This window comes from Asanoa siamensis, from assembly GCF_016862555.1.
In the GTDB taxonomy this organism is placed as follows: Bacteria; Actinomycetota; Actinomycetes; order Mycobacteriales; family Micromonosporaceae; genus Asanoa; species Asanoa siamensis.
Genome location: NZ_BONE01000020.1, coordinates 54,972 through 109,718, shown reverse-complemented (window position 1 = coordinate 109,718; position 54,747 = coordinate 54,972). Strand labels below are relative to the sequence as shown.

Here is a 54,747-nt window from a genome sequence, read left to right as displayed (position 1 = left end):
TGTTCGTGCCGCAGGACGGGCCGACGCTGCTGCTCGTGCCGGAGTTGGAGCGGGAGTACGCGCAGGCCCAGCACGCGGCGGCGACCCTGGTCGCCTACCCGGAGTTCCCTGGCCTGCAGCCGCCGATGAGCTACCTGGGCGCGGCGGCACCGTCGTTCCGCGGGCGGATCGGCCACTCGGGCGGGCTCAGCGTCGAGCGGCTCGACCAGATCCGCGCGGCGTTCCCGGAGGCGACGCTGGTGCGGTCCGAGGTGGTCATGCACTCGCGGTACGTCAAGCGGCCGGAGGAGGTCGCCCTGCACCAGGAGGCGGCCCGGATCACCGACATCATGCTGGTCGCCGGCCGCGCCCTCGTGGAGGAGGCGATCGCCGCCGGCGGTGAGCTGCCCAGCGAGGCCGAACTGGCCGCGCACATCACCACCGTCGGCACGTCCACGATGTACGCATCGCATGCCGAGGTCGTGGTGGTGTCGTTCCTCGCGGGCGGTCTGGTCTATTCCGGGGCCAACAGCGCCCGCCCGCACGCCCTGCCGTCGGGTCACCGGCTGCGGCCGGGGGAGACGTTCATGCTCTCGCTCGGCTGCGCGGTCGGCGGCCGGTTCGTCGAGGGGGAGCGGACGTTCATCCTGGGCGAGCCGTCCGCGGACCAGCGCCGCTACTACGAGGTGGTGCGGCAGGCACAGCAGGTCGGCGGTGAGGCCCTGCGGCCCGGCCTGCCGTGCGCGGAGGCCAACCGGATCTGCCTGGACGTCGTCCGCGACGCCGGGCTCGCCCACTACCTGCGGCACCGGCAGGGGCACGGCATCGGCGTCGGCATGCACGAGGCGCCGTGGCTCTCCGACGGCGACGACACGCCGCTCGCGGCGGGCATGGTCGTCTCGAACGAGCCCGGCATCTACATCCCCGGGCACGCCGGCTACCGCATCTCCGACTCGATGCTGATCACGGAGGACGGCGCGCGCCCCTTCACCGCGTACCCCCGTGGTCTCGACGACATCGTCATCCCGCTCTGAACCCCGCTCCATCCAGGAAGGACACCGCCCATGCGGCTGAGAATCAACGACAACGACCTGGAGGTCGAGGTCTTCGGCGCTGACGACGCGCCCGTGCTGATCGCCCACCACGGCGCGCCGGGCCTCGGCTCCCGGGCCGAACCGCGGGCCACGTTCGCGCCGTTCGCCGACACGTTCCGCGTCATCGTCTTCGACGCGCGCGGCTCCGGCGTCAGCGAGGGCAACCCGCCGTTCAGCCACGAGCAGTGGGTGGCCGACGTGGACGGTCTGCGGGAATGGGCCGGTGTCGAGTCGTTCGTGATGGCTGGCGGCTCCTACGGCGGGTTCATCTCGATGGAGTACGCGATCCGGCACCCGTCGCGCGTGCGGGCGCTCGTCCTTCGGGACACCTCGGCGGACCACGAGAACGACAAGGCCGCGCGGGAGAACGCGCTGTCGTCCACGCGGGTGACGATCGACGTGCCGAAGTTCGACCGGATCAACGACGGGACCGTCTGGGACGACGACGACCTGCGCGACTGCTGGCGCGAGATCCTGCCGCTCTACGACCACGTCTACGACCCGGCCAAGGTGATCGAGAAGGTCGAGGCGACGCCGTACCGGTACCAGACCCACAACTACGCCTTCTCGGTTAACATCCCCAACTACGACATCAAGGACCAGCTTCACAAGATCACTTGTCCGACGCTGGTGACTGTCGGCCGCGACGACTGGATCACGCCCGTGGCGAGCAGCGAGATCATCGCATCGATGATCCCGAACGCTAGGCTGGTGGTGTTCGAGAAGTCCGGTCACTCCCCACAGGTCGAGGAGGCGGAGCTGTGGCGACAGACCGTACGCGCGTTCTTGAACGAGGTCGGTGCGGATGACCGCTAGCGGCCACCTCGACGATCTCGACCGTCGCATCGTCGCCGCGCTGCAGAGCGACGGCCGCGCCAGCTGGACGGAGATCGCGGAGCTGTCCGGCAGCTCCGTGGCGACCGTCGCGCGGCGCGGCCAGTCGCTGCTGCGCGACGGGATCGTCCGCGTCGCCGCCGTGCCGCGCAACAACCATCCGGGGCCGGCGGACCTGTTCGTCCTGCGCATCACCTGCGCACCGGGCACCCAGTTCAACGTGCTGGCCGAGCTGGTCAAATATCCCGACCTGCGGTTCCTCGGCCTGGTGACCGGCCCGTACGACATCCTCGCGGAGCTGAGCCTGCGCCGCGAGGACTCGCTGCTGGCCCGCATCGTGGAGCAGATCCTCGAGATCGACGGCGTCCAGCGCTGCGACACCGACCTGACGCTGCACGTCTACAAGGTGGCCAGCGACTGGGCGCGCCAGCTGCTCACCGACCAGCCGCCGGAGACGGTGGCCGAGGCGCACCAGTGCGACCCGAGCCACCTGGACGAGTTCGACCACCGCATCGTCGAGCTGATGCGCGAGGACGGCCGGGCCAGCTTCCGCACGGTGGCGGCCGCGGTGGGGCTCAACGAGAGCACGGTCCGCCGCCGCTTCGAAACGCTGCTCGGCAACGGCTGTATACAAGTGACAACCCTCGTCCCGGCGGCGGCGATGGGCTTCGAGTCCGAGGTGATCCTCAACATCACGGTCGCGCCGCCGTTCCTGGAATCGGTCGCCCGCACCCTGTCGGGCTATCGAGGCGTCCGCTACGTGGCGGCGCTGCTGAGCCAGAACGCCCTGATGTGCGAACTGATCCTGCCGACGACGGAAGACCTGTTCGCGTTCACCACCAACACCCTGGGCCGCCTGGAAGGGGTCCAAGGCTGGACAGCCAGCGTGGTCCTCCTGGTCCTACGCCGAGGCTTCGTCGAAACCCCCTGGTGGCGCGACAGTCTCTCGCGTTCCTAGGCCTGTTGGTACGCGGCCGTGTGGGCTTTGGTGAAGGCGTCCAGGGCTGACTTCTCGCCTGCCCAACCCCAGGGGAGGCCGGAGATGTACGGGCCGATCGCCGCGATCACCGCTCGGTTGTCCGCGTGGCGCTGTGCTTTGTAGAGCGCGTACGACAGGTAGTTGAGCTGGACGTACCAACCGTCCCGGCGGGTCGGGCGGGTGAACCACCTGTGCAGCGCCGCGTCGATCTCGGCCTGGACCTGTGGGTTGCGCCGCCAGTAGCGGCGGACGAGCACCGTGCTCAGCAGCGACTTCTGCGCCGTCGTCCTGTACGACGCCCACTCCGCGCCCGCGATCAGTGGTAGCACCAGCAGCGGCGAGCCGTCCGGTGCCGCCGCCGCGGCCGTGCGGGCGAACGCGAACATCTTCTGGTGCGAGCCGTGCCACTTGCGGCAGAGGTACATGAGCTTGAGGCTGTGTCCCTCGACGTGCCCCGGATCCCGCGCGACGAGCTCCGCCCAGCAGCGCTCCATCTCGTCGTGCTTGGCCTTCTGCGCGGTCCCGAGCAGGATCCGGTGCGCCCAGGGCAGCGGGTCCGCGGGCGCCAGTGCGACGGCCCGCTCGTAGACCGGCACCGCTAGCGCGAGCAGGCGGTGGAACTCCGCCCACTGCTTCTTGCTCACTGACGACGCCCAGCCGCCGCCGCGTACCTCCCAGGCTCGGGTGATCAGCGACCGGCCGCGGACCAGGAGCGCGTCGGCGTTGTCGGGCTCGGCCCGGGCCCAGGCGTCGACCCAGGTCGCGTCCTCGACCGGCCGGCCCGGCGCGGTGGGCCCGAGCGCCGACTCGGCGAAGACCCCGACGTAGCGGGAGCGGCGGTCGTCGTCGCCGGCGGCCGACGCGAGCAGGTCGCGGGCCATCCGCCAGTCGCCACCGTAGGCGAGCGTGTCGTGCGCCCTGCGGAGCGCGGCGTCGTCCTCGGCCGGATGCGGGTCGCACGGAATGGGGGCCACGGCGTCGGACCCTACCAACGGATCTTGCCGGCCGCGGCCCCTGGTTTCAGCCGACGATCTCGGTAAGCAGGGCGGCGAACTCCTTCGGGTGAGAGAAGAACGGCGCGTGGTTGCCGGGGACGCGGTGGACCGCCGTCGTACGCGCGGCCATCTGGTCGGCCAGCAGGCCGGTGATCGAGATGTCGTTCTCCGGGACGACGTAGCTGCTCGGGATGGTCTTCCAGGCGACGGCGGTCGGTGTCTCGAAGTCGCCGCGGACCGTCTGCGGCACGAGCCGGGCGATCGCCGCCGCGGTCTCCGGGTTGTCGAGGTCGCCGTCGAAGAAGGCGGCCGGCAGGTTGATGTCGGGGTTCGCCGCCGGGCGGAGCCCGTCCAGCGTCGGCGGCTGGGGCACGCCGTGCAGGCCGAACATGCTCTCACCGAGATCGGGCACGTAGGCGGCCACGTAGACGAGGCGGACCACGTTCGCGGCGCCGGCGGCGGCTTCCGTGACCGGGACACCCGCGTACGAGTGGGCGACGACCACGACCGGCCCGTCGACGGCGTCGATCGCCCGCCGGACGACGACGGCGTCGGCGTGGACGCCGGGCAGCGGCTCCGGTGCGGTGGTGTCGCGGACCGCGCTGGGCAGGTCGACGGCCACGGTCGGCCAGCCGTCACCGGCCAGCTCCTGCTGGAGCTTCTCCCAGACCCAGGCGCCGTGGTGGCCGCCGTGCACGAGCAGGAGGGTCGGCTTGATCGCCATGCGTTGTTTCTCCCCGTTCGGTGCTTTCGGACGCTGCGTCCGACGCCCACCGTACCCAGGCCTGCCCGCAGGCGGTATGTCGTCTGGATCACGCCCTTACCATGGGCCGATGACGTCCGCCGACGAGCGCCGTGCCGCGATCGAGGCCGCGGTCGGGGCCGCGGTCGAGCGGCTGCTGCGCGCGGGGCGGAGCTTCACGGAGTTGACCACCCAGCAGATCGCGAACGAGGCCTCGGTCGCCCGGTCGACGCTCTACCTCCACTTCGGCGAGAAGAACGCGCTGCTGCTCGGCCTGGCGAGCGACCTGGCGCGGGGGGCGTACGCCATCGTCAGCGGCTGGCACCCCGGCGACCCGCGCGGGCTCGCCGGGCTGGCCGACACGCTCGTCGCGGTGATCGGCTACTACCGCGAGCGCGCCCACGTGCTGGGGGCGATCCTCGAGGTGTCCGGCTACGACCGCGCGGTGCGCGAGCACTGGGCGGCGCAACTGGACACGTTCGTCGACCTGTCGCAGGCGTGGCTGCTGGCGGCGCAACGGGCCGGCGACGCGGCGGCCGACCTGGACCGGCTGATCGCGAGCCAGATCATCATCTTCGGCGCCAACCAGGCGATCGCCCGGCACATCACCAGCGGCGACCCGGCCCGCGACGGTGCGGTGGCACGGGAGATCGCGGCGACCCAGTGGTACGGCGGCCTGCACCGCGCCGTGTCGGCTTAGGGGGTGTCTCGTGGATCAGGGCACCACCTGATCCACGAGACACCCCCTAAGCTGCACCGTATGGCCGAGACAGTGCTCGACGACGTGCTGGCCGAGTTGGCGGCGTTGGACGACCCGAAGGCGCGTGCGGTCAACGAGAAGCACGGCGACGACCACGGGGTGAACCTCAGCGCGCTGCGCGCGGTCGCGAAGCGCCTGAAGACGCAGCAGGACCTCGCGCGGGCGCTGTGGGCGACCGACGACTCCGCCGCGCGGCTGCTGGCGCTGCTCATCTGCCGCCCGAAGGCCTTCTCCCGCGCCGAGTTGGACACGATGTTGCGCGGTGCGCGTACGCCCAAGGTCCAGGACTGGCTCGTGAACTATGTGGTGAAGAAGAGCCCGCACGCGGAGGACCTACGGGTGTGGTGGTTCACCGACCCGGACCCGGCGGTCGCGAGCGCGGGGTGGGCGCTGACCACGGAACGGGTGGCGAAGCAGCCGTCCGGGCTCGACCTGCCGGCGCTCCTGGCCACGATCGAGGCGGAGATGAAGGACGCGCCGGAACGTCTCCAGTGGGCGATGAACCACTGCCTGGCGCAGATCGGCATCGAACACCCCGATCATCGCGTACGCGCGATCGCCATCGGCGAACGCCTCGAGGTCCTGAAGGACTACCCGACGTCCACGGGCTGCACGTCCCCCTACGCCCCGATCTGGATCACCGAGATGGTCCGCCGCGCCGGCTGAGGGTCTAGCGGGCGGTGTAGCGGTCGAGGAGGATCGGGAGTCCTGTGTGGACCCACCAGGGGCCGTGGACGGCGCCCGCGGACATGCCGTGGCCCGGGTCGTACTCCGGGAGGTGGACCTGCTCCCCGATGGGTTTGCCGGTGGTCTGCTCGATGGCGTCCGTGAGGAGCTTCCGGAGGGTGAACCAGTCCTCGGGCAGCGGGGTGTCGGCAAACTGGGCACGCAGGTCACGCCACAGGTAGGCGTCGCCGCGTAGGGAGAACTGGACAGGCTCGCGGTCGAACAGCGACCCGATCGTGTCCGCGCCGACGGGCGGTGGCTGTCGCAAGAGGAGCGTCGCCCGGATCTGCTTGTGGACGGCCTCGTCGCGCGCGACGAGCCGTACCTCCTCGACGTTGGTCTCGGCGGCGACGATGGTCTCGACCGCGGCGGCGATCGCGTCGGCGCGGGGCCAGCCGTAGATGCCGCCGCTGACCAACGGAAACGCGACCGTACGCGCACCGACCTCGTCGGCGACCTCCAGCGCGCGGCGGTAGCACGACACGAGCAGGGAGCGGTCGCGTTGCCCGGCGTTCCAGTTAGGACCGACGGTGTGGATGACCCACCGCGCGGGCAGATCGCCGGCGGTCGTCCAGCCGGCGTCACCGGTCGCGAGGCCGTCCGGGAACCGGGCGACACAGTCGCGCAGGATCGCGGGGCCACCGGCCCGATGGATCGCACCGTCGACCCCACCACCCCCACGCATGGCCCGGTTGGCGGCGTTGACGACGGCGTCGACGTCCGCGGCGGTGAGGTCACCGAGCACGGCGGAGATGACGGGCATGCCGCCAGTCTCGCACCTGGCCACCTGGGAGGCGCGTCAGCGCGTTGTATTGACAACCGGATGCGACCCGCCGTCGACTACAACGGCACACCGTCTCCGGCGAAGCGAGGAGCAACGCGATGCAACAGGTTCAGGGCGTGGTCGCACGCAAGAAGGGCGCGCCGGTCGAGATCGTCACGATCAACGTTCCCGACCCCGGCCCGGGTGAGGCCGTCGTCAAGGTGCGGTCGTGCGGGGTCTGCCACACCGATCTGCACTACCGGGAAGGTGGGATCAACGACGACTTCCCGTTCCTGCTCGGCCACGAGGCGGCCGGCATCGTCGAGGCGGTCGGCGCCGACGTCACGAGCGTGGCGCCCGGTGACTTCGTCGTGCTGAACTGGCGCGCGGTGTGCGGGCAGTGCCGGGCCTGCAAGCGCGGCGACCTGCACTACTGCTTCGCCACCCACAACGCCACGCAGAAGATGACGCTGGAGGACGGCACCGCGCTGTCACCGGCGCTCGGCATCGGCGCGCTCGCCGAGAAGACGCTCGTGGCCGCCGGGCAGTGCACCAAGGTCGACGTGCGGGCGCGGCCGGCGGCGGTCGGCCTGCTCGGCTGCGGTGTGATGGCGGGCATCGGCGCCGCGCTCAACACCGGCGGCATCACCCGGGGCCGCAGCATCGCCGTCATCGGCTGCGGCGGCGTCGGCGTGGCCGCGGTCGCGGGCGCCGCGCTGGCCGGCGCGAGCCCGATCATCGCCGTCGACATCGACGCCCGGAAGCTCGCCCAGGCCACCCGGCTCGGCGCCACGCACACGATCGACTCGTCGCAGGCCGACCCGGTGGCGGAGATCAAGCGGATCTGCGCCGAGACCTACGAGGGCGCCGACGGCGCGGACGTCGTCGTCGAGGCGGTGGGCCGGCCGGAGACGTGGCGCCAGGCGTTCTACGCGCGCGACCTCGCGGGCACGCTGGTCCTGGTCGGCGTGCCCACACCCGACATGAAGGTGCCCGACCTGCCGCTGATCGACGTGTTCGGCCGCGGCGGAGCGTTGAAATCGAGTTGGTACGGCGACTGCCTGCCGAGCCGCGACTTCCCGATGCTGGTCGACCTCTACCTGCAGGGCCGCCTGGACCTCGACGCGTTCGTGACGGAGGAGATCGCCCTGACCGACGTGGAGGCGGCCTTCGACACGATGCACCACGGCAACGCCCTCCGGTCGGTGGTCATCTTCTGAGCTGCTGCGCGCCGATGACCGAGAGGAGCTGGAGCTTCTCGTGGCTCTCGGTGCCGGGAACCGCGGTGTAGACGAGCAGGTAGTGCGCGTTGTCCGGGTCGAGCAGGCGCTGGCAGGTCAGTTCGAGCAGGCCGACCTCGGGATGGACGAAGCGCTTCGTCTCGTTGTCGAGGGCGACGCCGACCTCGTGGTCGTCCCACAGGGCGCGGAACTCGGCGCTGCGGTCGAGCAGGAGCCGCTGGAGGTGGGCGGCCCACGAGTCGGGCCCGCGCAGGGTGACGAGCTGGCGCAGCCCGGCGGCGAAGACGCGGGAGAGCCGGGTGTGGTCGTCCGGGTGGTACCCCGCCCGGACGGCCGGATCCGTGAACCAGCGGTAGCCGATGCTCCGCTCCGGGCCGGTGTACCGCGTCAGGTCGCCGGTCAGCGCGACCCCGGGCGGCGTCTGGCGCAGTGTCTCGCCGAGCTCGGTGACGATCTCGGCCGGCGTGTCGGTGAGCCGGTCGAAGATGCGCAGCAGCCCGGGGCTGATGTGCTCGCCGAGCGCGCCCCGGGTGGGTGGGTTGTGGCCGGCGAGACGGAAGAGGTGGTCCCGCTCGTCGAGCGACAGGTGCAGGCCCTGCGCGATCGAGGCGATCATCTGCGGTGACGGGTGCGGGCCGCGCTCCCGCTCCAGGCGGCTGTAGTAGTCGACGGAGAGGTGGCAGAGCGCGGCGACCTCTTCGCGCCGCAGGCCCGCGGTGCGGCGGCGCTGCCCGCGGGGAAGACCCACGTCCTCCGGCTGGAGCGCCTCGCGGCGGCGGCGGAGGAACTCGGCGAGCCCGACCCGATCGATCATGTCTTTCGTTCTACCACCGGCGCCGGACCGCAACATCGGACTGCCGATCCCCCCTTGGCGGATCCCCGAGCCTGTGATCGGCGGGCCGTGGTTGACCCCGTGAATCTCCCGCAGCCTGGAACCCACATCCAGACAACGAGGGGGAACAATGGCACGCACCCGACCGGACATCACCGTTCCGGACCTGTCCGGGAAGCTCGCCGTCGTCACCGGCGCGAGCGACGGCGTCGGGGTGGTCCTGGCGGGTCGCCTCGCGGCAGCCGGAGCCGCGGTCCTCATGCCCGTCCGTAACCGCCGCAAGGGCGAGGCGGCGATCGCGACGATCCGGCAGCGACACCCGTACGCCGATGTCTCCCTACGGGATCTCGACCTGTCGCGCCTGGACTCGGTGACCGCGCTCGGCGACCACCTGCGGCGCGAGGGCCGCCCGATCCACATCCTCGTCAACAACGCCGGCGTGATGACGCCGCCGCGACGACGGTCCACGGCGGACGGATTCGAGCTGCAGTTCGGCAGCAACCACCTGGGTCACGTCGCGCTCGTCGCCTGCCTGCTGCCGTTGCTGCGGGCGGGCCGGGCCCGGGTGACCTCGCAGATCAGCGTCGCGGCCAACCAGAACGCCATCAACTGGGACGACCCGCACTGGGAACGGTCCTACCATCCGGGTCGCGCGTACAGCCAGTCCAAGATCGCATTTGGCTTGTTCGGGCTCGAGCTCGACCGGCGCAGCCGGGCGGCGGGTTGGGGCATCACCAGCAACATCTCCCACCCCGGCGTCGCGCCGACCAACCTGCTGGCCGCGCGCCCGGAGCTGGGCCGGGCCAAGGACACGACGGGTGTACGCCTCATCCGCGCGCTGTCCCGGACCGGAATCCTGCTCGGCACGGTCGGGACGGCGGCGCAGCCGGCCCTGTTCGCGGCGACGTCGCCTACGGCACACGGCGGCCGGTTCTACGGTCCTAGGGGCCTCGCCCACCTCTCCGGCCCGCCCGCCGAACAGACCCTCTACACCCGCCTGCGCAGCACCGACGACGCCGCCAGGATCTGGCGCCTGTCCGAGGATCTCGTCGGGGCCGCGTTCCCGACCGTCCCGATGTCCACAACGGACCCGGTCACCCGCGACGGAGATGCCTGACGAGGCCCAGCACGAGCAGCCCGAGGACGACGAGGCCCGCGAGCGCCATGAGGCTGACCGAGATGAACGCCCGCCGCAGCAGCGGCGAGGGCGGGCAACCGGTCCCGGATCGCGGCGACGTCCCACACCTGGCTGCTTCTCACTCGAGTGAGTCGAATGCTTCGAGCTCGGCCACGCCCAGGCCGATTCGGCCCAGCACCTCGAGGGGTGTCTCGCCGCGGTGGGCGGCGGCGCGCTCGGCCAGTTGGCCGGCGATCGCGCCGAGGCCGACGATGACCTCGTCGGCCTCGACGGCGCAGGGCAGCGCGCCGTCGGAGTTGATGACGTCGACCGCGAACGTCGCCATCCGGCGCACCACGTCGGACCGGCCTTCGGCCGTCGCCAGGATCACCTCGGCGGCGACGCCGTCCTCGTCCTCGGCGACCAGCTTCGCGAGCAGGTGGACCAGGTCGAGCATGCCGCCCGCGACGAGGATCGCCTCGTCCGGGCTCATCCGCAGCAGGATCGACAGCGCCTCGCGGTCCTTGCGGAACCCGGCCGCGACGGCGGCGACCGCATGTCCCATGGCCTCGACAGGGTTCATTACCGGTGACCATACGCGCTGTCGGCGCGCGGCCGGGCGTGTCGGCCGACTACCGGTAATGTCGGATAAAGGGGGGTGTGGGTGGAGGCGCGCTGGCGGGCGATGACGGTCGCGCTGATCGCGGCGTTCATGACCCTGCTCGACATCAGCATCGTCAACGTCGCGTTGCCCTCCATCCAGGACGATCTCGGGCTGTCGTCCGGCGGGCTGCAGTGGGTGCTGTCCGGCTACGCGCTCGCCTTCGGGCTCGTGCTCGTACCGGCCGGGCGGTTCGGTGACGCGCACGGGCGGCGGCGGCTGTTCGTGCTCGGGCTCGGCGGCTTCACGCTGGCCAGCACGGCCGCCGGCCTCGCCGAGAACGAGCTCTGGCTGATCTGCGCCCGACTCGTCCAAGGCGCCTCGGCCGGCGTCGTCAACCCGCAGGTCAGCGGCCTCGTGCAGCAGTTGTTCACGCCGAAGGAGCGGGGCCGTCCGTTCGGCGCCCTCGGCGCGACCATCGGCGTGTCGACGGCCATCGGTCCGCTGCTCGGCGGCGCGATCATCGCGATCGCCGGTGCCGAGACGGGCTGGCGGTGGATCTTCTTCATCAACGTGCCGATCGGCATCGTGGCGATCGTGCTCGGGTCGCGGTGGATCCCGGGCCCGTCCGGCGAGCAACGGCCGCGCCAGGGGATCGACCCGCTCGGTGTCGTGCTGCTGGGCGCCGGTGTCGCGTTGGTGCTGCTGCCGCTCGTGCAGGAGCGGCAGTGGCACGGGCCGATCACCTGGATCCTGATCGCCGCCGGGCTCGCGATGCTCGGTCTGTTCGTCGCCTGGGAGGTGCGGCGGCGGGGCGCGGCGCCGCTCGTCGACATCGGTCTGTTCCGCCACCGGTCGTACGCGCTGGGGTCGCTCCTGGCCTTCGCGTATTTCGCCGGGTTCACCACCACCTTCTTCATCTTCACGCTCTTTCTGCAGAATGGGCTGCGCTACTCACCGCTGGAGGCCGGCCTGGCCGTGACACCGTTCGCGGTCGGCTCAGCCTCGGGTGCGCTGCTCGGCGGCCGGATCGTCAACCGGTACGGGCGGGTCCTGGTCGTCACCGGCCTGGGCATGGTCATCGGCGGGCTGCTCCTCGTCATCCTGGCGCTGGAGTTCGTGAGCGGGCGCGGCGCCGGCTTCGCCACCGCGCTGCCGCTGCTCTGCGCCGGCATCGGCAGCGGCCTGGTGATCAGCCCCAACCAGAACCTGACGCTGAGCGAGGTGCCGGTCGCCGAGGCGGGCAGCGCCGGCGGGGTGCTGCAGACCGGGCAGCGGATCGGGTCCGCCCTCGGCATCGCGGCGATCGGCGCGGTGTTCTTCAACCGCCTGGCCGCCACCGGCGGCGACTACGGCGAGGCGTTCCGGACCGGCCTGTACGTGACCATCGGCTTCATGGCGCTCGCGCTGGTCGCCGCGACCGCCGACGTGGTGGCCGGCCACCGTGCGGGCAGGCGGCCGTGAGACGGCCGTCACATCGGCCGCTGCCGGTCACAACGCCGGGGTCTACCCGGTCGAAGCGGGTAAGGCGGCAGCAGGCCGCCGCCCAAGCAGGAGGTTGACTGATGAAGATCGTGGTATTCGGCGGTACCGGGCTGATCGGCTCGCAGGTGGTGAGCCTGCTGGGGCAGGCGGGGCACGAGGCGGTCCCGCAGTCGCCGTCGACGGGCGTCAACACCGTGACCGGCGAGGGGCTGGCGGCCGCACTGGCCGGCGCCGACGTCGTCGTCGACGTGACGAACTCGCCCTCCTTCGCGCCCGACGACGTCATGGAGTTCTTCCAGAAGTCGACGGGCAACATCCTCGCCGCGGAGAAGGCGGCCGGCGTGGGACACCACGTCGCGCTGTCGGTGGTCGGTTCGGACCGCAGCCCGCAGAGCACCTACCTGCCGGCGAAGGTCGCGCAGGAGAAGCTGATCGCCGAGTCGGGCGTCCCGTACACGGTGGTCCGGGCGACGCAGTTCTTTGAGTTCCTCGGCGCCATCGCGGACTCGGCGGCCGTCGGCGACGAGGTGCACATCGCACCGGTCGCCTTCCAGCCGATCGCGTCGGCCGACGTCGCGCGGGCAGTCGCGGACGCGGCGGCCGCGGCACCGGTCAACGGCGCGGTGGAGACGGCAGGCCCGGACAGGCTGCGGTTCGACGAGGTGATCCGGGAGACGCTGGCGGCCAAGGGCGACACCCGCGCGGTGGTCGCCGACCCGGCGGCCACGTACTTCGGCCAGACGATGAACGACGAGACGATCGTCCCGATCGGCGACTACCGCCCGGGCGCGATCAGCCTCGCGCAGTGGCGCGCGGCCCAGTCCCGCTGACGTTGCCGTGACGCGGGCCGGGGAACCTCGGTCGCCACCCCGGGCCGCGTCAGCGCCGGTACGCTGCCGGCGTGAGCTGGGAGTTCATGATCCACGCACGCCGTCCACAGCACGACCGCGTGCGGCCGCTGCTCGACGACGGGCCCGCGCTGCCGCCTCCCGAGCCGTGGGCGGCGACGACCTCGCGGACGGCGTGCCGGTGATCCGCCCGGACGACGACCCGACCGCGTTGGCGGCGGCATGGCGGTGGCCATGAGGCGCCCGCCTAAGTCCTAAATGACCGGAATGCGCCTACCCTTGGGCGTGTGCTGGTGCTGGTGGTGGTTCACGGCTTGACGGCCGTCGCCGCCCCCGTGCTGGTGCGGTGGCTCGGGCGGCAGGCCCTCTACCTGTGTTCGCTCGCGCCGTTCGCCGCCCTCGGTTGGGGACTCGCGCAAACCGGGCGGGTCGACCAGGGCGGCGCCGTCACCGAGACCTACCGCTGGGTCGACCGGCTCGGGCTGCAGATCGACCTGCGGCTCGTCACCATCTCCTGGCTGATGGTGCTGCTGGTCGGCGGCGTCGGCGGGCTCGTGCTCGTCTACAGCGTCCGCTACTTCCCGGCCGGGCAGGACGGTCTCGGCCGCTACGCCGGCGTGTTCGTCGCGTTCGCCGGCGCCATGTTCGGCCTGGTCGTCTCCGACAACCTGCTCCTGTTGTACGTGTTCTGGGAGCTGACCACCGTCTTCTCCTACCTGCTGATCGCGCAGGACCCGACCCGCCGGTCGAGCCGTCGCTCCGCCATGCAGGCCCTGCTCGTCACCACGCTGGGCGGGCTGGCCATGCTCGGCGGCTTCGTGCTCCTCGGCGAGTCCGCCGGCACCTACCGCTGGTCGCAGATCGCCGAGCAGCCGCCGTCCGGCCCGCATCTCGCCGCCGCGCTCACGCTCGTCCTGCTCGGCGCGCTCAGCAAGTCGGCGATCTTCCCGTTCAGCTTCTGGCTGCCCGCCGCGATGGCCGCGCCCACGCCCGTCAGCGCGTACCTGCACGCCGCCGCGATGGTCAAGGCGGGCGTCTTCCTCGTCGCGCTGCTCGGGGCGACGGTCGGCGGTGACCAGCCCTGGCGGCCGCTGCTGCTGACGACGGGCCTGATCACGATGCTGCTCGGCGGGTGGGCGGCGCTGCGCCAGCACGATCTCAAACTGCTCCTCGCGTACGGCACGGTCAGCCAGTTGGGTTTCCTGGTCGCCGTGTTCGGCGGCGGCACCGCGAACAGCGCGCTGGCCGGCGCCGCGCTGCTGCTGGCGCACGCGCTGTTCAAGTCGACCCTCTTCCTGGTCGTCGGGATCATCGACGTCAGCACGGGTACGCGCGACCTGCGCGAACTGACCGGCCTGGCGCGGCGGACGCCGGTCCTCGCGGTGGTGGCCGGGCTGGCCGCGGCGTCGATGGCGGGGCTGCCGCCGTTCGCCGGGTTCGTCGGCAAGGAGGCGGCGTTCGCGGCGTTCCTGCACGGCACCGGCACCGCCGACCTCGTCGTGCTGACGGTCATCGCGATCGGGTCGACGCTGACCGTCGCCTACACCCTGCGGTTCCTTTCGGGTGCCTTCGCCGACAAGCCCGGCGTGCCCGAGGTCGCCCTGCGCGAGCCGGCCACGGACTGGCTGGTCGGGCCCGCCATCCTCGCGGTCGCCGGGCTGGGGGTGGGCGCGGCGGCGGCGCCGCTCGACACCGTGCTCACGCCCTACAGCGACACGTTCCCCGCCGTCGGCTCCGCGTACCACCTCGCGGTCTGGCACGGCTTCTCCGGGCCGCTCGGCCTCTCGGTCCTGGTGCTGCTGGCGGGGTACGCGCTCTACCGGGTCGGCGCACCGAGCGGGGCGCGGCTGCCGTTCGACGGTGCCGCCGCCTACCGGCGGGTGATGAGCGGCGTCGACCGGCTGGCCGTCGAACTGACCGGTGCGACCCAGCGCGGCTCGCTCCCGTCGTACCTCGGCGTGATCCTGCTCGTTCTCGTCGCCGGCCTGGGCGGCATCCTGATCGGCGCGGTGCCGTGGCCCGAGAACGCCCGAGCCTGGGACACCTCGCTGCAACCCGTGGTCGGGGCCGGCATCGTCGTCGCGGCCGTCACCGCGGTCCGGGCGCTGCGCCGGCTCACCGCGATGATCCTCGTCGGGGTCAGCGGGTACGGCGTGGCCGTGCTGTTCGTCCTGCACGGGGCGCCGGACCTCGCGCTGACGCAGTTCCTCGTAGAGACCGCGACCATCGCGATGATGGTGCTGGTGCTGCGGCGCCTGCCCGAGAAGTTCTCGGAACGGCCGATCCGCACGAGCCGGGTCGGCCGGATCGCGCTCGGCGTCGCGGTCGGCGTGGTCGCGGCCGCCATGACCTACGTCGCCGTCGGCGGGCGGGAAGCGGTGCCGCTCTCGGACGCCTTCCCGGGCGAGGCGGTCTCGTTCGGCGGCGGCAAGAACATCGTGAACGTGATCCTGGTCGACATCCGCGCCTGGGACACGATGGGCGAGATCTCGGTGCTGGTCGTCGCGGCCACCGGCGTCGCCAGCCTGATCTTCCGCCGCAGCGCGGCGCTGGCCCGCCGGCGCGGGGTGCCGGTGCCCGCGGACCAGCCGGTCACGCCGGGCTGGTTGAGCGCCGGCGCGGGCGGCCAGTCGGTCATCCTCGAGGTGGTCACCCGCCTCGTGTTCCACACGATCGTGCTGTTCTCGATCTTCCTGCTCTTCTCCGGCCACAACGCGCCCGGTGGTGGCTTCGCCGGCGGCCTGGTGGCGGGGCTCGCGCTGGCGATCCGGTACCTCGCCGGCGGACCCGACGAGTTGACCGCGGCCGCGCCCGTCGACGCGGGCTGGGTGCTCGGCGCCGGCCTGTTCGTCTCCGTCGGCACCGGCGTGCTGGCGATGTTCGCGGGGGCCCAGGTGCTGCAGAGCGCGGTCGTGGACGTCCACCTGCCGGTGCTCGGCGAGGTACACCTGGTCACCTCGATCTTCTTCGACATCGGGGTCTACCTGGTGGTCGTGGGCCTGATCCTGGACATCCTGCGCAGCCTCGGCGCGGAGATCGACCGGCAGGGGGTGCCGGCGCCGTGAGCCCGAACCTGACCTACGTGGTGGTCGTCGGCGTGCTGGTCGCCGCGGGGGTGACGCTGCTGCTCGAGCGCAGCCTGACCCGGGTGCTGATGGGCATCGTGCTGCTCGCCAACGGCGTCAACGTGTCGATCCTGGCGGGTGGCCGGTTCGGCGGCGCGCCGATCGTGGGCACCACACCGGACGGCGAGATGAGCGACCCGCTGCCGCAGGCGATGATCCTGACCGCCATCGTGATCACGCTGGGGATCACCGCGTTCCTGCTCGCGCTCGCGTACCGGAGTTGGCGCCTGGTCGGCAACGACGAGGTGCAGGACGACGTCGAGGACCGCCGGATCGTCACGCTCGCCGAGCAGGACGCCGGCCCGGGCGGAGACGAGGAGTCCGACGAGGACTCCGACGACGAGGGGACGACCGGGCCATGAGCGACCTCGTGCCGCTGCCCGTGGTGATCCCGCTGCTCGGGGCGGCGATCACGCTGATGCTGACGCGTTTCCCGCAGGCGCAGCGCGTGGTCAGCCTCACCGCCCTGTCCGCCGTGCTCGGCGTGGCCATCGCGCTCCTGGCCGTCGTCTCGGAGCGCGGGCCGCTGGTGGTCTCGGTCGGCGGCTGGCCGATCCCGCTCGGCATCGTGCTGGTCGCCGACCAGTTCGCGGCCCTGATGCTGGTCGTCTCGGCGGCCGTCACCCTGTGCGTGCTCGTCTACTCGATCGGCCAGGGCCTGGCCGACGGCAGCGAGGACACGCCGATCTCGATCTACCACCCGAGCTACCTGGTGCTGACCGCCGGCGTCACCACCGCGTTCCTCTCCGGCGACCTGTTCAACCTCTACGTCGGGTTCGAGATCCTGCTGGTCGCGAGCTACGTGCTGATCACCGTGGGTGCGACCGAGGATCGGGTCCGCGCCGGCACCACGTACGTCGTGGTCAGCCTGCTCTCGTCCTTGCTCTTCCTGACCGGCGTCGGGCTGGTCTACGCCGCGGCCGGCACGCTCAACATGGCCCAACTCGCCGGGCGCCTCGACGCGCTGCCGGACGGTCTGCGGCTGATGCTCAACTGCATGCTGCTGCTCGCGTTCGGCATCAAGGCGGCGGTGTTCCCGCTGTCGGCGTGGTTGCCGGACAGCTATCCGACCGCGCTCGCGCCGGTCACCGCGGTCTTCGCCGGCCTGCTGACCAAGGTCGGCATCTACGCGATCATCCGCGTCGAGACGCTGCTCTTCCCCGGCGGGCCGACCCCGGACCTGCTGCTCGTGCTCGCCCTGCTGACGATGCTGGTGGGCATCCTGGGCGCGATCGCGCAGTCCGACGTCAAGCGGATGCTGTCGTTCAACCTGGTGAGCCACATCGGCTATCTGCTCTTCGGGATCGGGCTGGCCACCGACCGCGGGCTCTCCGCGGCCATCTTCTACGCGGTCCACCACATCGCCATCCTGACGACCCTGTTCCTGGTCGTGGGGCTGGTCGAACGGTTCGCCGGCAGCACGTCCCTGGACCGGCTGGGCGGTCTGGCCCGGCTGTCGCCGCTGCTGGCGATCCTGTTCTTCGTGCCCGCCATGAACCTCGCCGGCATCCCGCCGTTCTCGGGTTTCCTCGGCAAGCTGGGCCTGATCCAGGCGGGCGTCGCCGACGGCGGGGCGCTGCCGCTGGCCCTGGTCGCCGGCGGGCTGGCCACCAGCCTGCTGACCCTGTACGCGCTGGCCCGGGTGTGGAACATGGCGTTCTGGCGCCCGCCGACGATCGCGCCGGAACCGGCCGGGGAGCCCCGGCTGCCGTGGCTGATGGTCGGCTCGACCGTGGCGCTGGTGGTCGCCGGCCTCGCGCTGACGGTGCTCGCGGGCCCGCTGTTCGACGTGACCGTCAACGCGGCCGACGACCTGCTGGACCGGGCACCCTACGTCGACGCGGTACGCGACGCGGGTGCGCGATGAACGACCCGCGCCCCGAGGCGGACGCCCGGACCCGCCGTACCAACCATGTCGTCGCCCTGCTCGGCATGGCCCTGGTCTGGATCCTGCTGTGGGGCACGTTCTCCTGGGCGAACCTGCTCGGCGGCCTGGCCGTGGCGGCCTTCATCCTGGTCGCGCTGCCGCTGCCCCCGGTCGTCTTCGGCGGCCGGCTCCGCCCGGTGGCGCTGGCGCGGTTCGTCGCCATCTTCGTCCGCGACCTCGTCGTGGCCAGCGTGCAGGTCACCTGGCTGGCCGTCCGGGTCGGACACACGCCGCACAGCGCGATCCTCGCGGTCCGGCTGCGGGTCGACACGGACCTCAACCTGACGCTCACCGCCGAGGCGCTGTCGCTCGTGCCCGGCAGCCTGATCGTCGAGGTCGACCGCGCGGCCGGCGTGCTCTACATCCACGTCCTGGACATCCACGACCGGGCGGAGGCCGAGCGGTTCCGGCTTGACGTGCTCGCGCTGGAGGCCCGGATCGTCGCCGCGGTCGGCTCACCGGCCGAGGTCGCCCGCATCCGTACCGAGAGGTCAGGACCATGACCGCAGTCAGCATCACCGTGACCGTCATCCTCGCGACCGCCGCGCTGCTGGCCGTCGTACGCGCCGTCCGTGGACCGTCCATCCTCGACCGCGTCGTCGCGACGGACGTGCTGCTCGCGGTGATCGTCGCCGCGGTCGCGACGGAGGCGGCCTACAGCCGCGACAACACGGCGCTGCCGGTGCTGGTCGTGCTCTCGGTGCTGGGCTTCGTGAGCTCGGTCAGCGTGGCCCGGTTCGCGGTCCGCTCCCGCTCCCGCCGGGACGACGGCTCATGAGCGCGATCGACGCGGCCGCCTCGGTCTTCCTGATCGCGGGGGCGACCTTCAGCCTGGCGGCGGGGATCGCCCTGACCCGCTTCCCGGACGTCCTGTCCCGCATGCACGCGGCGACGAAGCCGCAGGTGCTGGGCATGCTGTTGGTGCTGCTGGGGTGCGCGCTGCGGTTCCGCAGCACGGTCGACATCACGACGCTGGTGCTGATCGGCATCTTCCAGCTCACCACGGCGCCCGTCGCCGCTCATATGGTGGGGCGCGCGGCGTACCGGTCGGGGGTGTATCGCGCGGACCTGCTGGTCGCCGACGAGCTGGCGGACCGGCGCGCGGACCGCTGAGGTGATGCACGCGCGATCATCGCAACCGACAGTCGCTATGCCCTCCCTGTCTCATCGCGCCGGCGGGTGCGGTAGGCGGCGACCATCAGGTCCGTCAGTTCCGTTACCGACGTCTCGCTCGCGGGGCGGTCGAAGGTGATCGTGCCCTGTTGCAGGATGTTGATGCGGTCGCAGACCTGGAGTGCCTGCGCGTAGTTGTGGGCGATGATGACGATGGCGACGTCGCCGCGGGCCTTCAGGTCCGCCACCAGGTCCAGGATGATCGTCGCCTCCTTCGCGCCCATCGCCGCCAGTGGCTCGTCCAGCAGCAGGATGCGGGCGTCCGAGTAGACCGACCGCGCCACCGCGATCGCCTGGCGTTGGCCGCCCGAGAGCTTGGCCGCCTCGATCGTCACGTCCGGGATGTCCACGCCCATCGCGTGTAGGTGGGACTCCGCCAGGCGGCGCATCAGGCGGTTGTTGAGCAGCGGGCCCATCCGGTGCTCCCGGTTCAGGAACATGTTGTGGTAGACGCTCAGCTCGTTAACCAGCGCCAGGTCCTGATAGACGGTGTCGATCCCGAGCGAGCGCGCGTGGTCCACCCCGCGCAGGCTGACCGGCTCGCCGTCGACCAGAATCTGGCCGCTGTCCAGGCGGTGGAAGCCGCAGATCACCTTGACCAGCGTGGACTTGCCCGCGCCGTTGTCGCCGAGCAGGCCGAGCACCTCCCCGCGGGAGACGTGCAGGTTCACGTCGCGCAGGGCGGTCAGCGCGCCGAAGCGCTTGGCCACACCGGAGACCTCCAGAGCGAAGGCGGCCATCTCAGCTCCGTCCCGTGCGGCGCAGGCGTGACAGGTACTGGTTGGCGATCATCGAGACCAGGATCGCGATGCCCTGGATGAGGAAGAACGGGTTCGCGCTCACGCCGATCAGGTTGAAGCCGTTCTGCAGCATCGCGAGCACGAACATTCCGAGCAGCGCGCCGATCACCGTGCCGGAGCCGCCCGCCAGCGCCGTGCCGCCGATCACGGCGGCCGCGATCGCCGTGAACGTGATGCGGGTGCCGCCGCCGATGTTCGGGTCGATCGAGTTGATCCGGAACGCCTCCATCAGGCCGGCGAACGCCCCGAACACGCTGACGAGCATGAAGTTGCCGACCTTCACCCGCGACACCCGGATGCCCGCCTCGGTCGCGCCGAGCGGGTTGCCGCCGGCCGAGATCGTGTGCAGACCCCATCGGGTACGGGTCAGCACGACGTGGAAGACGGCGACGACGAGCAGGCACCAGCACAGCGACGCCCAGTCACCCGCGCCCAGCCAGGTCTGCAGGTCGCCCTTCACCGGCTCCGGCACCGCGACCGGATAAGCCCTGGAGGTGGTCAACAGCACCCCGTACAGCAGATAGAACATGCCGAGCGTGGTGACGAACGACGGCACCTTCAGCCGCGTCGTGATCAGCCCGTTGACCAGCCCGACGGCGGCCGCGATCAGCAGCGCCAGCAGGATCGCCGGTACGGCCGGCACGCCGTAGAAGTCGATCGCGTAGTGCATCAGGTACGGCGCGAGCGCCGCCACCATCCCGACCGAGACGTCGATCTCGCCACTGACCAGCAGGAACACGATGCCGACGGCGACGATCGCGGTCGGCGCGGTGGCCTGGGCGATGTTGCGCAGGTTGTCGGACGTCAGGAAGAGCGGCGAGGCCGCCTGGAAGTAGACCACTAGGCCGATCGCGACGACGAGCACGCTCGCCTCGCGCCGGCGGACGAACGCGGCCCAGGCCCGGCGGGCCAGCGCGGCCCCGCCGGGCTTCGGGACTGTCCCGGCGACGCTCATCCGTGCGCGATCGGGCCGGAGCGTTCCACCAGATTCACCGCGGTGGTCGAACCCTCGTACCGCGTCTGGGTGGTCTGATAGGGGTCCACATTGTCCTTGGTGACGAAGAGGAGCCCCGTGTTCGTCTGAGTCGGGAAGATCAGGCCGCCGGTCAATTTGAAGAGATAGAGCGCCAGCACGGGCAGGAAGCCCTGCAGATAGGGCTGTTGGTCGATCGTGTAGTCGAGATCGCCGCTCTTCACCGACGCCAGCGTCTCCGGCACGAGGTCGAAGCCGCCCGCCACTTTGAGCCCGCGCTCGCGCAGCTTGTACTTCGCCACGGTCTGGCCCACGCTCTGCGTCGACCCGGCGTCCACCGCGAGCAACCCGGCCAGGTTCGGATGACCCTGCACGTAGGCGTCGATGATGGACAGTCCCTGCGTCACGTCGGCGTTCGTGGCGATCGGCGTGAACGTCACGGGCTTTCCGGAGTCCTTGAACGCCTGTTGCGCGCCGTCGATCCGCGGCTGGATGTTCAGCTGGCCGGGCGTCGCGATGAAACCGGCCACCTCGCCGGAGTCGAGCTGCGTCAAGGCCCGCTGCCCTAACGAGTAGCCGGACTCGTAGAGCCCCTGTCCGATGTAGGCGAGCCGGTCGGTGCCGGGGTCGTCGGACGCCCCGTCGGCGTTGAACGAGACCACCGGGATCCCCGCGTCCAGCGCCTGGGAGACCGGTGCGCGGAAGGCCGCCTTGTCGACGACCGCGACCGCCAGCCCGTCTGCCTTCCCACTGATCGCCGTGTTGGTGGCGTCGACCATCTCGGCCACGACCGAGTTCACCGAGCCGGTCCACTGGTACTGGACGCCCAGCAGCTTGCAGGCATCCTCCGCGCCGTACTGCGTCGGGGTGAAGAACGGGTTGGTCGTCACATGGCAGACGAACACGAACTTCCACGCCGGCGTGCGCGGGAAGTTGCCGATCGCGCCCTGGGCGACGGCGGCGTCGTCGGAGCAGCCGGCGATCAGCGCCGAGGCGGCGAGCGCCGTGCTGAACAGCCCCGTGCCGCGCAGCAGGCGGCGGCGGGTGAGCGCGTTGAGCGGGAGCGTCTCGACGGCCTGTTCGACGGTCGGATGGAGATCACGCATCGCGGGTTCCTTAAGGGACGAAAACGCGCAGGGAAATGGGTGAGGTGCGCGGTCGTCCGCCGCTGTGTGCCACGAGGTTAGGGCCGCTTCCCGGTCGCGTCAACGGTCGGGGGCATCGAACATCTCAATATGAAAACGAATGAGTGCAATCGTATGCGGTGGCGGGTAACGTGCCGGCTGACCGGATGCCTGACAGGTGGTCGTCCGCATCGTCCAGGCCATCCGGGACCCCCTCGGCAAGGAGGAGGCGTGCGATGGTGACCCGATTCCGGCGGCCCGCCGTGGCCGTCGTGACAACACTCGCGCTCGTCGGGCTCGCGGCCTGCGGCTCCGACGACGAACAGCCCGATGCCAACCAGGCCGTCCAACCCGCCACGACGTCGTGCGCGAGCAGCGGCGAACTGTCCATGTGGGAGCGTTCGGGCGGCAACAAGCAGATGGTCGACCTGCTGGTCGAGGCGTGGAACACGAAGAACCCCGACTGCCGGATCAACCTCACCTACATCCCCCACACCGAGATGGTCGGCAAGATCGCGCAGGGCATCGCCTCCGGCGAGGTGCCTGACCTGATGGGAATGGACCTCATCTACGCGCCGCAGTTCGAGAAGGCGCAGCAGCTCGTCGACCTGACCGACCGGATCAGGAGCTGGCCGGAGATCGCGACGGCGAGCAAGGGCCACATGACGGTGGCGACCTACGAGGAGCGGCTGTACGGCGTGCCGCTCTACGCGGACGTCTCCGCGCTGTTCTACAACAAGGACCTGTTCCAGCGGGCCGGTCTCGATCCGGAGAAACCGCCGACGAGCCTCGCCGAGCTCCGGGACTATGCCGACAAGATCACCGCGATCGGCGGCGACGTCAAGGGCTACTACCTGCCCGGCAACTGCGCCGGCTGCAACATCTTCACCGTCGGGCCGCTGATGTGGGCCTCCGGCGCGAAGATCGAGGCGGTCGACGCCGGCGACGAGCCGCTCACCGGTGACGGCGTCAAGCAGGTGCTGCAGTTCGGGCGCGACATGGTCAAGGCCGGCAACGTGCACGACGGCGACCGGGCCGAGAACGGCGAGACGTTCCACCTCCAGTTCGGCACGGGCAAGGTCGGCATGATGGGCACGGGCAACTTCAACATCACGCTGGCCCGCCAGCAGAACCCCGGCATGAAGTTCGGCATCGGCCTGCTGCCGGGCGCCTCGCCGGGCTCGTCGGCCTCGTTCATCGGCGGCGACCTCGTCGTGGTGCCGCGGGGCAGCGAGCGGGTGGCCGACGCGGTCAACTTCATGAAGTTCCTGCTCTCCGACGAGGTGCAGGTCGAGGTCTACGCCAAGGCCCTCAACCTGACCACGCGTACGGACATGGTGGCCAACAAGTACTTCGAGGCGGAGCCGCTCGTGCAGGACGTGGCCAAGGCGCTCGACGTCGGTCGTACGCCGTACACGTTGACGTTCTTCGAGCAGATCAACTCGCCGCAGGGGCCGTGGCTGCAGATGCTGCAGAAGGCCTACTACACCGACGAGGACCTCGACAAGGTGATCGCCGACGCCAAGACTGCGATGAAGACCGTCGCCAGTGCGGGCTGAGCGTGCGGCGGACACGGAGGAACAGCTTGGTCGGGCTCGCGTACGTCGGCCCGGCCTTGCTGTTCGTGCTCGTCTTCACGGTCTATCCGCTGGTGCGGATGGCGTGGATGTCGCTGCACAACTGGTCGCTGATCACGCCGCCGCGCTGGGTCGGCCTCGACAACTACACGCGGGCGTTCGACGACCGGCAGTTCTGGGTGTCGATCCGGTTCACAATGGAGTACACGCTCGTCGTCACGCCGCTGCTGATCGTCGGCGGCTACCTGCTGGCGCTGCTGCTGGCCCGCAACACACCGGTGCGCCGGCTCACCCGGACCGTGGTGTTCACCCCGGTCGTCATCGGCCTCGGCGTCTCCAGCCTGCTCTGGTACTGGCTGTTCAGCGCCGACTTCGGGCTCGTCAACAAGGTGCTGCTGGACCTCGGCGTGATCAGTGACCCGGTGGTCTGGCTGGGCGTCGACGCCGACCGGTCCAACCTCGCCATCATCGCGTCCGTGGTGTGGAAGGTGATCGGCTTCGGGATGATCCTGTTCGTCGGGGCCATCCAGGCGATCCCGACCGACATCACCGAGGCGAGCCTGGTCGACGGTGCCAACGCGCGGCAGCGGGTCACCCGGATCATCCTGCCGCTGACGCTGCGCACCGTGCTGCTGGTCACCCTGCTCAGCGTCATCGGCTCGCTGCTCGCGTTCGACCAGTTCTACATCATGACGGCCGGGCAGCCACAGAACGAGACGGCGACCTCGGTGTTCTTCGTCTACCTGAACTCGTTCCCCTACCTGCGACTGGGGTACGGGGCCGCGTTGTCGATGCTCCTGGCACTGGGCATCCTCGCGTTCACCGTCGTCCAGTTGCTGCTGACCCGGCGGAGTCACGCATGAGGCGCTATCTGGTCGCCGCGGTCTGCCTCGCGATCGTCACGGTCATGCTGCTCCCGCTGGTGTTCTCCGTGCTGGCCTCGCTGAAGCCGACCGCGGAGGCGGCCGCGTCGCCGCCGACCTACTGGCCCGACGCGTTCAGCCTCGACAGTTACCAGCGACTGTGGACATACCAGCAGGGGCTGCCGACCTACCCCTGTTCAACAGCCTCTGGACGGCGGTGCTGACGATCCTGTTCACACTGCTGCTGACGGTGCCCGCCGCGTACGGGCTGGCGCGTTTTCCGGTGCCGGGCAAGGAGGTCATCTTCGTGGTGCTCCTGCTCGCGCTGATCGTGCCGTACCAGGCGCTGTTGACGCCCATGTTCCTGATGTTCGCCAATCTCGGGCTGACCAACTCGTTGGTGGGCCTGGCGGTCGTGCACACCGCGATCCAACTGCCGTTCTCGTTGTACGTGCTGCGCAACAGCTTCGCCGCGGTGCCGCGGGAGCTGTCGGAAGCGGCCATCGTGGACGGCGCCTCGTCCTTGCAGGCGCTGCGCCGGGTGTTCCTGCCCGCCACCGTGCCGGCCGTCGTCACCGTGGCGCTGTTCGCGTTCATCATGAGCTGGAACGAGTTCCTGGGCGCGCTGGTCATGATGAGCAAGGGCTCGACGTTCACGCTGCCGCTGGTGCTCGCGGCCGCCCGCACCGAGACGAGCCTCGGCGGCACCGACTGGGGCATGCTCCAGGCCGGCATCACGATCTCGGTCGTCCCGTGTGTGGGCGTCTACCTGCTGCTGCAGCGCTACTACGTGTCCGGCCTGATGAGCGGAGCAGTCAAGTGATCGAGCGCGAGGTGTCGTCGACGGCCGCGGTGCTGCCGTCGGTGTCGTCGTTGCGGCCGCTGGGCGCGGACCGGGTGGTCGTCCACGGTGGATTCTGGGGGGAACGGCTGTCGACCAACCGTGCCCGGACGATCCCGCACGGCTACGCGCAGCTCGGTGCGGCCGGCACCCTGGACAACCTGCGCCTGGCCGCAGGGGCGTCCGGGGTCTACCGGGCCAGCGCGGACTCCGGCGGGGCGGTGCTGCCGTTCCTCGACTCCGACGTCTACAAATGGCTCGAGGCGGTGGGTTGGGAGCTCGGCCGCGGTCCCGACCCGGCGCTGTCGGCGGCGGCCGACGAGGCGATCGCCGTGGTGGCCGCGGCCCAGCGGCCCGACGGCTACGTCAACAGCTTCGTACAGGTGCTGCGGGACGGTCGTTGTTACGAGGACCTGCCGTGGGGGCACGAGCTGTACTGCCTCGGGCACCTGATCCAGGCGGCCGTCGCGTGGCAGCGGGCACTCGGCGACGAGCGGTTGCTGCGGATCGCGCTGCGGGCCGTCGACCACGCGGAGGCCGCGCTCGGCGCGGGTGGGCGGGACGGCATCGACGGGCACCCGGAGATCGAGATGGCGCTGGTCGAGCTGGCCCGGACGGTGGGGGAGCGGCGCTACCTGTCGCTCGCCGCGCGGATGCTCGACCTGCGCGGGCACGGGTTGCTGGGCGACGGGCGGTTCGGGCCCGCGTACTGGCAGGACCACGCACCGGTGCGGGAGGCGGCGGAGGTGGCCGGCCACGCCGTGCGGCAGCTCTATCTCGACTGCGGCGCGGTGGACGTGGCGGTGGAGACCGGTGACGCGGACCTGCTGGCCGCGGTGCGGCTTCGTTGGGACGACATGGTGCGGACGCGGCGTTATCTGACGGGGGCGTTGGGCAGCCGGCACCGGGACGAGGCGTTCGGCGATCCGTACGAGCTGCCGCCCGACCGCGCCTACGCGGAGACGTGCGCGGCCATCGCGAGCGTGATGCTGGCGTGGCGGCTGCTGCTGGCGACGGGTCAGGCTTGCTACGCCGACGACATCGAGCGCGCGATGTTCAACGGCGTCCTGTCGGGGCTGTCGCGGTCGGGCACGGAGTTCTTCTACGTCAACCCGTTGCAACGCCGCACGCACCGCACGTACGAGTCGGACGGCCACGGCCGGCGGCGTCCGTGGCAGGCGTGCGCGTGCTGCCCACCCAACCTGATGCGGCTGCTCAGCTCATGGCCGCAGTACGTGGCGACGGGCTCGGTGGACGGTCTGCGGATCCACCAGTACGCCGGTTGCGCGGTCCGGGCCGGCGATGTCGAGGTGACCGTCCACACGGGATACCCCTGGGACGGGCGGGTGGTGGTCGAGGTGGTCCGGTCGCCGGGGGAGCCGTGGACGCTGTCGCTGCGGGTGCCCGGTTGGTGCTCCGGGGGGACGTTGTCGGTGCCGGGGGAGGGGCCGGCACCGGTGGCGCCCGGATACGTCGACCGGACCCGGGTGTGGACGGCGGGCGACCGGGTGACGCTGGACCTGCCGCTGCCGGTCCGCCGCACGGACCCGGAACCACGGGTGGACGCGGTACGGGGGTGTGTGGCGTTCGAACGGGGCCCGATCGTCTACTGCGTCGAGGAGGCCGACCTGCCCGCCGGGTTCGACCTGGAAGGCGTGCACGGTGCCGCCTCCGGCGAGGCGGTGGCGGTGCCGCGTCCGGACCTGGGCGACGGGGTGGTGGGCCTCGACGTCCCGGTCGAGGGCGGCTCGGTGCCGGCGGTCCCGTACCACCTGTGGGCCAACCGCGGGGTCGGCGGGATGCGGGTGTGGCTACCGCGCTGAGCGCGGGAGCGGGCGCGGTCTGTCAGCGGCGGCGGGGGCGGGCTGTCGACTCGCGGATGACGAGTTCTGGTTTGAAGATCTCCAGGTGCGGGTCGCGGGCGTTGTCCGGGTCGCGGGCCAACGTTACGGCCAGGTTGATCGCGTGGCTCACGATCTTGGCCGTCGGCATCCGGGAGGTGGTCAGGGCCGGCACCGTATGACTGGAGATCTGGATGTCGTCGAAGCCGACCACCGACAACCGGTCGGGCACTGTCGCGCCGACGCTGTGGGCGGCGTGGAGTACGCCTACCGCGATCAGGTCCGTGGACGTCGCCACCGCCGTGGGTGGGGTGGGGAGTGCCATCAGGCGGCGGAGGGCCGCGTCGCCCCCGGCCATCGTGTTGGGGCAGCGTTGCAGGTAGCCCTCCGGCACGCCGCCCAAGCGGTCGTGCATGAAGTCGGTGTACGCGGACTCGCGTACCCAGAAGTCGCCCGGCAGTTCGGCGGAGAGGAAGGCGATCCGTTTGTGGCCCAAACCGGTCAGGTGGGCCAGGCCCGCCTGGATGCCCGCCCGGTCGTCGGTGTCCGCGCTCGGGAAGTCGAGCGGGCTGGTGCCCTGCCAGAGCGCCACCACCGGCACCCGCGACGCCCGCAGGTCGTCCAGGAGCTGCGGGTGCACCCGCACGTCACCGAGCAGGACGATCGCGTCCGTGTGTCGCGTCTCCAGCACCGACGTCAGCGGGATGGCCTCCGAGAGCGCCGGGTGCACGTGGCCGAGGACGACGTTGTAGCCGTGCCCCATCGACTCCTTGACCAGCGCCTCGATCGCCTCGGCGAAGAACGGGTCGCTGAAGTCGCGGACGACCACGCCGATCAGGTTGGTGGACGCCCCGCGCAGGCCCCGGGCGAGCGGGTTGGGCCGGTAGCCGAGCCGGCGGGACGCCTGGATGACCCGCTCCCGGGTCGCCTCGGCGATCGGCACCCGGGTCTCCACGCCGCTGAGCACCCGGGACACCGTGCTCTGCGAGACCGAGGCGGCGGCGGCGATGTCCTGCATCGTGGGGACCGGCCGGCGCGCGGCCACCGGAGGAGACCCAGGCTCCGCGACAGCAGGCGAATCAGAAGGCGAACCAGCAGGCGAAGCTGACGGGCGGCGCCGGCGGGGCGGGGGTGCCATGCGAGCACCGTACCCCGTCGATGCGGTCATACGATTGCATGCAGACGAAAACGGCGCCGCGGGGCTGATTCGGGCGAGCGAAGAGAGCGCTATGCGGGCATCAGGCCGGAACGGCAGCGGGGGCGGCCGGCCGGCGGCCGAACCGGAACGTCACGTCCGGCATCCGGCGCAGGCTGCGGATGCCCCAGGCGGCGCAGACGCCGATCATCACGACCGTCAGCAGGCTGCTGAACACGCCCCGGGAGAGCACCGCGAAGTCCAGGCCCATGTGCAGGAACCCGATGCTCATGCCGGCGTCGACCAGCCGGCCGAGGCCCCAGAGGGCGGCCGTCTGGATGAACACGCGGCGCAGCCCCGGGTGGGTCTGCAGCGCCACCGGCAGCGAGACGAAGTCGCGGGCCAGCCGCATCGTGATCGGCCGCCCGAGCAGGGCGCTGCCGAGGAACAGGATCGCCATGAACACCGAGGCGATCACCGGCTGCACGAAGTAGACCAGGGCGCTGGACAGCGCCAGGGCCACCAGGGCGCGGGCGCAGAGGGCGCCGGCGCAGACGAGCAGCGTGCCGGGAAGGTGACGGCCCGCGATGAAGCGGATGCCCACCGTGAGCGCACACCACCCCAGGACGGACAGCAGGGCGGGAAGCAACCCGGCGGTGTGCAGGATCAGGTAGAGGAGCCCTGTCGGCACGAGCACCGTCTCCGCGAACAGCCGCGCGGCGCGCACCAGCGCCGGACGGATCGCGCCGACCTCTATGACGTGACAGGCTTCGTCTTTACAGAGAGTCATGGTTCCCGGGGGGATCGGGGGCTATGGAGCCCTCACGTTAACCCATGCTCCCGGTCCGCGCGACCACTGGAAGCTGCGGAAATGCTGTGGATGCCGGCTCAGCCGATCTCGAGCCGGGAGATGAGGCCGTCGCGCAGCGTCACTCGCATGTCGCCGGTGCCGTTGAACCGCCGGCTCGTCGCGCGGATGGTGATCACGTAGGCGTCGCCGCCGGCCGCGGTCCACGAGAGCAGTTCGAACCGCATCCCGACCCCGATGTTGTCGGTGCTGTCCCAACTGCGGACACCGTCGTGCCCGGTGAACTCGCGGCCGTAGTCGCGGACGTAGGCGTCGTCGGTGAAGGCCGCGACGAACGCCTCGGTGTCGCCCGCGTTGGTCGCGTCGATGAAGGTGCCGATCGCGGCCGGCGGCTGCTCCTGGGTCATGTGATCCACCATCGCACGGCGGCGGGCCGCGTCACCCGTCCAACACGATCCGGCCGTACGAGACGAGGGTCCGCAGGTTGGCCAGGGTCACGATGCCGCGCCATTCCGTGCGGGCGGCCGCGCCGGGCGGGTCCCAGGCGATCGGCCAGCCGCCGTCGGGTTGCTGGTCGCGTTCCATCCGGTCGAGGTGGGCCTCGATGACCTCGTCGGCGAAGAGCGCCCGCCAGCGGCTGTCGGCCGACGGGGCCACGGTCAGCGGGGAGAGGCCGTAGCTGTCGTCCGCCGGGTCGAGGTTGAAGTAGGCGGCCGAGGTGAGGGCGGCGCGGACCGTGGCGGCCGCCGCCGTCGCCCGGTCGCGCTCCGGGGTGTGCGCGAGGAACGTCAGGAGGGTACGCAGGGCGTGGGCGTCGGTCGGCAGCGTCGCCTCGTCGAGCCGGGACCACGTGTATGTGGCGGCCTCCGCCAGCCACGGGTGCGCGACCCCCAACTCGTACAGCAGGCCGGCGATCCCGGCGGTGGGGTTGACGTCGGGTTCGTAGGCCCAGGCCGCCCAGTGCTCGGCGCGCGGGTATCCCTCGATCACCGGGAACGCCAGCGGCACCGCCCCGCCGGTCGAGACGCCGGCGAGATAGTCGCAGGCCCGCTGGATCATCGGCTCGTCGGTGACGCCCGCCGTCGCCATCGCCGCCAGCGCGCACTCGACGTCGATCGGCAGGCTGGCCGGGCAGCGCTTGTCGGGCTCGAGCCCGTGGCCGAAGCCACCGTCGTCGTTGGCGTAGCCGCGCAGGGCCTCGATCACGCCTCGGCCGGACGCGCCCTCGAAGCAGGTGGCGAACAGCCGTCGCTCCAGAAGCCGGCCCTCGCGCCGCAGGAACTCCCGTCCCGCGTGGAATCGCTCGTTCATGACCGCGACGGTACGGCCCGGCGGGCGCGCGGGTATTGAACGAATCGGACCCATCCCCGCCGTTGCCGCCACGCGCCGGCGATCCGGCACCCGACGTAGATCAGGAAGGAGATCGTCGTGACGTACGGGCTGATCGGGATCGTGCTGCCGAGTGCCAGCAGGATGCCGCCGAGCACCGAGGTCGTGGCGAAGACGACGCTGAGCAGCGCGACCAGCCGGGGCGCGGCGGTGACCCGCATGGCCGCGGCGGCCGGCGTGCAGACGACGCTGAGCACGAGCAGGGCGCCGACGATCTGCACCGACATCGCGACCGTCAGGCCCAGCAGCACCATGAAGACCGTGGACAGCGCGGCGACCGGCACGCCGCGGGCGGCGGCCAGCTCCGGGTCGGTGCTGGCGAAGGCGAGCGGCCGCCAGACCACCGCGAGGGCGACCACGACGACCGCGGAGGTGACCAGGAGCCAGGACAGCTGCGGTGTGTCGACCGCGACGATCTGGCCGGTGAGCAAGCCGAACTTGTTGGCCGAGCGTCCCTTGTAGAGCGCCAGGAAGAGCACGCCGAGGCCGAGCCCGAACGGCATCAGCACGCCGATCACGGAGTTGCGGTCGCGGGCCCGAGTGCCGAGCAGCCCGATCACCAGCGCCGCCAGCAGGGACCCGGTCAGCGAGCCGAGCACGACGTTCGCGCCGAACAGCAGCGCGCCGGAGGCGCCCGCGAAGGAGAGCTCGCTGATGCTGTGCACGGCGAACGGCAGGTCGCGCATCATCACGAACGTGCTGATCAGCCCGCCGACCACGCCGAGCACCGCGCCGGCCGCCAGCGAGTTGTGCACGAGCCCGAGGAGCTGCCCGTAGTCGGCGAAGTCGAAGACCTGCCCCCAGACGCCGTCAGCCATGCTCGTCCGCCGCGGGTATGCCGGCCACCAGGATCCGCCCGTTGACCCTGACCACCTCGACGGGTACGCCGTAGAGCCGGCTCAGGGCCGCCGACGTGAACACCTCCTCGACCGTGCCGACCTGGAAGCCGCCGCCGGCCAGATAGAGCACCCGGTCCACATAGGGCAGCACCGGGTTGATCTCGTGCGTCACGAACAGCACGGCGGTGCCGCTGCGCCGGCGGCGCCGGTCGACCAGGGCCGTGATCGTGCGCTGGCTGGCCAGGTCCAGCGAGAGCAGCGGCTCGTCGCAGAGCAGCAGCCGCGGGTCGGCGACGAGCGCCTGGGCGATCCGGACCCGTTGCTGCTCGCCGCCGGAGAGCAGCCCGATGGGCTGGTCCGCGAACTCGGCGGCGCCGACCTCCGCCAGGGCCGCGTCGACCGTCGCGGCGCGACCCCGGGCGCGGCCCAGGCCCCACCGGTGCCCGTCGAGGGCCCTGGCCGACCACGTCGCGCGCGCGCAGCGGCGTCAACGGGTCGATGCGGCGCTGCTGCGGCACGTAGCCGATCTCGCGTGCGCCGCGCCGCGGCGGCCCGCCGGCCACCCGGACCGTGCCCGTGCTCAGCCGCCTCGTGCCAAGCACTGCCCGCACCAGGCTGGTCTTGCCCGAACCGTTCGCGCCGAGCACGGCGACGAACTCGCCGGGCTCGACGCGCAGGTCCAGCCCCGACCAGAGGTGGCGGCGCCCGATGCGCAAACCGGCGCCGGCGAGCTCCAGCATCAGCCCAGCGCCGTCTTGACCGCGGCCAGATTCGCGCCCATCCACGTCACGTAGTCCGAGCCCGCGGGCAGCGTCTCGGTCACCGGCACGACGCCGACCTGGTTGTCCTTGGCCGCCTGGAGCACCTTCTCGGTCTCGGGGCCGGTGGTCTGCTCGTTGTAGGCCAGCAGCGCGACCCGCTTGCCGGTGAACAGGTCGAGGGTGTCCTGGAGCACGGCGGCCGGCACGTCGGTGCCCTCCTCGATCGCCTCGCTGAACTCCGCGGGCGTCCTGTCGGTCAGCCCGCAGGCCTCGAGCAGATAGAGCGGGACGGGCTCCGTGACGGCGACACCGGCGCCGCCGTGCGCGGCCTTGATCTCGGTCTCGGTCTGCTCCAACGCCCGCAGCTTCTGCTTGAACGTCGCGACGTTGGCGGTGAACGTAGCGGCCTTGCCGGAGTCCCTTTCGGACAGCGCCCTGCCGACCTCGTCGGCCAGCTTGCCCATCGACGGCAGGTCGTACCAGACGTGCTCGTTGAGATCCTCCCCGCCCTTGCCGGAGATCGTGACGGCGTTGAGCACCTTCGCGTCGCTGTCGGCCGACTTCAGCATGGTGTCGACGAAGTCGTCGTAGCCACCGCCGTTCTCGACGACCAGGTCGGCCTGGGAGAGCGCGAGCTGGGTGCGGGTGTTGGCCTCGTAGGAGTGCGGGTCGGCCGACGGGTCGCTGATGATCGAGGTGACGGTGACCGCGGCGCCGCCGATCCGCACGCCGAGGCCAACAACGCCACCGACAACAGCCCCGCGCCGACCAGACCCGCGCGTGTGTGAACCACCGGAACCGCCACCCTCTAACTGATAATGATGTTCATTACCAGCGAAACGCTAGACGACCCCGACGCGTACGCACAAGGGTTATGAAAGTAATTTCCATTTCGGTGGTCGTATCCGCATATCGCCATGTCTCATTCGAAGTTCAAGCGGTCCTCGAAGCCCTCCGCGCGGAGCTGGGCGCCGATCCGGCGCAGGGCGTTGCGCAGGCGCCACTTCGCCGTGCCCTCCGGGATGTCGAGCTCCTTCGCCACCTCGCGGTAGGTCAGCCCGCGGTAGTAGGCCAGCAGGATCGCCTGCCGGTGCGGTGCCGGCAGGTCCGCGATCGCCTTACGCACCTGCTTGCGCGCGGTCGAGGCGAGCACGTCGTCCTCGAGCAGCGTCGGCGCCGGGTCCATGGTGGCCAGTCGGACGCTCTCGCGGGCGTCGCGGCGGCGGATCCAGTCGATGCCGCGGCGCCGGGCGATCAGCAGCAGCCAGCTCCGCAGCGGCGAGCGGTGCGGGTCGAAGTGCTCCGGCCGCCGCCACAGGTCGACGAAGACGTCCTGGGTGATGTCCTCGGCGGCGCCCCGGTCGCGGGTGACGTGCAGCGCCATCCCGAAGACGACGGGGCCGTAGGTGTCGTAGAGCTCCGCGAGGGCCGGCTCGGCGCCGGCTATCAACCCGTCGCGGAGCCGGACGTCGTCGGGATCGGGAAGACCGAGCACGTCAGTCACAACCCATCGTCGCGGCGACGGTGAGGAGGTCGACGGCGGCGCCGCGGTCGCCGCCGATCTCGGCGCTGTCCGGCGCGCTGGCCAGCCGGCCCGCCACCAGCCGGCAGAAGCGCTCCGCCGGCATCGTCACCTCGGCGACCACCGTGCCGGGCGCTGCCGTCGGCGCGAGGTCGACGAGCCGTGTGCCGCCGCCCGGGCCCGTCAGCACGAGCCGCACCGCCCAGGCCGGACGCGCCCGGCCCGCCGCGGCCATCGCCTGGGGGAGCAGTCCCGCGGCGAGGTCCGCGATGTCGGCGAGCTGCCGCGCGTCCGGCGTGCGCGGCGGCAGCCCGAGCACCACCCGGACGTCCTCGGCGTGGATCCACGTCTCGAAGCCGCGCTGCACCAGCGCTTCCCGCAGCGACCGCCGGACCGCCGCGCGGCCGGCCAGCGACACCGGCCGGTCCAGGCCGGCGTCCCACCCACGGAGGACGTCGACGATGGCGCCGGCCTGCCGGTGCCAGCCCGCGCGCGGGTCCGCCTCGAGCGCCACGACCTCGACCCCGGCCGCCGCCGCGACGGTCGCGTCGTTGGCGCGCAGGTGCACCACGAGGTCCCGGACCGAGCGGTGCGGCCCGGAGGCGACCAGCCACTGCGGCCGGGACAGCCGCCGCAGCAGCCCGTCGAGCTCGCTGACCCGGTCGCCGTAGAGCGCGCCGAGCCGCCGCGCCTCCGCACCGGGGCCGGCCGGGCCGGCCGGTGCGCGGGCCGCCCGGGCGGCGGCCAGGACGCGCGTGCGCAGGGTCGGCGCCGGGGTGCGCGCGGTGGCCGTGCCGACCCACTCCGCGACCCGGCTCAGCTCGGCGGCCTCCTCGGCACAGGCCGCGCAGTGGCGGGCGTGCGCGGCGAAGGATCGTTCCTCGTCCGGCGTGCAGGCGCCGATCGCGTAGGCGCCGGCGAGATCGCCGGGGTGGCCGTCGTCGGTCATCGCGCTCCTCGGTTCCCGTATCGATGGCGGTGAGCGTAATCAGATTTCCCCCGAAAGCTGCCGGGTCAGGGACAACGGCGGCCTTCGCCACGCATACGCACGACCGCCCGATCTGGACGGCTCCCGGTGAGGTGAATCACGACGGCCGTCTGTCCGCGCCGGGCGGGCGAACCTCCCGTGACCGTCCCCGTTCCGTGAGGAGTCGCCGCATGCGCAGATCCCGCGTCGCCCTGCTCTCCGTGGGCACCCTCGTCGCCGGCCTGCTGGCCGTCGCGCCCGCACCCGCACCCGCACACGCCGACCAGCGGATGCCCGAGCTCCGGGCGCCGGCGTCGGTGGTGCGGGACGTCGACGGAGTGCCGCACCTGACCACCACCAACGCGCACGACCTGTTCTTCCTCCAGGGCTGGGTGCACGCCGACGACCGGCTGTTCCAAATGGACGTGGCCCGCCGCCGCGTCTCCGGGACCCTGGCCGAGCTGATCGGCGGCAGCGCGCTGCCCAGCGACGTCCAGATGCGCACGCTGGGCATGCGGCGGGCGGCCGAGCGCGGGCTGGCGGTGCTGTCGGCGCCGACCCGCGAGGCCCTGCGGGCGTACGCCGAGGGGGTCAACGCCTGGATCGCCCGCAACCGGCTGCCGGGCCAGTACGCGGCCGCCCAGGTCACCCGGGTCCAGGCGTGGACGCCGGTGGACAGCCTGGTCGTCGCCAAGGGGCTCGCGTTCGGCCTCTCGTTCGATCTCGACATCGACCGCACCACGGCCGTGCGGGCCTACACCGCGGCGGGCCTCGACGGGCACACCGCGTGGTTCGGGGACCTGTCGCCGTTCCAGCCGTTCACCACCGCCTCACCGGTGCTCGACTCCACCGGCCGGCCCGCCGCGGCGCCCGCCCGCGGCCCGACGGCCGCCGCCCGCGACGTCCCGGCCGGCGTCGCCCGGATGGCGGCCGACTACCTCGCGCGGGCGGAGCAGGCGCCGCTGATCGCCGCCGCGCTCAACCGCTCCGGCGAACGCGGGTCGAACACGTGGGTCATCGGCGGCCGGCACACGGCCACCGGCCGGCCGATCCTGGCCAGCGACCCGCACCTGGGCCTGGAGTTCCCGGCGATCGCACACCCGATCGACCTGACCGGCGGCGGGTTCGACGTGCGGGGCGACAGCCTGCCGGGCGTGCCGTTCGTGATCCTCGGCCAGAACCGGACCGTCGCGTTCGGCTCGACCCAGCACTTCGTCGACGTGACCGACACCTTCGTCGAGCAGATCCGCGCGGACACCGCCTCGCCGAGCGGTCTGTCCACTGTCTACAGGGGTCGGCTCGAGCCCGTCCTGGCCATCGACGAGACGTTCCGGGTCAACCCGCGCGCACCCGGCCGGACGGACGCGCTCGACGTCGTGCCCGCCGGTGGCGCGATCCCGGCGCGTACGCTCATCGTCCCGCGCCGCAACAACGGCCCGCTGCTGACCGTCGACACGGCGGCCGGCACCGCGCTGTCGGTGCAGTACGCCGGCTTCTCACCGACCACCGAGGTCGAGTCGTTCCGGCGGATGAACCTCGCCCGTGACGTCACGGACTTCCGGGCCGCGTTGCAGCACTTCGACCTCGGCGGGCAGCACTTCGTCTACGCCGACGTGCGCGGCACCATCGCCTACTTCACCAACGCCGAGGTGCCGGTCCGCGAGGACCTGCAGGCGGGCGCCGTCCGCGGCAACCCGCCCTACCTGTTGCGCGACGGCACCGGCGGCAACGAGTGGCTGCCCGTGCGCAACCCCCAACCCCACCAGGCGCTGCCGTACGAGATCCTGCCGTTCGACGAGCTGCCCCAGGTGGTCGACCCGCCCGCCGGCTTCATCGTGTCGGCGAACAACGACCCGACCGGCACCACCTTCGACAACGACGTGCTCGACCAGCGCCGGCCCGGCGGCGGCATCTTCTACCTCAGTTTCTTCCACAACGGTTTCCGGGCCGGCCGGATCACCGCCATGGTCCGCGCCGCGATCGCCCGCGGCCGGGTCACCGCGGACGACGTGATCGCGATGCAGGCCGACGTGACCGCGCTGGACGGCCAGTTCTTCACACCGTTGATCACCGGAGCGCTCGACCGGGCCGCCGGCAGCGGGACGCCGGAGTTGGCGGCACTGGCGCGGGATCCGCGGGTCGTCGAGGCGGTCGGCCGGCTCGGGAAGTGGCGCCACACCTACCCGACGGGCATCGCCGAGGGGTACGACGCGAGCGACCGCGCCGGCCGCCTCGAACCACCGTCCCGGCAGGAGGTCTAGGAGAGCGTCGCCGCCACGATCTACGTGCTGTGGCGGGGCCGGTTCGTCGGCAACGTGCTCGACCGCCCCGTGCGGCGGATCTCGCCGGCGCTGCCGGTGGCCCCCGACTTCCACGCCGTGCTGGCGTTGCGGCGGCTGCTGGTCGACTTCGAGGCCCGGCGGGGAGTGGGCCGGTCCGGCATCGACTTCTTCGCCGTGCCGGGCATCGCGGACGCGGCCGAGCGGCGGGACTATCTCGTGCTGCTCAGCCTGCGCGAGGCGCTCGCGCTGGCCGCGAGCGACACCTTCGCGGCCGCGTTCGGCAACTCCACGAACCAGGTCGACTACCGCTGGGGCAAGCTGCACCGGATCACGCTGCCGTCGCCGCTCGGTGCGCCGTACACGGTCCCGTCGGCGGGCAACCGGTTCACCTCGCCGCTGCCGGGGCTGCCCGGCATCCCGATCGACGGCGGCTACAACGTGCCCGACGTGTCCGGCCATCCGCTGCGGGCCGACGCGCCGGACCGGTTCACCGTCGGGCTCGTGCCGGCCCGCCGGTTCGTGGCCACCGCGACGGCGGCGGGCTGGCGGTCGGTGAGCTCGCTGCCCGGAGGGGTCAGCGAGGATCTCGGCGGGCCGTTCGAGCAGAACCTGCTGCGCGGTTGGCTCACCGACGACACGTACCCGATCCGGTCGCAGGCTCGGGATCTGGTCGGCGCGGTCCACTCAGTGACGCTGTTCCGGCCGTGAGGGAAGCGGGTCCCCGCGGGTGCCGGCCCGCGGGGACCCGTTCGTCACGCGGGCACGTAGGTGACGACCGGCGCGAACTGGCCCTGCCCGTCGCGCCGGAAGATGCGCAGCGCGACCAGGCGGCCCTGTTCGTAGCCCTCGACGCGCAGCTCCGTGGCGTCCGCGACACCGGTCACCAGCGTGCGGGTGTGCTCGCCCAGGTCCACGGTGTGCCGTGGCCGGCCGTCGGCATGGACGTCGGCGCGGTCCACGTGCGCCGCCTCGAACTCGATCGCCACCCCGTCGGCCGACTCCTTGAGGCCGATCCCGAACCGCCGCGGCCGGCCGTGCTCCCGCAGCAGGCCGGCGGCGAAGGCGAACAGGTCGACGTTGTCGCCGACGAGGTCGGCGCGGGTCGTGCGGTGCACCCGCTCCGGCTCCACACCGAAATCCTCCACGGGTACGCCGACGTTGCGCCCCACCCGCAACGTCCGGCGGATCGCGACGGACAGCCCGGTGCCGCCCGGCAGCCGCCGGTACGGGCTGTCGGCGTCGGCGGCGAGTGTCCCGAACAGGTGCCCGTGCTGCCAGACGTTGGCGCCGCCGGCGCCGGTGTTCGCGTCGACACCGAGGATGTCGCCCACCCGGTTGTCCTGGAAGCCGGCCGCGAACCGGTCGGCCGCCGAGTAGACCAGCGCGTCGGTGAGCAGCAGGACCGGCCCGATGTACGCGTGCGGCACCTGGCACAGCTCGGCGTGCGTCGTGCGGGGCACGCCGGCCGAGTACACCGCACCGCTCTCCACCGCCTGCTCCATGGACGCCCGCCACGGCCCGAGGTCCTCGCCACCCGGGCCGGGGCCGCGGCAGATCCGCAGGTTCAGCGGCGAGACGATGAACTGCAACGGCTGCGACTCGATCCGCGACGCGGTCAGCGACTGCAGGACGAGCTCGGCCGCGACGGGGTTGCCGCCGCCGTTGCCGCGGATGTCCACGACGACGCCGCCCGCGGGCATCTGGCCGAGCAGCCGGATGAACTCGTTGACGAATCCGGCGACGTCGTTACCCGGCGGGGTGAACTCGCGGATCCGGATGTGGCCGATCTCGGTGCCGGGCACCGCGCGGGCCTCGAACGCCCGGGCGAAGGCGCGCGTGACCGGGATGCCGTCGGACACCGCGACCGGGGCCTGCCCGTCACCTTCCTCGATCACGGCGAGCACGTTCGGGGCGAACAGGCGGGTGCGCAGCCAGGCCAGCCGGGCCGTCTCGATGTCGAGCTCGAGGTCGGGGCCGCTCTCGACGCGCGCGTCGCGTACCTCGCTGTCCTGCTGTGGCAACGCGACCCGCCAGCGCTCACGGGCCTCCCGGCGCGCGCCGGCCGCGTCGAGGTACTCGACCAGGACGAACTCCTCGTCCGGCGGGCCCGAGAAGCCGAGTTGGCGCGTCGTGAACCGGGTCAGCGCGCGGGCGGTGCGGGCCGCCGGGTTGGCGCCCGGCTGCCGATCCGCGAACAGGTCGACGGCGCGGTCCATCGGCACGCCGTTCCACGTCAGCAGCTCCACGTGGGCCGGGATCGTGCTGCCCTCGCCGGCCGGGATCGCCATGAACGCGCGCCGGCCCTCGTCGAAGAACTCCTTGACCCGGAAGGGCAGGAACGCGACCGCGCTGGCGTACGGTTCGGGCATCACGTACCGCGTGTGCAGGTCGCGCAGCGAGTCGAAGATGTCCTTGATCTCGGCGTGGAACCGCCAGTCGGGTTCGTCGGCGACGCCGGCCCGGGACAGTCGGGAGACCACCAGTCGCAGGCGCTGCACGGGGTTGAGGGCGTAGCGGGCGTTCTTCAGCGGCAGGTGCGCGTAGTTGCTCTCCAGCAGGACCATGGCCTGCCGGGCGATGAGGAGCTTCTCGTCGACGGTCAACCGCCGGACGCTGCTCAGGAAGCTGCGCAGGTCGGTCGACTGCTCCAGTGCGGTGGTCACGGCGTCCCCCTAGCTGACGGCGTCGGCGATGCGGGTCGCGACGGGCTCGTGTCCGAGGTAGTGCGTGATGGAATGCGCCTTCCCGGCCGGGTTGTCGACCTGGAGGTCGACCAGTTCGGGTCCGTAACGGCCCAGCAGGGGGTGGCCCAGGGCGACGAAGTCGTCGCGGTCGTAGACGGCCAACCAGTCCGGCACCCCGGGGTGCGCGGCGCCGCCGGCGAGCAGGTTGCGGAAGCAGGCGTCCAGGCCGAGCGGCGAGCCGAGCGTTACGAGCAGCCGGGTGCGCGCGCGGACCGCGGCGTCGCGCAGCAGGTCGTGGACGACCAGACCACCGAGGCTGTGCCCGAGGATGACCAGCGGCTCGTCGCCGGGCGGCAGGCTGGCGCGGACCACGTCGAGGACCTCCTGGCGGGCGACCTTGAAGTAGACCGCGACGTCGGGGAGGAACGACTCGATGATGGTCTGGTCGACGCGGGTACGGTCGGCGATGAGCCGCAACAGCCGGCGGGCACCGGGGATCCGCAGGATGCCCTCCTCGACCTGCTCGTCGGTGCCCTCCGTCCCGTCGATCTCGGCCGCCATCGAGCCGAGGAGGTCGGACTCGACCTCGGCGATCTCGGCGGGCATCAGCGGGTCGACGGGCAGCGCGTCGATGCTCTCGATGACGAGGCTCGTGCCCGCCTGGACGGCGCGCAGCCGGCTGCGCTCCAGCACGTCACCGTAGAACGGGAAGGCGATCCGGTCGGGATCGATGGGCTTGCGCCCGGCGGCGGTGAGGCCGAAGTTGAGCCCGGCCGCCCAGCTGTCGCGCAGCCGGACCGGGTCCTTGCCGTGCTGGTCGCGCCCGTGGACGCAGAGAATGCGTGTCATCGGCTGTCTCCGATCGTGGCTGGCCCGCGGTCACCGTAGGCGCGCCGGGCCCTGTCGAGATATGGAGAACGGCGCGCCGCCGCCTGATACACCCCACCGGGTACGCGGCTTCGCGCGCTCTTCGGTGGGCACCGCGCGGGTTCCGAGGATGGCTATGATGCGGGCTCATGACGAGTGGTTCTCACGATTCCGTGCCCCAGCTGGACACGAGCGTTCCGCACAGCGCGCGGGTCTGGAACTACTGGCTGGGCGGCAAGGACAACTTCGCCGCCGACCGCGAGGCGGGCGAGCGGGTTCGCGCCGTCTTTCCGGCCATCGTCGACAACGCCCGCGCCCAGCGCGCGTTCCTGGGCCGGGCGATCGGGTTCCTCGCCGCCGAGTGTGGCGTGCGGCAGTTCCTCGACCTCGGCACGGGCCTGCCCACGGCCGACAACACCCACGAGATCGCGCAGGCGGTCGCGCCGGAGTCGCGGGTGGTCTACGTCGACAACGACCCGCTCGTCCTGGTGCACGCGCGGGCACTGCTGGCCAGCAGCCCGGAGGGCGCGACGTCCTATGTCGACGCGGACGTCCGCGACACGGAGACGGTGCTGCGCGAGGCGGCGAAGACGCTCGACCTCGACCAGCCGGTGGCGATCATCATGCTCGGCATCCTGGGCAATATCCCCGACTACGACGAGGCACGCTCCATCGTGGCCGACCTGGTGGCGGCGGTGCCGGCGGGCAGCTACCTGGTGGTCAACGACGGGACCAACTCGAGCGACGAGATCGCCCAGGGGGCGCAGGCCTCGACCAGCGCGGGCGGCCACGCGTACGCGCTGCGCACCCCGGCCGAACTCACCGCCTACTTCGACGGCCTGGACCTGCAGGACCCAGGTGTCGTGCCGACGACCCGCTGGCGCGCCGACGACCCGGGCGCCAGCCTCGACGGCTACGCCGGAGTGGCCCGCAAGCCCTGACGCCGACTTGACTCCGGCGAAGCGTGGTCACGATGACGAGCCTCGAGATCACCGTCGAATGGAGTGCGGGCGCGCGCCGGGTGGCGTGGGGTTGGCGCGGCGTGCGGGTCGAGAAGCACTTCGCGGCGGCGCCGATAGCCGTCGCCGGGTGGGGCGATCCGGTGAGCGTCGTCGTGGTCGAGCCCTTCGGCGCGGGTGGCCGGCTCGACAACGCCGTCGTGTTCGGGGTGGACGGGGTCGAGCGGCTGCGGTTGGTTCCGCCGGACGTGCCCGTGGAGCCCTTTCGGCTGCTGGGGTTCTACGCGGTGTACGTCAGTCGGGGCGTGCTCACCGCCGTCTTCTCCACCACCGTCGGTGACTACTGGGGGGTGCCCGACCTCCGGACCGGGCTGGTGCGGGTGGTGGGGCGATGGCGGTGAGACGGTGCTGCCGCCGTTCTCCCGCCCCTGGGTCCTGTCCTGTCCGACGGATGGGACCTAGGCCGCCGGGATGTCGTAGCCCGACGCGATGTTCAGCGTGGTCGCGAAGGTCAGGTACATCAACCACAGGCCGACCAGGATGTGTACGGCGCCCAGGGCCTTCTCGCCGACGTTGACCGTCTCGCGTCCGTCCGTGAGTGTGCGGACGCCGACCTTGAAGCTCGCGAAGAACTCCGCGATGTAGACGAGGGCCAGGCCGATGAAGAGCACCCCGAGCGGCCAGCCGCCCGCCAGGAAGAAGACCGTGGCGCCCAGGACCGAGATGATGACGAACGGGATCGACATGAAGCCGTTCGGGCGGGCGTCGGCGCCGCGGGCCCGGTTCCAGCCCAGGGCGAACCAGTGGATGCCGTACGCGCTGAACGCCAGCGCCGCCATGTAGGTCGCGCGTACGTCCGTGAAGACCGGGAACCAGGTCAGGCCGATGAACAGGATCACGCCGACCAGCGCCTGGCAGAAGCCGGGCAGCCAGACGCCCCAGATGCCGGTGGCGCGGTCGACCTGCGGGTCACGGCGCGGGAAGCCGAGGAGCTCCTGCGGACCGTAGATCAGGTAGCCGGTACCCAGGCCGAAGAACCCGAGCGCCACCGGCAGGAACATCGATTCCGGGAAGACGGACACATAGTGAGTATCGGTCAGATTTCAGGCTTGAAATCTAAATTTCAGGAAAAAGCCGGCATGATCTCGTCGTGGATCAGCTGGAGCTGCTCGTTGACCGACGCGACGTTGTCGAGGTCGCGGCCCATCAGTGCCTTCACCAGCGCGGCATCGGTGATCGCGAAGATCAGGTGGTTGACGCCGGCGTCGACGATCTCGCTGCGCAGCTTCGCCACACATTCCTCCGGCGTGCCCGCTACCGACAGCCGCTCGGCGATCTCGGGCCGCGTCAGCTCGATCGCGCCCGCCAGGTCGCCCTTGCCGAGCGCGTCGATCACGGGCGCGAGGTCGGCCGGGTCCACGCCGTTGCGGCGCAGTTGCTCGTCGGGCATCGACGAGGCGTAGAGGCCGACCATGCTCCGCGCGGCCTCCTTCGCCGCGGCCGAGTCACGGCCGATCGAGAACACGATCCAGGCACCGATGTCGAGGGACTGCCAGTCGCGGCCGGCCTTCTCGGCGCCCTTGCGGACGTGCGAGACCAGATAGTCGTACGCCTCGCGGGTGTAGCTCAACGCGTGGTGCACGCCGTCGGAAACCTCGCCGGCCTTCTGGAACGAGCGCGGCCCGCGCATCGCGCCCAGCAGCAGGGGCAACCGCGGCTGCACCGGCCGGGCGAAGGTGAACAGGCCCGTGTATTTGTAGAACTCGCCCTGGAAGTTGATCGCGCCCTCGTCGAGCAGCGTCCGCATCACCTGGTGGGCCTCGAGCGTGCGGGACAACGGCCGGGTCTGCGCCCAGTCGATGTGATATTGCGCCAGGAGACCGAAGTTGCCGCAGGAGATGACGCACTCCGCCCGCCCGCCGGTCAGCTCGTCCAAGGTGGCCGTCGCCTGCGCGATCAGCGTCGGCTCGCGCAGCACGACCCCTGACAGGCTCGGCCCGAACCGGATGTTGGTGGTCTTGTCGGCGGCCGCCGCGAACAGCAGCCACATGTCCTTGTGCCACGTCTCGTCGGCGGCGTAGCAACCGTAGAAGCCGAGCTCGTCCGCCTTCTTGATGGACTCCATCGAGTCGGCGAGCGGGTAGTCGGGAAGCATCACATAGCTGAACCTCATCAGGGCCTCACTCTCCGGACGACATCAACTCCTCGCCGGACACGACCGAGTCGGCCCAGTGGGCGTGCATCCACGCGAGGTGCTCCCACCGGCTGTCGACGATGCGGCGCGTGTCCCACGCCGGGAAGTCGTGCTGTTGAACGTGTTCGCGCATCAGCGCGGGGTCCACTTCGTACACGTGGTCGAAGCGCTGCACCACGGTGTCGTTGACGCGCCGCGGCTCCGGGGGCAACTGCGCGGACAACCGAAAACCGATCATGCCGGATCACCTTCGTACGCCTGGTCGAGAAGGTATTTCCCGGGGTTCATGATGTTGAGCGGGTCGAGCACGCGCTTGACCTTCTTCATCACGTCCCAGCCGCCGCCCAGCTCCGCCGGCACCAGGTCGACCTCGCCCGCGCGGCAGGCGCCGTGGCAGGCGCTGATGGAGCCGCCGTGCGCGATCGCCACCGCCGCGATGTCGCGCTTGGCGGTGACCCAGGCGTCCCAGGAGGCGTCGTCGAGCTCCTGCTCCCAGATGCCGACGTCGATCTCGGTGAGGTAGTCGCCCCACGGCTTGAACGCCCCGTTGGTGTAGGCGAACATTCCCCAGTCGTCGAAGATACGGAAGCGGTCGCCGAGCCGCGCGACGATGTCGTGCCACTCCCGGCGCATCTGCGGCAGCTTGGACCAGTTGATCGACGCGTCCTCGCAGTGCCAGCTCATCGGCACGACCTGCCCGTCACGCAGCCGGCCGTGCAGCGGTGTGGCGTAGCGGTCGTGCCTGCTCGCCCAGTCGCCTTGGGAGATCTCGTCGCCCAGATAGGCGCCACCGGTCTCCTGGCCGATCCGCAGCAGCCGGCGGGCGCCGGGCCGGACCTCGTCGGTGGTGCCGTACATGGCGGTCGCGACCACGCAGCGCACGTCGTCGCTCTGCGGGATGTAGGCCTCGTCGTCGCGGCGCAGGTAGTCGAGCTTCCACTCGTCGAACAGCACGACGCCGGCGAGCGTGGCCAGGCCCGACTTGGCCAGCGCGCCGGTCGACCGCCAGGCGGTCTCGTAGTCGGGATAGGAGAAGAAGGCCGCGAACTCGGCCTCGGGACGGGGGACCAGCTCCAGGACGGCCTCGGTGACGATGCCGAGCGTGCCCTGGTGGCCCATGAACAGGTGCTTGAGCTGGTAGCCGGTCGAGGACTTGCGCACCTTGCGGCCACCGCCGTCGCCCACCCAGATCAGCTCACCGGTCGGCAGCGCGATCTGGAAGCTGATGACCAGGTCGCGGGTGTGCCCGTAGCGGCCGCCGATCAACGACCAGCCGCTGGTGCCGATGCGACCACCGACGAGCGAGCACGGGTACGACGCGGGGTCGTCGGGGTAGATGACGCCGTGTTTCTGGAGCTCCTCGTTGAGCTTGAGCATGTTGATGCCCGGTTGCACCGTGACCGTACGGTCGTCGAGGTCGATCTCCAGGATCCTGTTCATCAGCTTGACGTCGACGACGATGCCGTGCCGCAGCGGCACCGCGCCGTCGGTCAGCCCGGTGCCACCGGCCCGCGGCACCACCGGGATCCGGTGCCGGTTGGCCAGTTTGACCACTTCGGACACCTGCTCGGCCGTGGTCGGCAGCACCACGACGTCGGGCACGTGCTCGGCCCAGCGGTGCACCGGGAACGGCGCCGGCACCCGGGCGCGGTTGACCCGGGACGACCGGTCGGCGAAGACGTTGTCGGTGCCGCAGATCCCGATCAGCTCGTCGATGACGGGATCGGTGACGAGGGTCGCGGTCATGCCGGCTCCTCCGCCAGCCCGGCCGACAGGGCGACGATCTCCAGCAGGTCGAGCACCTGGATGGGGTCGTCGCGCTTGCCGCCCTGTTCGGTCAACGGTCGCTCGGACCACACGCAGGCGCTGACCAGGGTGTCGACGCCGAGGTCGGCGGCCCGCTCGACGCGCCGCCGGCTGATCTCCGCGGTGAGGTCGGGACGCTCGATCGGCAGCCCGCCGCCGGCGCCCGAGCAGTAGGACCACTGGGTGACGTGGTCGACGTCCTTGAAGGTGAGGCCGGGAACGGCTCTCAGGATCTCGCGCGGGGCCGCGTGGACGCCCTTGCGTTTGTTGAGCCGGCAGGCGTCGTGGTAGGTGACGGTCCGGTCGACGGGCCGGGTGAGCTGGATGCGCCCGTCCCGGACCAGCTCGGCCAGGAGCTCGACGAAGAGCACGATCTCGAAGTCGTAGTCGTCGCCGAACCAGGCCGGGTAGTCCTCGGTGAACGTGATGTAGTCGTGCGGGTCGAAGACGATGATCCGGCGCGCGCCGACGGCCCGCCAGTCGTCGACGTTGTGGCGGGCGAACTCGCGTGCGCGGTCGGTGTAGCCCATCTCGGCGGCCGGCCCGCCGCAGCACCACTGCTCGCGCATGAGTCCGAACTCGACACCGGCCGCCTTGAGCAGCATGGCCGCCGCCCGGGGCACCGACGTGCGGTGGAACGCGCCCTCGCAGTCGCAGAACAGGATGGTCTCGCCGCCGACCGGCAGGTTGAGGCCCGCCGCCCAGTCGGCCACGTGCTCCTGGCTGACCGGCACCTCGCCGAGCACCGGCTCGGACCGCTGCCGGTCGGTCTCCTCGACCCAGCGCTGCCAGCCGGGCTGGTGGATGCCCTGGTCGACGGCGAGGGCGCGGACGGCCTTGACGAGCTGCACCGTCCGGGTGCGGAAGCGGTAGAAGTCACCGGTGTAGAGCGTGTTGGGGCAGCGCAGCTCGCAGGCACCGCACTGGGTGCAGTGCACGTAGTCGCGAGCGACGTCCTCAATGGACAGCAGCCCTTGCTCCATCGCCACGACGTTGGCGTGGAAGGCCGTAGGGGTGTGCACCTCGTTGCGGGTCACCTGCATCACGGGGCAGACCTCGCGGCAGAACTTGTGCCCCGAGCTGTAGCAGTTGTAGGCGGCATTACGCCATTCCTGGACGAACTCGGCCGTGCCGGGCCCGTCGTCGGTCCCACCCGTGGGACCCTGCGCGCGTTCGGTCGAAGACATCGTCGTCCTCCCAAGGTCGCGCCACCATGGTGCCCCGTGCGGCCCGTGCGCGTAAAGGGCTATCGCAGGCGGACACTGTCGGGCCCGAGCTGACCCGGGTCGCGCAGGCCGAGCAGGGCCAGCGTGCGACGCAGGTCGGCGCGGAGGAGGTCGAGCGCGCGGGTGACGCCGGCCTCGCCGCCGGCCATCAGCCCGTAGAGGTAGGCCCGGCCGACGAGGCAGGCGCGGGCGCCGAGCCCGACGGCGGCGGCGACGTCGGCGCCGGTGAGCACGCCGCCGTCCACGTAGACCTCGGCGCGCCCGCCGACCGCCGCCGCGACCGCCGGCAGCTCCTCGAGCGGCGTCGGGGCGCGGTCGAGCTGCCGCCCGCCGTGGTTGGACACGACGACGGCGTCGGCTCCGGCGTCGACGACCCGTACGGCGTCCGCGGCGCTCTGGATCCCCTTGACGATCAACGGCCCTTTCCAGGTGTCGCGCAGCCACTCGAGGTCGGCGATCGTGGCCCGCGGGTCGAAGACCCGGTCGACCAGGTCCGCGAGGGCGCCGTCGGTGCTGCTCAGCGACGCGAACCGGAGCGGGGGAGTGGTGAGGAGGTTGAACCACCAGCGCGGGTGCCGGGCGATCCCGGCCATCGTCCGCAGGGTCAGGTTCGGCGGGATGGTCAGCCCGTTGCGGACGTCGCGCAGCCGGGCGCCGGACACGGGGGTGTCGACGGTCAGCATCAGGGCGCGGTAGCCGCTCGCCTTCGCCCGGGTCACGAGGTCTTTCGCCGCGCCGCGGTCGCGCCAGAGATAGAGCTGGAACCAGCGGTCGCCCCCGTCCAGCTCCTCCGGGGTCACGGTGCCCATCGTGGACAGGGTGTACGGGACCCCGGCGGCCGCCGCCGCGGCGGCCACCGCGTGCTCGCCGTCGTGGTGCATCATCCGCGTGAACCCGGTCGGCGCCAGCACGACCGGCATGCTGGCGGGCCGGCCGAGCAGGGTGGTGGTGAGGTCGGGATCGGCGACGTCGCGCAGCACGCGGGGCCGGAACTCGACGCGCCCGAAGGCGGCCCGCGCACGGGCGAGGCTGACCTCACTCTCGGCGGCGCCGTCGACGTAGTCGAACACGGCCCGCGGCACCCGCCGCCGCGCGATCAGCCGCAGGTCGGCGATGCTGGCCGCCCGACCCACCCGGGCACCGGCCCGCCAGGCCGGAGCCTCGACGCGCACGAGCGGCCGAAGCTCGGACCAGCGCGGCACCCGCCTGCGCACGTGTCGCGTACCCATCGACCGCAGTCTAAGCGTCCCCGCACCGCTCCGCCGCGCGGACCTAGTCGGTGGGGGCGGGGCCTAGCAGGCGGACCTCCTCGATGTCCATCGAGGCCTGGAGGTCGCGCAGGACGATGTCGTCGATCTCGCGATCGTCGCGCATCTTCGTGATGGCGCGGCGTTTCGTGTCGAGGACCTCCAGGCGGACCCGGCGGTCGACCTGGTCCAGCCAGGACACGACGCCGTGTTCGGTGCCCTCGGTGCGGAGCTCGGCCACGTGGCCCTCGTAGTCGGTGCGGATCCGATCAGTGACCTCGCCGGGTGCGCCGAAGCGGGCCGCGATCTCCGGCAGTGCCGCCAGGGCCGCCTCCGACGCCCGGATCCGGGCCTGGCGCGTCTCCTCCGCGCGGTCCTCGTCGCCGGTCATCCCCGCCCAGCGGACGACCATCGGCAGCGTCAGTCCCTGCAGGAGCACGGTGACCACGATGACGACCGTCGCACAGAAGATGATCAGAGAGCGTTCCTCGTACGGGCGACCGTCGGCGAGGGTGACCGGCACCGCGAGCGCCGCCGCGAGCGAGACCGCGCCACGGAAACCGGCCCAGCCGCTGGCCGTGCGTACCTTCCAACCGACCCGACGGGCCCGTTGCGCCGGACGCCGGTCGACGAGCCGCAGGACCCAGGCGACGACCTGTGACCAGGCCAGCCGGGTCGCGATGACGACCGCGGCGGTCAGCAGCGCGATGCCGACCGCGTGGCCGATCGCGTGCTGGTCGATGCCGCGTACCGCGTTGGGGATCTGCACTCCCACCAGCACGAACAGGCTGCCGTTGAGCATGAAGGTGCCCAGGTCCCAGAACGAGAACGCCTCGAGCCGCGAGCGGGCCCGGATCACCCGCGGGCCGGCCCACGAGAGCACCAGCCCGGCGACCACGACGGCCACCACGCCGCTCGTGTGGATGACCTCCGCGACCAGGAACGCGAGGAACGGGGTCAGGATGCTCAGGCCGCCCTCGCGCTGCGGATCGTCGACGTAGCGCCGGATCGCCACCACGCCGTAGCCGACGACGAGGCCGACCGCGATCGCCGCGAGCGAAGACCAGAGCAACTCCGCCGTGAGCGCGGCCGGGCCGGGGATGTGGTTGTCGATCAGGGCGCCGGTGGCGACCGCGAACAGCACGAGCGCCGTACCGTCGTTGATCAGGCTCTCGGCCCGCAGGGTCGTCAACGCCCGGCGCGGCATCCGCTTCGCGAGGCCGGCCACGGCGGCCGCGTCGGTGGGCGCCAGCGCCGCGCCGAGGATCCAGGCCGCGGAGGCGGCCACGCCGGCTGCCTGCAACGCGTACGAGACGGTGACCATCGTGACGATCACCAGCACGACCGCCGACAGGATGATCACCCGCAGGTTGGACCGGATCTCCCGCAGGCTGGTGTTGAGGCTCTCCCAGTAGAGGATCGGCGGCAGGAACAGCAGCAGCACGACGTCGGGCGGCAGCCGCACGTCGCCGAGCGCGGGGATCAGCCCCAGCAGCCCGCCGATCGTGATGAGCAGCACCGGCGGCGCGACGCTGTAGCGCCGGCCGATCGTGGTGCCCACCAGGACCGTCGCGCCGAGCACCACGACGAGCAGCAAACCCTCCATAGGCAGCATCGTGCCGTACGGGCGGCGTCAGCTTCCGTTCGCGCGTCGGCGTTGCTCGAGAAGGGCGACGAACCGGCGGGTGGCCGGGCTCGCGGCGGCCCCGGCGGGATAGACGACGTCGAGGCGGCGTTCCAGGTGCACGTCGGCCAGGGGGATCAGGTGCGGTCGGCGGGGCAGGTTGAGGCCCTCGGGGATCAGCGCGACGCCGACGCCGGCTGCGACCAGGTCGACGACCGTGAGCCAGTCGCTGACCTCGCAGACGATCCGCCGCGTGAGGCCGGCCGCCCGGAACGCGTCGTCGACCTGCGCCCGGATCACCCAGCCGCGCGGTGTGTCGACGAACCGCTCACCGTCGAGTCGGGCCAGCCGGACCGTCGGTTCCCCGGCGAGCGGGTGGTCGGGCGCGCAGGCGAGGACGATCGGATCGGCGACCAGCGGGAGTACGGCCAGGCCGGCGTCGGGGGTCGCGGGCAGCAGCGCGCAGTCGATCTCCCCGCCGGCCACCATCTCGATCATCGTCAGCGCGGGTCGCTGGATCGTCGCGATCTCGACGCCGGGATGGGCGAGCGCGAACTCGGCGAGCCAGAGCGTGAACGGCAGCGTGTGGCCGCTGCTCTCGATGGTGCCGACCGTGAGGCGACCCGACAGCACACCCTCGACCTCGCGCACCGCCTGCCGGGCGGCGTCGGCCGCGGCCAGCGTGCGGCGGGCCTCGACCAGCAGGGCCTCGCCGGCGGCGGTGAGCCGGACCGGGCGGGTGCCGCGCACGAAGAGCCGGGCGCCGACGTCCTTCTCCAGCGCCCGCACCGAGGTCGACAGGCCGGACTGCACGATCAACTCGCGCGCGGCGGCCCGGGTGAAGCTCCGCTCGTCGGCGAGGGCGACGAAGTGCCGGAGGTTCCGCAGCTCCATGCCCCATTATCTCTCACGGAGATGGAAGCTATCTCCAGCATTCGTGCTGGAGCTGAATAAGGTTCGGCCAGGCCATCCGTTGGCATGAGACGTGACAGTTCTTTCTCTTCCGCGGGCCCGCACGAGCCACGGTTTCTGGTTCGTCGCGGTCGCGTTCGGCGCCCTGATGGCCTTCGGCACGCTCCCGACCCCGCTCTGGCCGCTCTACCAGGCCCGCGACCACTTCGGCCCCATGCAGGTGACGATCGCGTTCGCGGCGATGGTGGCAGGCGCCGCGGTCAGCTTCGGCACCCTCGGGCACCTCTCGGACCGGTTCGGCCGCCGCCGGATCATCGCGCCCGGGCTCGCCGTCGGCATCGTCGCCGCGCTCGTCATGGCCGCCTGGCCCGACCTGCCCGGGCTGATCGTCGGGCGGGTGCTGACCGGCGTCGCGGTCGGGCTGATGGCGTCCACCGCGACGGCGTACCTGACCGACCTCTACGGCGCGGCCCACCCGGAGCGCACCGGTTCGGGTGTGCCGATGCTGACGTCGGCGGTGGCCAACCTCGGCGGTCTGGCGCTCGGGCCGTTGCTGGCCGGCGCGCTGGCGCAGTGGGTGCCGGGGCCGCTGGTCACCTCGTACCTCGTCCTCGCCGTCGTCATAGCCGGCCTCCTGGTGCTGGTGGCGGTGACGCCGGAGACCGTCGACCCGCGCGCGGCACCCGATGGCCGGCGGTTCGCGCTGCGGCCGGGCGGCGCCCGGTTGTTCGCCGCCGCGGCGGTCGTGGGGTTCTTCGCGTTCGCGCTGATGGGCTTCTTCTCGTCGCTCGGCGCGGTCGTGCTGCGCGGCGAGCTCGGCGTCACGTCGTCGTTCGTGCTGGGCCTGGCGCCGTTCGCCGCGTTCGCCGCTTCGGCGGGCGCGCAACTCCTGCTCGGGCCCGTCGCTCCCCGGCGGCTGATGGTGATCGGCAGCGTGCTCTTCCCCGCGGGACTCGCGGTCACGGTGACGGCGCTCTACCACCCGGCGCTGTGGCTGTTCCTGACCGGTGCGGCCATCGCGGGGGCCGGCGGCGGGCTGCTGTTCAAGGCGGCGGTCACGGAGACGGTGCTGGCCGCGGCGCCCGCGAGCCGGGCCGGGGTGCTCGCCGTCTTCTTCATCATCGCGTACGCCGGCATGGGCCTGCCGTCGGTCGCCTTCAGCGTCGTCATCCGGTACGTGGCCCTCGCGCCGACGATGGTCGGCTTCGGCACCGCTCTCACCCTGGGCACGGCCGCCGCGGTAGGGACCGCGCTCCACACAGGAAACAGGAGCTCTCGATGATTGACGGCCCACTGTGGACTGTCGAACAGGAATGACAGGAGTGCACCATGTCCAACTCACAGACGCACGCGGGGCGGGTGGCCGTCGTCACCGGGGCCGGCCGCGGCATCGTTCAGGCCATCGCCCGCGACCTCGACGCCCGAGGCGCGATCGTGGTGGCGGTCGACCTCGAGAAGCCCGCGGAGACGGTCGCGCTGCTCGGCCCGCGGGCCCTGGGCTTCGCGGCCGGCGTGTCGGACCCGCTGCGGACGGCCGCGGTCGGGGCCGCGGTCGCCGAACGGTTCGGCCGCGCCGACATCTTCGTCAACAACGCCGGCACCTTCCCGTTCCGGGAGATCGGCGACCTGGACTACGCGACCTGGCGCCGGGTGCTGGCGGTCAACCTGGACTCGCAGTACCTGATGGTCAAGGCCCTGCTGCCCCTGATGCGGCAGGGCGGCTGGGGTCGCATCGTCAACCTGACGTCCAACTCGATCGTCACGGCGACCCCTGGGCTGTCGCACTACTTCGCCAGCAAGATGGGCATCATCGGGCTGACCCGTGGCCTCGCCAACGACCTGGCGGCGGACGGCATCACCGTCAACGCGGTCGGCCCGACGCTGAGCCGTACGCCCGGGGTGCTCGCGGAGCGCTCGGCGGACGCGGTGTCGCAGGTGGCCCAGGCGCAGGCGATCAAACGGCCCGGCGAGGCCGGCGACGTCGCCGGGACCGTCGCCTTCCTGACGAGCGACGACGCCGCCTTCGTGACGGGCCAGACCGTCATGGCCGACGGCGGGTTGGCGCGGCTCTGACCGCTATTCGGCCAGGAAGGTGCCGGTGCGGTCGTGGTGCTCCAGCACCCGCAGCGACCTGTCGACGTTGCGGGACCGCGGGCTGGGCAGCTGGTCGGGCGCGAACCAGGCGGCGTCGGTGCTCTCGTCGGTCTGCCTGACCAGCTCGCCCGTCCACGCGGTGGCGAGGAAGACGGTGATGTGGAACTGGTAGGTGTGCCCCCACTGGTTGGTCTCGGTGGACTCGGCACCGCTCTGGATCGCGATCGGGACGAGGTCGGTCGGCGTGAGACCGGTCTCCTCGAAGACCTCGCGCGCGGCACACTCACGGACGGTCTCGCCCAGCTCGATGCCGCCGGCGGGCACGGCCCACAGCCCGTTGTCGCTGCGCTTCATCAACAGGATGCGCCCCTGCTCGTCGCGCAGCACACACCGCGCGCCGATCATGATGAGCACCTCGCTGTCACCGGCCATGGCCCGCAACCTGCCGTGGTACGACTCGTCCCAACTCATGCGGCCGAGTCTAGGCAGCGGCCCTACGGCTTACGGCCGACGCCGCAGTACTGGTTGACGTCGAGGTCCGGGTCGCCCGGGTCCGGCCGCCAGCGGGAGCAGGGGACGACGCCGGGGGTGAGGAGGTCGAGCCCCTCGAAGAAGCGGGCGATCTGGGCCGAGCTCCGGTAGACGATCTTCGGGGTGCCGTGCGCGTTCCAGAAGCTGACGATGTCGTCGGCCTGCGCGCGGTTGATGTCGTGGCAGCCGCTACCCGGTCTACATCGACCCGATGTGGTCCAGCTCCACGCCGAGCTTCTGGACGATGGTCGACTCCGGCTACCCGAACGAGGAGTACGCGAAGTTCGACGGCAAGACCGACGAGCGCGCCGGCTACTGCCGCCCTGACCCGGAGTGCAACAACTCCGAGATCAAGCGGCTGATCTACAACATGCCCTCGAACTACAAGGGCAAGACGATCATCAAGGCGGAGTTCCAGGTCTCGCTCGCCCGGGGCTGGAACGACACCGCCCGCGACATCATGATCTACCAGATGAGTGGCGCCGCCAGCGCCTCCACCAACTGGAACAACATGCCCTCCTGGTCGACCCACCTGCAGACCAGGAGCGTCGGCGCCGAGCAGTCGTGCAAGTCGACCACGCGGAACACCGTCTTCGAGGTCACCAACGCGATCAAGGACGCCGTCACGAAGAACCGCACCAGCACCACCTTCGGCATCAGGGCCGAGAACGAGTCCAACAAGGAGCACTGGAAGCGGTTCTGCTCCAACGCCCTGCTGCGGGTCAACTGGAACCGGGCACCGGCGAAACCGGCGACGACCGACCTGTCGATGTCTCCCGGTGGTGCCTGCCTGTCCGGCACCGGCCGGCCCTACGTCGACACCCCGCCGCGGCTGTCCGCGGTGCTGCGCGACCCGGACCACCTCACCGGCAACGTCTCCGAGCCGGTCTCGGGCCAGTTCCGGGTGCGCTGGACCCCGCCGGGCGGCACCCAGCAGCAGCTGCTCTACACGACGGGCAAGAAGGCCAGCGGGTCCCGGTTCGACTACACCGTTCCCAAGACCATCCCGCAGAACGTGACGGTGCTGTGGGACGTCCGGACCTCCGACGGCACGATCTACGGGCCGTGGAGCTCGGACGGCGGACCGCCGCCGTGCGAGTTCATCTACGACGCCACGACGCCGTCGGCACCGAAGGTCAAGTCGGCCGAGTATCTCGAGGACCGGCTGATCGACTGCGCCACCTACTCGAACGCGACCTGGCGCAACGGGGTCGGCGTCCAGAGCACGTTCACCTTCGACTCCGATTCGACCGATGTCGTGGAGTACCAGTACGGCATCAACACGAACCCCTCACCGGCCAACGTGCTGCGGCCCGCCACCGACGGCGGCCCGGTGACCATGGTGTACCTCCCGCAGGAGGAAGGGGTCATGTTCATCACCGTCCTGGCGCGTGACCGGGCGAACAAGACCAGCGCGATCGCCAACTGCTCGTTCCGGGTTGGCGCGGGCGCGAAGGCGATCGCCGAGTGGCAGATGGCCGACGACGCCGCCGCCGAGGAAGCCGCGGACGCGGCCGCCGAGGGCCGGGACGTCGGTGGCGCACCCGCGATCAAGCACGGCGAGGGTGTGGAGTTCGGTGTCGCCGGACCGGGCGGTGCCTCGGACCGGGCCGTCAGCCTGCCCGGCCCGGGTGCGGGTGCCGGCTATCTGGAGACCGCG

Annotated in this window: 55 protein-coding genes and 2 pseudogenes (2 of these 57 running past the window's edge); 27 read left to right on the top strand and 30 right to left on the bottom strand. The window is 71.6% G+C overall.

Annotated features, from left to right (window positions below):
- The 3 genes in view from Asi02nite_RS14730 to Asi02nite_RS14720 are tightly spaced (at most 30 nt apart) and all read left to right on the top strand, a layout consistent with a single transcriptional unit that may run on beyond the window.
- Window positions 1-1,013, top strand: the 3' portion of a protein-coding gene (locus tag Asi02nite_RS14730; protein WP_203713336.1) for a M24 family metallopeptidase. Its footprint begins 166 nt before the window's first position; the window shows 1,013 of its 1,179 coding nt (coding positions 167-1,179); the start codon falls outside the window, past its left edge; it ends in the stop codon at window positions 1,011-1,013.
- Window positions 1,014-1,043: 30 nt separating this feature from the next.
- The gene (locus Asi02nite_RS14725; protein WP_239126722.1) at window positions 1,044-1,889 is read left to right on the top strand and encodes an alpha/beta fold hydrolase; all 846 of its coding nucleotides are present in this window, start codon (window positions 1,044-1,046) and stop codon (window positions 1,887-1,889) included.
- Window positions 1,879-2,865, top strand: coding sequence for an Lrp/AsnC family transcriptional regulator (locus tag Asi02nite_RS14720; protein WP_203713335.1), 987 nt, complete (start codon window positions 1,879-1,881; stop codon window positions 2,863-2,865). The genes Asi02nite_RS14725 and Asi02nite_RS14720 overlap by 11 nt, the downstream gene beginning before the upstream one ends.
- Here the strand turns inward: Asi02nite_RS14720 and Asi02nite_RS14715 are convergent.
- Complete coding sequence (locus Asi02nite_RS14715) at window positions 2,862-3,860, bottom strand: tetratricopeptide repeat protein (protein ID WP_203713334.1); 999 nt, start codon at window positions 3,858-3,860, stop codon at window positions 2,862-2,864. The two genes, Asi02nite_RS14720 and Asi02nite_RS14715, sit on opposite strands and share 4 nt — an antisense overlap.
- Before the next feature lie 46 nt (window positions 3,861-3,906).
- Entirely contained in the window at window positions 3,907-4,605 is a 699-nt protein-coding gene (locus tag Asi02nite_RS14710) for an alpha/beta fold hydrolase (protein WP_203713333.1), read from the bottom strand.
- A 109-nt stretch (window positions 4,606-4,714) separates the two neighbouring features.
- Here Asi02nite_RS14710 and Asi02nite_RS14705 point away from each other — a divergent pair, with 109 nt between their 5' ends.
- Together Asi02nite_RS14705 and Asi02nite_RS14700 are read left to right on the top strand one after the other, a co-directional pair.
- Window positions 4,715-5,323, top strand: a complete 609-nt coding sequence (locus tag Asi02nite_RS14705; RefSeq protein ID WP_203713332.1) for a TetR/AcrR family transcriptional regulator — start codon at window positions 4,715-4,717, stop codon at window positions 5,321-5,323.
- Window positions 5,324-5,383: 60 nt separating this feature from the next.
- Complete coding sequence (locus Asi02nite_RS14700) at window positions 5,384-6,049, top strand: DNA alkylation repair protein (RefSeq protein WP_203713331.1); 666 nt, start codon at window positions 5,384-5,386, stop codon at window positions 6,047-6,049.
- A 4-nt stretch (window positions 6,050-6,053) separates the two neighbouring features.
- Here Asi02nite_RS14700 and Asi02nite_RS42565 read toward each other — a convergent pair whose 3' ends face one another.
- Complete coding sequence (locus Asi02nite_RS42565; RefSeq protein ID WP_203713330.1) at window positions 6,054-6,872, bottom strand: O-acetyl-ADP-ribose deacetylase; 819 nt, start codon at window positions 6,870-6,872, stop codon at window positions 6,054-6,056.
- Window positions 6,873-6,991: 119 nt separating this feature from the next.
- Here Asi02nite_RS42565 and Asi02nite_RS14690 point away from each other — a divergent pair, with 119 nt between their 5' ends.
- The gene (locus Asi02nite_RS14690; RefSeq protein WP_203713328.1) at window positions 6,992-8,092 is read left to right on the top strand and encodes an S-(hydroxymethyl)mycothiol dehydrogenase; all 1,101 of its coding nucleotides are present in this window, start codon (window positions 6,992-6,994) and stop codon (window positions 8,090-8,092) included.
- Here Asi02nite_RS14690 and Asi02nite_RS14685 read toward each other — a convergent pair.
- Window positions 8,082-8,927: a helix-turn-helix transcriptional regulator gene (locus Asi02nite_RS14685; protein WP_203713326.1), complete on the bottom strand. Its 846-nt coding sequence runs from the start codon at window positions 8,925-8,927 to the stop codon at window positions 8,082-8,084. The two genes, Asi02nite_RS14690 and Asi02nite_RS14685, sit on opposite strands and share 11 nt — an antisense overlap.
- Before the next feature lie 148 nt (window positions 8,928-9,075).
- Here Asi02nite_RS14685 and Asi02nite_RS14680 point away from each other — a divergent pair, with 148 nt between their 5' ends.
- Entirely contained in the window at window positions 9,076-10,062 is a 987-nt protein-coding gene (locus tag Asi02nite_RS14680) for an SDR family oxidoreductase (RefSeq protein ID WP_203713324.1), read from the top strand.
- 139 nt (window positions 10,063-10,201) lie between these two features.
- Here Asi02nite_RS14680 and Asi02nite_RS14675 read toward each other — a convergent pair whose 3' ends face one another.
- Entirely contained in the window at window positions 10,202-10,645 is a 444-nt protein-coding gene (locus Asi02nite_RS14675; RefSeq protein ID WP_203713322.1) for a hypothetical protein, read from the bottom strand.
- Window positions 10,646-10,747: 102 nt separating this feature from the next.
- On the opposite strand from Asi02nite_RS14675, the gene Asi02nite_RS14670 reads away from it, so the two are divergent.
- The 9 genes from Asi02nite_RS14670 (at window position 10,748) to mnhG (ending at window position 19,161) form a co-directional block, all read left to right on the top strand.
- Complete coding sequence (locus Asi02nite_RS14670; RefSeq protein WP_203713359.1) at window positions 10,748-12,127, top strand: MFS transporter; 1,380 nt, start codon at window positions 10,748-10,750, stop codon at window positions 12,125-12,127.
- A gap of 101 nt (window positions 12,128-12,228) precedes the next feature.
- Window positions 12,229-12,978 carry an SDR family oxidoreductase gene (locus tag Asi02nite_RS14665; protein ID WP_203713321.1) on the top strand — a complete coding sequence of 250 codons (750 nt, stop codon included), beginning with the start codon at window positions 12,229-12,231 and terminating at the stop codon, window positions 12,976-12,978.
- Window positions 12,979-13,049: 71 nt separating this feature from the next.
- Window positions 13,050-13,181 (top strand): hypothetical protein, encoded by a 132-nt coding sequence (locus Asi02nite_RS42315; RefSeq protein WP_275410331.1) that lies wholly within the window; start codon window positions 13,050-13,052, stop codon window positions 13,179-13,181.
- Between the two features lie 102 nt (window positions 13,182-13,283).
- Entirely contained in the window at window positions 13,284-16,061 is a 2,778-nt protein-coding gene (locus tag Asi02nite_RS14660) for a Na+/H+ antiporter subunit A (RefSeq protein WP_203713320.1), read from the top strand.
- Entirely contained in the window at window positions 16,058-16,483 is a 426-nt protein-coding gene (locus Asi02nite_RS14655) for a Na(+)/H(+) antiporter subunit C (protein ID WP_203713319.1), read from the top strand. Before Asi02nite_RS14660 ends, Asi02nite_RS14655 begins: the two co-directional genes overlap by 4 nt.
- Window positions 16,480-17,988, top strand: a complete 1,509-nt coding sequence (locus tag Asi02nite_RS14650; RefSeq protein ID WP_203713318.1) for a Na+/H+ antiporter subunit D — start codon at window positions 16,480-16,482, stop codon at window positions 17,986-17,988. The genes Asi02nite_RS14655 and Asi02nite_RS14650 overlap by 4 nt, the downstream gene beginning before the upstream one ends.
- Window positions 17,985-18,551 (top strand): Na+/H+ antiporter subunit E, encoded by a 567-nt coding sequence (locus Asi02nite_RS14645; protein ID WP_203713317.1) that lies wholly within the window; start codon window positions 17,985-17,987, stop codon window positions 18,549-18,551. The genes Asi02nite_RS14650 and Asi02nite_RS14645 overlap by 4 nt, the downstream gene beginning before the upstream one ends.
- Window positions 18,548-18,826, top strand: coding sequence for an MrpF/PhaF family protein (locus Asi02nite_RS14640; protein WP_203713316.1), 279 nt, complete (start codon window positions 18,548-18,550; stop codon window positions 18,824-18,826). Before Asi02nite_RS14645 ends, Asi02nite_RS14640 begins: the two co-directional genes overlap by 4 nt.
- Window positions 18,823-19,161 carry a monovalent cation/H(+) antiporter subunit G gene (gene mnhG, locus Asi02nite_RS14635; RefSeq protein ID WP_203713314.1) on the top strand — a complete coding sequence of 113 codons (339 nt, stop codon included), beginning with the start codon at window positions 18,823-18,825 and terminating at the stop codon, window positions 19,159-19,161. The genes Asi02nite_RS14640 and mnhG overlap by 4 nt, the downstream gene beginning before the upstream one ends.
- A gap of 35 nt (window positions 19,162-19,196) precedes the next feature.
- Here mnhG and Asi02nite_RS14630 read toward each other — a convergent pair whose 3' ends face one another.
- The 3 genes from Asi02nite_RS14630 to Asi02nite_RS14620 are packed head-to-tail and all read right to left on the bottom strand — an operon-like array spanning window position 19,197 to window position 22,100.
- Complete coding sequence (locus tag Asi02nite_RS14630; RefSeq protein ID WP_203713313.1) at window positions 19,197-19,961, bottom strand: ATP-binding cassette domain-containing protein; 765 nt, start codon at window positions 19,959-19,961, stop codon at window positions 19,197-19,199.
- Between the two features lies 1 nt (window position 19,962).
- Complete coding sequence (locus Asi02nite_RS14625) at window positions 19,963-20,976, bottom strand: ABC transporter permease (RefSeq protein WP_203713312.1); 1,014 nt, start codon at window positions 20,974-20,976, stop codon at window positions 19,963-19,965.
- Window positions 20,973-22,100 carry a sugar ABC transporter substrate-binding protein gene (locus Asi02nite_RS14620; protein WP_203713311.1) on the bottom strand — a complete coding sequence of 376 codons (1,128 nt, stop codon included), beginning with the start codon at window positions 22,098-22,100 and terminating at the stop codon, window positions 20,973-20,975. Before Asi02nite_RS14620 ends, Asi02nite_RS14625 begins: the two co-directional genes overlap by 4 nt.
- A 254-nt stretch (window positions 22,101-22,354) precedes the next feature.
- Between Asi02nite_RS14620 and Asi02nite_RS14615 the strand changes: the two genes are divergently transcribed.
- The 5 genes from Asi02nite_RS14615 to Asi02nite_RS14595 are packed head-to-tail and all read left to right on the top strand — an operon-like array spanning window position 22,355 to window position 27,222.
- Window positions 22,355-23,677 (top strand): ABC transporter substrate-binding protein, encoded by a 1,323-nt coding sequence (locus Asi02nite_RS14615; RefSeq protein WP_239126721.1) that lies wholly within the window; start codon window positions 22,355-22,357, stop codon window positions 23,675-23,677.
- A 26-nt stretch (window positions 23,678-23,703) separates the two neighbouring features.
- Window positions 23,704-24,558 carry a carbohydrate ABC transporter permease gene (locus Asi02nite_RS14610; RefSeq protein WP_239126720.1) on the top strand — a complete coding sequence of 285 codons (855 nt, stop codon included), beginning with the start codon at window positions 23,704-23,706 and terminating at the stop codon, window positions 24,556-24,558.
- Window positions 24,555-24,782, top strand: a complete 228-nt coding sequence (locus Asi02nite_RS14605) for an ABC transporter permease family protein (RefSeq protein WP_203713309.1) — start codon at window positions 24,555-24,557, stop codon at window positions 24,780-24,782. The genes Asi02nite_RS14610 and Asi02nite_RS14605 overlap by 4 nt, the downstream gene beginning before the upstream one ends.
- A complete protein-coding gene (locus Asi02nite_RS14600) occupies window positions 24,776-25,381 on the top strand; it encodes a carbohydrate ABC transporter permease (RefSeq protein ID WP_203713308.1) in 606 nt (201 codons plus the stop codon). Before Asi02nite_RS14605 ends, Asi02nite_RS14600 begins: the two co-directional genes overlap by 7 nt.
- Window positions 25,378-27,222, top strand: coding sequence for a glycoside hydrolase family 127 protein (locus Asi02nite_RS14595; protein WP_239126719.1), 1,845 nt, complete (start codon window positions 25,378-25,380; stop codon window positions 27,220-27,222). Before Asi02nite_RS14600 ends, Asi02nite_RS14595 begins: the two co-directional genes overlap by 4 nt.
- 22 nt (window positions 27,223-27,244) lie before the next feature.
- Here Asi02nite_RS14595 and Asi02nite_RS14590 read toward each other — a convergent pair whose 3' ends face one another.
- From Asi02nite_RS14590 to Asi02nite_RS14550, 10 genes and pseudogenes are all read right to left on the bottom strand, one after another.
- The gene (locus Asi02nite_RS14590) at window positions 27,245-28,258 is read right to left on the bottom strand and encodes a LacI family DNA-binding transcriptional regulator (protein WP_203713306.1); all 1,014 of its coding nucleotides are present in this window, start codon (window positions 28,256-28,258) and stop codon (window positions 27,245-27,247) included.
- Window positions 28,259-28,478: 220 nt separating this feature from the next.
- Window positions 28,479-29,165 (bottom strand): DUF3159 domain-containing protein, encoded by a 687-nt coding sequence (locus Asi02nite_RS14585; protein ID WP_203713304.1) that lies wholly within the window; start codon window positions 29,163-29,165, stop codon window positions 28,479-28,481.
- 98 nt (window positions 29,166-29,263) lie between these two features.
- Window positions 29,264-29,590 (bottom strand): nuclear transport factor 2 family protein, encoded by a 327-nt coding sequence (locus Asi02nite_RS14580; RefSeq protein ID WP_203713302.1) that lies wholly within the window; start codon window positions 29,588-29,590, stop codon window positions 29,264-29,266.
- 31 nt (window positions 29,591-29,621) lie between these two features.
- Window positions 29,622-30,494 carry a hypothetical protein gene (locus Asi02nite_RS14575; protein ID WP_203713300.1) on the bottom strand — a complete coding sequence of 291 codons (873 nt, stop codon included), beginning with the start codon at window positions 30,492-30,494 and terminating at the stop codon, window positions 29,622-29,624.
- Window positions 30,491-31,390, bottom strand: coding sequence for a metal ABC transporter permease (locus tag Asi02nite_RS14570; protein ID WP_203713299.1), 900 nt, complete (start codon window positions 31,388-31,390; stop codon window positions 30,491-30,493). Before Asi02nite_RS14570 ends, Asi02nite_RS14575 begins: the two co-directional genes overlap by 4 nt.
- Window positions 31,383-31,760: an ATP-binding cassette domain-containing protein gene (locus Asi02nite_RS43065; RefSeq protein WP_505605630.1), complete on the bottom strand. Its 378-nt coding sequence runs from the start codon at window positions 31,758-31,760 to the stop codon at window positions 31,383-31,385. The genes Asi02nite_RS14570 and Asi02nite_RS43065 overlap by 8 nt, the downstream gene beginning before the upstream one ends.
- A 196-nt stretch (window positions 31,761-31,956) precedes the next feature.
- Window positions 31,957-32,151 (bottom strand): annotated as a pseudogene (locus Asi02nite_RS42755) (ATP-binding cassette domain-containing protein); the annotation flags it as partial.
- Window positions 32,151-32,900 (bottom strand): metal ABC transporter solute-binding protein, Zn/Mn family, encoded by a 750-nt coding sequence (locus Asi02nite_RS14560; RefSeq protein WP_203713297.1) that lies wholly within the window; start codon window positions 32,898-32,900, stop codon window positions 32,151-32,153. The gene Asi02nite_RS14560 and the pseudogene Asi02nite_RS42755, both read right to left, overlap by 1 nt.
- 194 nt (window positions 32,901-33,094) lie before the next feature.
- On the bottom strand, window positions 33,095-33,676 hold the full coding sequence (locus tag Asi02nite_RS14555; protein WP_203713296.1) for a sigma-70 family RNA polymerase sigma factor: 582 nt from the start codon (window positions 33,674-33,676) through the stop codon (window positions 33,095-33,097).
- Complete coding sequence (locus Asi02nite_RS14550; RefSeq protein ID WP_203713295.1) at window positions 33,669-34,643, bottom strand: maleylpyruvate isomerase mycothiol-dependent enzyme family protein; 975 nt, start codon at window positions 34,641-34,643, stop codon at window positions 33,669-33,671. Before Asi02nite_RS14550 ends, Asi02nite_RS14555 begins: the two co-directional genes overlap by 8 nt.
- A gap of 23 nt (window positions 34,644-34,666) precedes the next feature.
- Here Asi02nite_RS14550 and Asi02nite_RS14545 point away from each other — a divergent pair.
- A pseudogene (locus Asi02nite_RS14545) lies at window positions 34,667-37,651 on the top strand (penicillin acylase family protein).
- 44 nt (window positions 37,652-37,695) lie between these two features.
- Here the strand turns inward: Asi02nite_RS14545 and Asi02nite_RS14535 are convergent.
- Both Asi02nite_RS14535 and Asi02nite_RS14530 read right to left on the bottom strand, forming a co-directional pair.
- A complete protein-coding gene (locus tag Asi02nite_RS14535) occupies window positions 37,696-39,606 on the bottom strand; it encodes a S41 family peptidase (protein WP_203713291.1) in 1,911 nt (636 codons plus the stop codon).
- A 9-nt stretch (window positions 39,607-39,615) separates the two neighbouring features.
- Window positions 39,616-40,476, bottom strand: a complete 861-nt coding sequence (locus Asi02nite_RS14530) for a lipase family protein (RefSeq protein WP_203713290.1) — start codon at window positions 40,474-40,476, stop codon at window positions 39,616-39,618.
- 167 nt (window positions 40,477-40,643) lie between these two features.
- Here Asi02nite_RS14530 and Asi02nite_RS14525 point away from each other — a divergent pair, with 167 nt between their 5' ends.
- Together Asi02nite_RS14525 and Asi02nite_RS14520 are read left to right on the top strand one after the other, a co-directional pair.
- Entirely contained in the window at window positions 40,644-41,435 is a 792-nt protein-coding gene (locus Asi02nite_RS14525; protein WP_203713289.1) for an SAM-dependent methyltransferase, read from the top strand.
- Window positions 41,436-41,467: 32 nt separating this feature from the next.
- A complete protein-coding gene (locus Asi02nite_RS14520) occupies window positions 41,468-41,854 on the top strand; it encodes a hypothetical protein (protein WP_203713288.1) in 387 nt (128 codons plus the stop codon).
- A 57-nt stretch (window positions 41,855-41,911) separates the two neighbouring features.
- Here the strand turns inward: Asi02nite_RS14520 and Asi02nite_RS14515 are convergent, their stop codons facing one another.
- The 8 genes from Asi02nite_RS14515 to Asi02nite_RS14480 are packed head-to-tail and all read right to left on the bottom strand — an operon-like array spanning window position 41,912 to window position 50,444.
- Entirely contained in the window at window positions 41,912-42,535 is a 624-nt protein-coding gene (locus Asi02nite_RS14515) for a hypothetical protein (RefSeq protein WP_203713287.1), read from the bottom strand.
- A 41-nt stretch (window positions 42,536-42,576) separates the two neighbouring features.
- Entirely contained in the window at window positions 42,577-43,626 is a 1,050-nt protein-coding gene (locus Asi02nite_RS14510; RefSeq protein ID WP_203713286.1) for an LLM class flavin-dependent oxidoreductase, read from the bottom strand.
- 7 nt (window positions 43,627-43,633) lie between these two features.
- On the bottom strand, window positions 43,634-43,885 hold the full coding sequence (locus Asi02nite_RS14505) for a hypothetical protein (RefSeq protein WP_203713285.1): 252 nt from the start codon (window positions 43,883-43,885) through the stop codon (window positions 43,634-43,636).
- Window positions 43,882-45,393 (bottom strand): FAD-binding oxidoreductase, encoded by a 1,512-nt coding sequence (locus tag Asi02nite_RS14500; RefSeq protein WP_203713284.1) that lies wholly within the window; start codon window positions 45,391-45,393, stop codon window positions 43,882-43,884. The genes Asi02nite_RS14505 and Asi02nite_RS14500 overlap by 4 nt, the downstream gene beginning before the upstream one ends.
- Complete coding sequence (locus Asi02nite_RS14495) at window positions 45,390-46,640, bottom strand: (Fe-S)-binding protein (protein WP_203713283.1); 1,251 nt, start codon at window positions 46,638-46,640, stop codon at window positions 45,390-45,392. Before Asi02nite_RS14495 ends, Asi02nite_RS14500 begins: the two co-directional genes overlap by 4 nt.
- 59 nt (window positions 46,641-46,699) lie before the next feature.
- Window positions 46,700-47,908 carry an alpha-hydroxy acid oxidase gene (locus Asi02nite_RS14490; protein ID WP_203713282.1) on the bottom strand — a complete coding sequence of 403 codons (1,209 nt, stop codon included), beginning with the start codon at window positions 47,906-47,908 and terminating at the stop codon, window positions 46,700-46,702.
- 43 nt (window positions 47,909-47,951) lie between these two features.
- Window positions 47,952-49,532 (bottom strand): Na+/H+ antiporter, encoded by a 1,581-nt coding sequence (locus tag Asi02nite_RS14485; RefSeq protein ID WP_239126717.1) that lies wholly within the window; start codon window positions 49,530-49,532, stop codon window positions 47,952-47,954.
- A gap of 27 nt (window positions 49,533-49,559) precedes the next feature.
- Window positions 49,560-50,444 (bottom strand): LysR family transcriptional regulator, encoded by an 885-nt coding sequence (locus Asi02nite_RS14480; RefSeq protein ID WP_203713281.1) that lies wholly within the window; start codon window positions 50,442-50,444, stop codon window positions 49,560-49,562.
- A 91-nt stretch (window positions 50,445-50,535) separates the two neighbouring features.
- On the opposite strand from Asi02nite_RS14480, the gene Asi02nite_RS14475 reads away from it, so the two are divergent.
- Both Asi02nite_RS14475 and Asi02nite_RS14470 read left to right on the top strand, forming a co-directional pair.
- Window positions 50,536-51,744 (top strand): MFS transporter, encoded by a 1,209-nt coding sequence (locus tag Asi02nite_RS14475; protein ID WP_203713279.1) that lies wholly within the window; start codon window positions 50,536-50,538, stop codon window positions 51,742-51,744.
- A gap of 47 nt (window positions 51,745-51,791) precedes the next feature.
- On the top strand, window positions 51,792-52,535 hold the full coding sequence (locus tag Asi02nite_RS14470) for an SDR family NAD(P)-dependent oxidoreductase (RefSeq protein ID WP_203713277.1): 744 nt from the start codon (window positions 51,792-51,794) through the stop codon (window positions 52,533-52,535).
- A 3-nt stretch (window positions 52,536-52,538) separates the two neighbouring features.
- On the opposite strand, the gene Asi02nite_RS14465 is transcribed toward Asi02nite_RS14470, so the two are convergent.
- Both Asi02nite_RS14465 and Asi02nite_RS14460 read right to left on the bottom strand, forming a co-directional pair.
- Window positions 52,539-53,027, bottom strand: a complete 489-nt coding sequence (locus Asi02nite_RS14465) for an NUDIX domain-containing protein (RefSeq protein ID WP_239126716.1) — start codon at window positions 53,025-53,027, stop codon at window positions 52,539-52,541.
- Between the two features lie 23 nt (window positions 53,028-53,050).
- Entirely contained in the window at window positions 53,051-53,263 is a 213-nt protein-coding gene (locus tag Asi02nite_RS14460) for an SAM-dependent methyltransferase (protein WP_275410333.1), read from the bottom strand.
- 35 nt (window positions 53,264-53,298) lie between these two features.
- Here Asi02nite_RS14460 and Asi02nite_RS14455 point away from each other — a divergent pair, with 35 nt between their 5' ends.
- Window positions 53,299-54,747, top strand: partial view of a LamG-like jellyroll fold domain-containing protein gene (locus Asi02nite_RS14455; RefSeq protein ID WP_203713275.1) — the 5' portion only. 1,167 nt of this gene lie beyond the right edge of the window; the window shows 1,449 of its 2,616 coding nt (coding positions 1-1,449); the start codon lies at window positions 53,299-53,301; its stop codon lies off the right edge, out of view.

What these genes read in the sequence shown, in the direction of transcription:
- Asi02nite_RS14620 (WP_203713311.1), bottom strand. Translation starts at nt 22,100, where the DNA reads ATGCGTGATCTCCATCCGACCGTCGAACAGGCCGTCGAGACGCTCCCG.
- Asi02nite_RS14675 (WP_203713322.1), bottom strand. Translation starts at nt 10,645, where the DNA reads ATGAACCCTGTCGAGGCCATGGGACATGCGGTCGCCGCCGTCGCGGCC.
- Asi02nite_RS14685 (WP_203713326.1), bottom strand. Translation starts at nt 8,927, where the DNA reads ATGATCGATCGGGTCGGGCTCGCCGAGTTCCTCCGCCGCCGCCGCGAG.
- Asi02nite_RS14500 (WP_203713284.1), bottom strand. Translation starts at nt 45,393, where the DNA reads ATGACCGCGACCCTCGTCACCGATCCCGTCATCGACGAGCTGATCGGG.
- Asi02nite_RS14480 (WP_203713281.1), bottom strand. Translation starts at nt 50,444, where the DNA reads ATGGAGCTGCGGAACCTCCGGCACTTCGTCGCCCTCGCCGACGAGCGG.
- Asi02nite_RS14575 (WP_203713300.1), bottom strand. Translation starts at nt 30,494, where the DNA reads ATGAACGAGCGATTCCACGCGGGACGGGAGTTCCTGCGGCGCGAGGGC.
- Asi02nite_RS14625 (WP_203713312.1), bottom strand. Translation starts at nt 20,976, where the DNA reads ATGAGCGTCGCCGGGACAGTCCCGAAGCCCGGCGGGGCCGCGCTGGCC.
- Asi02nite_RS14670 (WP_203713359.1), top strand. Translation starts at nt 10,748, where the DNA reads ATGACGGTCGCGCTGATCGCGGCGTTCATGACCCTGCTCGACATCAGC.
- Asi02nite_RS14465 (WP_239126716.1), bottom strand. Translation starts at nt 53,027, where the DNA reads ATGAGTTGGGACGAGTCGTACCACGGCAGGTTGCGGGCCATGGCCGGT.
- Asi02nite_RS14495 (WP_203713283.1), bottom strand. Translation starts at nt 46,640, where the DNA reads ATGTCTTCGACCGAACGCGCGCAGGGTCCCACGGGTGGGACCGACGAC.
- Asi02nite_RS14710 (WP_203713333.1), bottom strand. Translation starts at nt 4,605, where the DNA reads ATGGCGATCAAGCCGACCCTCCTGCTCGTGCACGGCGGCCACCACGGC.
- Asi02nite_RS14505 (WP_203713285.1), bottom strand. Translation starts at nt 43,885, where the DNA reads ATGATCGGTTTTCGGTTGTCCGCGCAGTTGCCCCCGGAGCCGCGGCGC.
- Asi02nite_RS14485 (WP_239126717.1), bottom strand. Translation starts at nt 49,532, where the DNA reads ATGGAGGGTTTGCTGCTCGTCGTGGTGCTCGGCGCGACGGTCCTGGTG.
- Asi02nite_RS14585 (WP_203713304.1), bottom strand. Translation starts at nt 29,165, where the DNA reads ATGACTCTCTGTAAAGACGAAGCCTGTCACGTCATAGAGGTCGGCGCG.
- Asi02nite_RS14605 (WP_203713309.1), top strand. Translation starts at nt 24,555, where the DNA reads ATGAGGCGCTATCTGGTCGCCGCGGTCTGCCTCGCGATCGTCACGGTC.
- Asi02nite_RS14725 (WP_239126722.1), top strand. Translation starts at nt 1,044, where the DNA reads ATGCGGCTGAGAATCAACGACAACGACCTGGAGGTCGAGGTCTTCGGC.
- Asi02nite_RS14510 (WP_203713286.1), bottom strand. Translation starts at nt 43,626, where the DNA reads ATGAGGTTCAGCTATGTGATGCTTCCCGACTACCCGCTCGCCGACTCG.
- Asi02nite_RS14580 (WP_203713302.1), bottom strand. Translation starts at nt 29,590, where the DNA reads ATGACCCAGGAGCAGCCGCCGGCCGCGATCGGCACCTTCATCGACGCG.
- Asi02nite_RS14665 (WP_203713321.1), top strand. Translation starts at nt 12,229, where the DNA reads ATGAAGATCGTGGTATTCGGCGGTACCGGGCTGATCGGCTCGCAGGTG.
- Asi02nite_RS14705 (WP_203713332.1), top strand. Translation starts at nt 4,715, where the DNA reads ATGACGTCCGCCGACGAGCGCCGTGCCGCGATCGAGGCCGCGGTCGGG.
- Asi02nite_RS14680 (WP_203713324.1), top strand. Translation starts at nt 9,076, where the DNA reads ATGGCACGCACCCGACCGGACATCACCGTTCCGGACCTGTCCGGGAAG.
- mnhG (WP_203713314.1), top strand. Translation starts at nt 18,823, where the DNA reads ATGAGCGCGATCGACGCGGCCGCCTCGGTCTTCCTGATCGCGGGGGCG.
- Asi02nite_RS14700 (WP_203713331.1), top strand. Translation starts at nt 5,384, where the DNA reads ATGGCCGAGACAGTGCTCGACGACGTGCTGGCCGAGTTGGCGGCGTTG.
- Asi02nite_RS14570 (WP_203713299.1), bottom strand. Translation starts at nt 31,390, where the DNA reads ATGGCTGACGGCGTCTGGGGGCAGGTCTTCGACTTCGCCGACTACGGG.
- Asi02nite_RS14470 (WP_203713277.1), top strand. Translation starts at nt 51,792, where the DNA reads ATGTCCAACTCACAGACGCACGCGGGGCGGGTGGCCGTCGTCACCGGG.
- Asi02nite_RS14615 (WP_239126721.1), top strand. Translation starts at nt 22,355, where the DNA reads ATGGTGACCCGATTCCGGCGGCCCGCCGTGGCCGTCGTGACAACACTC.
- Asi02nite_RS14645 (WP_203713317.1), top strand. Translation starts at nt 17,985, where the DNA reads ATGAACGACCCGCGCCCCGAGGCGGACGCCCGGACCCGCCGTACCAAC.
- Asi02nite_RS14520 (WP_203713288.1), top strand. Translation starts at nt 41,468, where the DNA reads ATGACGAGCCTCGAGATCACCGTCGAATGGAGTGCGGGCGCGCGCCGG.
- Asi02nite_RS14720 (WP_203713335.1), top strand. Translation starts at nt 1,879, where the DNA reads ATGACCGCTAGCGGCCACCTCGACGATCTCGACCGTCGCATCGTCGCC.
- Asi02nite_RS14650 (WP_203713318.1), top strand. Translation starts at nt 16,480, where the DNA reads ATGAGCGACCTCGTGCCGCTGCCCGTGGTGATCCCGCTGCTCGGGGCG.
- Asi02nite_RS14640 (WP_203713316.1), top strand. Translation starts at nt 18,548, where the DNA reads ATGACCGCAGTCAGCATCACCGTGACCGTCATCCTCGCGACCGCCGCG.
- Asi02nite_RS42565 (WP_203713330.1), bottom strand. Translation starts at nt 6,872, where the DNA reads ATGCCCGTCATCTCCGCCGTGCTCGGTGACCTCACCGCCGCGGACGTC.
- Asi02nite_RS14690 (WP_203713328.1), top strand. Translation starts at nt 6,992, where the DNA reads ATGCAACAGGTTCAGGGCGTGGTCGCACGCAAGAAGGGCGCGCCGGTC.
- Asi02nite_RS14590 (WP_203713306.1), bottom strand. Translation starts at nt 28,258, where the DNA reads ATGCAGGACATCGCCGCCGCCGCCTCGGTCTCGCAGAGCACGGTGTCC.
- Asi02nite_RS14490 (WP_203713282.1), bottom strand. Translation starts at nt 47,908, where the DNA reads ATGGGTACGCGACACGTGCGCAGGCGGGTGCCGCGCTGGTCCGAGCTT.
- Asi02nite_RS14530 (WP_203713290.1), bottom strand. Translation starts at nt 40,476, where the DNA reads ATGACACGCATTCTCTGCGTCCACGGGCGCGACCAGCACGGCAAGGAC.
- Asi02nite_RS14630 (WP_203713313.1), bottom strand. Translation starts at nt 19,961, where the DNA reads ATGGCCGCCTTCGCTCTGGAGGTCTCCGGTGTGGCCAAGCGCTTCGGC.
- Asi02nite_RS14550 (WP_203713295.1), bottom strand. Translation starts at nt 34,643, where the DNA reads ATGACCGACGACGGCCACCCCGGCGATCTCGCCGGCGCCTACGCGATC.
- Asi02nite_RS14525 (WP_203713289.1), top strand. Translation starts at nt 40,644, where the DNA reads ATGACGAGTGGTTCTCACGATTCCGTGCCCCAGCTGGACACGAGCGTT.